A 47,726-nucleotide genomic window follows, 5' to 3' on the forward strand; every position below is an offset into this window, starting at 1 on the left:
GAGCCGGTCTCCTCCCACTGCAACTTCGGGTACGCGCCGGCGACAGGTGACGTGAACGGCGACGGTTACGCCGATGTCGCGTTCAGCGCCCCGACCAAGGGCAACAAAATGGTGACCCTGGTGCTGCGCGGCGGACCGAAGGGCCTGACCGGCAAGAACGCGAAGAGCCTGTCCGGCCTCCCGGTGCGGCCCATGCTGGCGATCCAGGACCTGAACGGCGACGGCGCGGCCGAACTGGCGGTCGGCACGTGGTACGCGAGCGGGGCCGACGAAACAGTGCGGGTCCTGCGCGGCAGCCCTTCCGGCATCACCACCTCCAGGCCGACGCTCATCGGGCCCGCGGATCTGGGACTGAAGCCGGAACCGGGGCACAGCTCCGACTTCGGCCACTGAAACAGCATGGGGCGCCCCTACCGGGGACGAGGCTACCGACCGGTAGAGCACGACATACGCTGGCAGGAGGCCGGAAGAACCCACTTGATGGCTCTGCGCTGTCTCTTCCATGGTTGTGGGCTGCAATCAGGCAGGTCGGGGGAACCTCAGTCACGCACTCATGCGCACTCTCTACGTCGTCACCCATCCGGAGGCGACGCACCACGTCGAGGGAGTCGTCGGCGGATGGCACGATTCGCAGCTGACGCCCGCCGGCGTCCGTGCGGCAATCTCCATTGCCCAGGCGCTGCGGTCTCAGGTCCCCGACGGCGCCGAGGTGGAGCTGTTCTCCTCGGATCTGCAGCGCACCCGGCGGACGGCCGAGGAAGTGGCCGGACTGTTCGGCGTGAAGCCGGTCCTGGATCGCAGGCTGCGGGAGAAGTCCTACGGTGAGGCGGAGGGAAGGCCGCAGGAGTGGTTGGACCGGCGCTTCGTCCCACCGCCGGGGAGCGGATGCAACACGACGAGGGTGTGGAGGGTGCAGAGACCAAGGCGGCGTGGGCGCGGCGCATCTCCTCGCGACCCGCTCTGCCCCGGCCCGCAGCCAGCCCCGGACCGTGTGACGGTGCCTCGCCAAATGAGATGACTTCTAAAGCCAGTCCGGAACCCGGCATGATGCAGGCATGATCACTGTTCATCTGAAGTACGAGATCGACGCCGACAAGCTTGAGGATTTCGAAGAGTACGGTCGCCGCTGGGTCCGGCTCGTCAACCGTTTCGGCGGGACGCACCACGGCTACTTCCTGCCGAGTGAGGGCGACAGCGACATCGCCTACGCCCTCTTCTCCTTTCCCGGCCTGGCCGCTTACGAGCAGTACCGCACAGACAGCATGTCCGACGCGGAGTGCCAGGAAGCATTCCAACTGGCTCGTGACACCCGCTGCATCAAGCGGTACGAGCGCCGCTTCCTCCGGCCGCTCGACGGCCTGTCCTAGGCCGGCGGGAGCGGCGTGGTGCGACCCTGCTGCGCGGCTGTGCGCAGCGCTGCGATGACGGCCGTGGTCGTCGGGTGCGCGGTCTGGGTGTGACGCGTCGCGGCGAACAGCAGGCGCGTGATCGGGCGATCCGTTATGGGCGCCGCGCGGATTCCGGGTGTGGCCGGGGCGATGGCCGTCCGGGCACCGCGACGGACGACGGGAAGAAGAACAAGGACCAGGACCCCACGGGCGAGGAGGACACGAACACGAAGTCACCGCGCCCCAGCAGTTCAGCCAAGGGCGAGACCTCTTCCTCAGCTTCTGCTTCTGCCTCGCCCAGTACGGCCGCCGCGCTCGGCGTCGCCGGCCGCGCCGACTGCCGCTACAACTGGGACCGCACCCAGGTCATGGCCAAGGGCATGGTCGGCTCGAAGGTGAAGCAGATCCAGTGCCTGCTGAACTACAACTACGACTACACGCTTACCCTCGACGGCAAGTTCGGAGAAAGCGCCGACGTCGCCGTACGCGCCGTCCAGAGCTGCAGTGGTCTCAAGCCCGACGGCCAGGTCGGACCCCAGACCTGGAAGTACCTCGACACCCCCGTGTCAGGCCCGACCACCGTCGGTCAGGACCACACGGTCCCGGCCGGCCCCGAATCAGGGCCACTGAGCTCCTTCCGGGCCGGCGACTCGCGGCCCGAACCGTCTCCTCGGCAGCCCCGGCTACCGGCGGACTGGCCATCAATCAAACGCCTGTCGTGGTGGCACGCAGGTCTTCCGCGGCGGGTGGCGAGCCGGTCGGGCTCGATGAGGCCACTCATGCTTTCTCTTCCAGTTCAGGGTTCAGCTTCAGGGTTCAGCGCGATACCAGGGTAGAACTTGCGCTGGTTGGACAGGATTATCTCTTTGGGTGTGGCGATGCCGACGGTCTCACGGACACGTGCGGCGAACGCTCGTGAGGAGACCGGGTTGGCGCCCTCCAGCTGGCACCAGTTCCGGTAACTGGTGTAGAGCTGGGTTTGTTCCGCACGCATGGCGGGGTCCACGGTGCAGCACTCGCTCATGAACCGGCCCGTATGGTCTTGGGTCTTTGCGTACGTGTGGGTGGCGGTGCGTACCCGCGGGGGGCCGGTCAGGTCGCGAGGACCGTTCAGATACCGGCGCGCGCCGGTGACGAGCCAGTGCAGGATGCCCGGTCCTTCTTCGGTGACCAGGGCGTCGGCGAGGTTGTCGATCTTCCGGTCGTCTGCGACGACCCGGTCGAACGGGATCAGCCTCATCCGGCGCCGGAACGCGTAGCCGCTGGTGCTGACTTCAGGGCGCTGGTTGCCGAGCAGCCACAGTGTGTGGGTGGGGGTGAAACTGAAGAAGTCCTGCCGCATCCTGCGGGCCTTGATCCGGTCTCCGCCGGTCAGTAGCTTGACGCGGGACTCGTCGAAGCGGTCACCGGGCTTGGGTTCGGAGCAGACGATAATGCGCCGGCCATGCAGCTCGGCGAGATCGGCGGCGTGCACCACGCAAGACCGGGCCATCAGGAAACCGGGCGGGGCGGCATCCGCGTAGTCCCCAAGAAGTCTGACGATGACGTCCAGAAAAACGCTCTTGCCGTTACTTCCCTGTCCATAGAGGAATGGCATGATCTGCGCGCCGACATCACCGGTGATCGAGTAGCCCAGCAGCTCGTGCAGAAAGCCGATCATCTGACGGCCGTCGGCGTCGTCGCCGAACGTGTCGGTGAGGAACCGCTGCCAGCGAGGTGTTCCCATCGGCCGGGCTTCGACGCTCGTGGCACGCGAGTGACAGTGCCTCTCCGGATCCGGCGCGGCGACCAGGCCGGTCTGGAGGTCGACCACCCCCTCCGGAGTGCACAGTGCATAGGGATCCGCGTTCAGCAGCGCAGCGCTGAGTGTCATCCCCGGCGCGGCCTTGGCCTGTATCAGCATGGCCATCATTCCGGATGTTGTCAGAGCCCGCCGACGGTGCCGGCGCAGCTCTGCTCCGCTGTGCCGCTCGTGCGGGTCGGTCTCCGCCAGCCTTTCGGCCATCTCGCCGGCTGCCCACAGTACGGTGCCGGCATCGTCGATCTCCCACCGATAGCCCGACCACCGGTACCAGCCCAGACCCGGCACATGCCTGAAGCTCCGCCTGTACAAGGCGACGAACAGTTTAGCGGTGCCACGGTCACTGAGGGTGTCGGGCAGCAGACCGTGCTCGGTTGCCCGCATCGCCATCGGCGCAGCTCTCTTGGCGGCCTGCGCCGGGACGGTGCTGGCGGGGGAGCCGGAGCCGAGCAGAATCTGCCGTACGACCTCTTGAGGGTCGAACGGCCCGTCATCGTGGCTGGGTGTGTGGTTCACCTGCGGTCTCCCAGATCGAGCGGAAGGCGGCTGCCCGCAGGCAATCCCGGACTGGATGATGTGCGGTGTTCGGAGTTCCTGGCCCGGACGCGTGTGTACCGCGGCCACCACCAGGGCCGCTTCCGCGTCCTGCGCCGCCAGACGGCCGGTGGTGGCCACAGGCCGCCGGGCTCCGGCAGTCGTGGCAATGGGCGGGGATGCCTTGCGACGGACAGTTGGTCGGTTGCACCGGCCGGGCGCGTCGCGGCGCGGTCGACAGTACGTCAGGTAACCAAGTTGCCGGTCGAGAAGCTACGGTCCGGCCTGAGTTGCTGTCACGTAGATGCAGATCAGGAACCATATGTACTCCTTTCAGCGACTGAAGCGACTCACATTGCAAATTGGTGGAGCGCGGATAGGGTCGAATGCCTGGGGGCTTCAGGAGCCCCACCCAGACCCTGTTGCCCCACGTTCATCGGGTTGCGCGGGGCAATATTCAATCGAGGAACTATCTGGCTGAATCGATGCGGTGGTGACAAGGGCCCGTCTCGTGTTTCATCTGCAAGATCAAAGCTCGATCAACTTGTACGTTTAAGGAATTTTACTCTCCACACGGATGCGGGTTCTCCGGGGGATCCGGGCGACGCAGCGCGGAAACGGCTGGCGGTTATTCAGCTGTGGCTGCTGAGCGGGTGCATGGCTCAATCGCCCGACCTGAAGGCTCCGTTGGAAGCTTGTCGCTCGGGCGTCAGTTTCACGGATGAGTCCCTCGTCGGCATGCGGCTTCATAGGCTGCAGAATGAGGCTGCACTATTCCACGACCCGGCGTCAAACGATCACTGCAGTGCTGCGGTACGAGTCGATGGCCGACTGCGCAGATCGCACCAAAATGCCTGCTCGGACAGCTGGTAGGGCTGTCTCACGCCGTCTGTGGACTGGGTGATTGTGCGGTGTCGGGGGGCGATTTGGCCTGTGACGGTGCGGATTTCAACCGAGTCATTGGTTCGGCCGCAGCGTCGAAGTGCACACAGTACACAGGGTGAGAGGTTCGATGTTGCGACGCCTTATGGCTCTGCCGTAGGACGTTACCGGCCGTCGAATTCCCCCCACGGGATCAGGCCGAACAGATCACGCCAAGAACTGGAAGGACAGACGGTCGTTAAAGGAGGTCAGAAGAAGCGATTCGCCAAGCAGAATCGTTGCGTCGTGTGGCACCGATTCCGCGGCGTCGCGGGCTGCCCACGCGCATGAACCACTTCATCAAAATACTTGATGGTGGCCTACCCGGTGAGTCTTCGAGTGGTCCGAAGCGTAAGGGTGCGAATATTGTCATAGATACGCCATTCGGGTGACATCATGTCGACTTTGTTGCTGTCATGTGCGCCCGAGAGGATAACTATCACTATCCAAACCGGTGGGCTGCCCACCCTCTCCGGGGGAGCGGCTGTTCATTTCTCTCGTAGCTGTCCAGGTGAGGTGAAAACCTGGGGATCTGCCGGGTGGGACTGCCGCAATGGGCACCCCCGTGGGAGGGGTTTGGATCCGCCAGTCGGTGCCGGTGGCGCCGGCTGGCGCGGCGGCCCAAGTGACCTCTGTGGGGACACCATGCGAGCTTCCTTGGCGACGGTTTTGACGTCCAGTGCCCGGTCTCGGACTCCTGAGTCCTGCGGTGAGACCGCTCAGGTCGACGCGGCGCGACGCCAGTCGGCAGGGGTACCCGTCGCTCTCACGCTGTGCTCGGCCAACCCGCTCACCGCCGCGTACGGCAAAGGGGCTTTGCCGGAGCACGGAGTCTGCCGCCTCCCCACGGCACCGAATCACTTCCAGGACCGGTGGCTGGCATCGTCCGGACCCCGCCCGCCGTGTCGGCGTCGGGCGGGTGTGCCCCGCTTCCCGTCACTGAACCGCCCACTCAGCTCCCGGCACGGTTGTCCCCGCCCGGCGAGCACATCGATGCGGCAGGAATCCGCAGCCAGCGGTTTGTGCCGCGTTGTTTCCGGAAGCGCAAACCTGCCGCCCCGCCACCTGGGCAAGGCCCAGGATGAGAGAGGAAGAACTATGCTGCCGACTGCTTGGTCGGGGGCGCAGATCGCACTGTCCCCCCAAGAGATTGAACAATGGCCGGATACGGCGTCAGCCCGGGCTCTGGCCGACGGTTGCCCCAGCAGACGACCGGTCTCGTTCCGCGTGCCGACACTGGAGCGAGCGGTGCCGGTCTGCCGCCAACTGGCCCGGCTGTGGATGGATTCCGAGGACATATCAGACGAAAGTGCCCGGTGTGCAGCCTTACTCGTGCTCTCTGAGCTGATGACCAACGCCATCGTCCACACCAACAGCCTCTCGATCACGGGCCGTCTGCAAAAGGACGATGACTGGCTTCTCGTGGAAGTCCAGGATGAGGGTGGAATTTCGTCCGTCCCACACCGTGCCGGCAACGCCAACGAGTACGGTCGAGGCCTGCTGGTGGTTGCGCAGTCCGCGCAGGCACTGGGAACGCGACAGGAGACCGACGGAGGCCGCACGTTCTGGGCACGGATCGCACTGGCCGGGTGAAATCCGTCGCCAACTCACGTCCCCAGCCCGGTGAGCAGCGCCCGCGGCGCCGGTTCACCTCGTCGGTCGGGCGCTCGATGGCGAGCCCGGTCGTCCGGTGACTTCGATCATGTGCCGTACTCCGGAAACATGAAGCACCTGAGAGCGAGGTCATGCTCGTGCCGCTGGAGGAGCCCCGCATGGCCCGGTTGAAACAGACATCGATTGCGGGGCCGTTTCAGGTCCACCCGCACGGCGAGCGGGTACCAGCCTGGTGGTGGCACGCGCAGTGCTGGCCGGCGTCTTCTCTCCACGGCGGAGCTCCCGTCGGCGTCGGCTGTCCCGGTGGATCTGGAGAGATGGTCTGCTTCGCCCCGGATTCCTTTCACCGACGACTCCGGGCGTCAGCCACTCGGTGTGGATGGTCTGGCTGGTCTCCGGGGCGCATGATGAGTTCTACGCGGATCTCCGCCGGCCCGGCCGGCAGGACGAGGACCGGGCACTGAACAGCGACCAAGGCCTGTCAACGGTTCCCCCGTTGTGATCTGCCGAGGCACGCCAAGCTCTCTCCGCGACCAGTCGTTGCGCCGTGCCCATGACGGAGTTGCTCGGCCTCGGCCGGGACTCATACCGACAGTTCGATGGAGTTGATCCGGGCTCTCTCGACGCCGTGTGAACTGGTCGCCCCGTCCAGCCGGCGGTACCAGATCAGGTCCCGCACGGCTGCCTGCCGAGCCTCCCCGCCCTTCTCCTGGACCGCGGGATCGGTTGGGCGGCTCTCGCCGTCGCCGGGGTCCCGGGCTCGTCCCACGAGGGGGACGGGAATGGCGTCCTGCGAGATCCCGGCCCGGCCGCGTCCTGGTGGACTGCCGGGAGATGCGGGGGAGCGGCCGGGCTGAAGAGGCTTGGAAATGCCCGAATCGGTGGTGAGCAGTTGCAGGCTGCTTTCGTCTGCTGGCTGGGCGGCGGCGCGGGGGCGTGGCGCCAGCGGCGGATCACATCCCTGCGAACGCCCCGGCGGCGCGGCCTGATCGGGTGCAGCCCGCGTCGCAACGTTTCCTCTGCCGTTGCGTTCTCGGGTCCGTCGCCGCAGGGTGGGCTGGTCGCTACAGAATCGTCCCTGGTTCCGAACAGCGCCGGCCTGCGCGAGGAACTCGCAGGCCGGCGCTGTTCACAGCCCTGGCCGGTCGGCGTGGCGACGTGGCAGGAGAGGCCGTGAGGGGTGGTCAGATGTAGGTGTACCCGCCGGGGACAGTGGTGGTGCCGGCCGCGGTCGTGACCACGACCGGGACGTTGCCCGCGGTGGCGCCGGCCGGGATGGTCCCGAACAGCAGGGTTCCGGTCGGGTCGCCGCCCAGCACGGTGGCCGGAACTCCGTTGACGGTGACGGTGCCTCCGTTCAGATTGGTGCCGGTGATCACGAACGGGGTGCCGCCGGCGACCGGGCCCGAGGCCGGGATGATGCTGGTGGCGGTGGGAGGAGCAGGCGTGGACGGGTCCACGTAGGTGTAGGACACCGAGTTGCTGGTGCCACCGCCCGTGGTCACGGTGACCGGCACCGTGCCTGCGGCGTTCGCCGGGACCACGACCGTGACAGTGAGCCCGAGCACGTCCTGGGAGACGATGGTGGCCGGCGTGGTACCGAACAGGACGCTGGTGGCACCGCTGAGGCCCACTCCGAGGAGCTGGACCGTGTTGCCGCCGGCGACCGGGCCGGAGTTGGGCAGGACCGCCAGGAGCAGCGGGCCGAAGGGGAAAGGCAGTTGGGCGACCGATCGTGACTGGTCGGACGAGGTTGCGATTGTGGACATGGCGGATCCTCCTGCGACAGGCGGACCGTTGCGGTCCGCACGGGAACCGGCCGAGAGCGAAGGCGGGCTTCCCTCCTGCCCGACGGGGCAGGGGTGAGAGGAAGAACGGCTCTCGGTTCCGGGAATGGCGACCGGGCAGCGGCTCGCGGCGATGAGTCCGCTCGGGACGGGGGCGGACCCGACGGCGATCGGGGGGCCGACGGACATCAGCCGCGACGTGCGCGCCGCTGCCCGGTCTCAAGCACGGCGAGACGCTTCACCGGCCGATGTCGGGAGCACCCACCGGCCGGTGGCTCTCCGGAGCAGCCTTGCAGTGACTCTGCACGCCGAAGCCCTGCCAGCAGGAAGGGCTGAAACGGGCGGGCCAATTGCCGAGCTCCCCGGAGAGGGATGGGCGACCCACCGGTTCAACGACTTCAGTAACTCCAATGAATGAACTGTCATCAACCCCTGCGCCAATTAGTCACCCGATCGGACCAGTCTGAAATTTGCTCCGAGAGTGGTGGCCGGCTGCGGGCAACTGCCGCCGTGACGGCGGCAGTCACGCCGAGATCATTTCATCGCAACCAGTCACTGCCAGATAATTTCCGGAGTTCGGGCTGTCTCCATTCGTGTGCGACATCTCGGCGGAAAACCGTCACGAATGCCACTTCGTGGCCGGTGAGGCCGGATTTGCGGAGCCCGGCGAGAAGATGAAGTAGGCAGCTCATCGAATTACGCCATACGGGTGAATTGCAAGCGGTCTCATTGCGAGATTATTCAGCCCTGTGGGATAACCGTTTTGAATCCAACCGGTGGGCTGCCCTCCTCTCCGGGGAGTGCGGCAACCGACGATCCGCCGCACAACTGGCCAGCCAGTTGCGTGCAGCATCGAGATCGTTCGTCGCAATGAGCGCCCCCGGGCAAGGAAGCGGCGGCTCGCATCACCTCGCCAAAGGGGCGCCATGCGAGTTCCCAGTGCTGTCCAAACCGTCATCAGGGCCTGTCCCCTGCCATCGGGGCCCGTTGTGATCCCGGCGGCGGTCCACGCCCGGACCCCCGCGCTGCGCCCTGAAACCGCGCCGGTCAATGCGGTCACGATGGCGCACGCTGCCGGCTTCGACCCCGTGGCGGCCACGTCGTTTCGTACGCGAGGCCGGTCGCCGGTACCGTCCGCGCCGCCTCCGGACCGGCTGCCGCACGATGGGGAGTGATGCGCCGCACATGGGATTCCTGGACCAGTTGCGCGGCATGGTGACACTCACCGTTCTGTGGCGGAAGCATTTCCAGCTGTACTGAGGGCGGCGTGGCAGAAAGCAATCGAGCCATCGTATCCGCTGATCACTCAGCGCTGATTCTTCCGACTGGAGAGCGCTATGCCTCAATCGATTCGTGTAATGCTCAGCGGAGGGCCGGAGGGCTCTCCGTCGACCTGGGAAGTGAAATCACTGGAAACTGAAACAAGAGTGACTGTTCCCCACTGGAACGGTTATGAGCATTTTGAGTTCGCGGATCACTGTGCCGAACTCGATGGTGAAATGCTTCCGGTCTATCGATGGATCTACCGCACATACATCGCCGAATAGATCCCTGCTCGAATCCGGCCGCTGCGGAATCTCTTCCTCAGTAGCACAGCCGATTACCCGCGGGGGCTACCAACTGATCCGGAGGGGATCAACATGACGAATTCTCTGTTGCACGTAGGTGTGTCGTGAGCGGGGCGGCCCCCCTCACGGGAGGCGGCCGGCACGCGCGGGATGCCGTGGTCACCGGTATCGGCTTCTGCCTTCCCGGCGACGGGCGACCCGTCTTCACCGCGGACGACCTGTGGAACATCGCCTCCCGAGGGGCCTCCTGCCTCATGCAGAGCAACGCCTACTACGGCTCGGTAGACCTCTCGGACGCAATGTTCGACGAACTCCTCCCCGATGTCGCCCCCTTCTTCTCACGCCACTACACCGCAGCGCACCGGTTCGGCCTGGTGTCCATGGCGCAGGCATGCTCGGACGCCGAGCTGGATCCCTACTCGGGCGACCTGGCCGACGCGGCGATCCTGGCCGGACGCGGTGGCATCGACGCGAACATCGACAGCTACCTCGCCGTGCTGCGAGCCGATCCCGAGACCATTCGCGTGACGGAGGCGATGGAACTGTTCGTCGCGGCAGAACAGGCCGTCACTCCCTCCGACGTTGCCCTGGTCCAAGGCGCACTGACCCGATCGAAGGGCCCCAACTTCACGGTCTCGTGCGGCTGCGCGTCATCCGCGGTGCAGATCGGCAATGCCCGACGCCTGATCGCCGACGGCGAGGTCGACATCGCCGTCGTGACCGGCGTCGACATCTTCAGCGTCAAACTGATCCGTAACATCCAGCGCCTGCTGCAGGGCGCGCAGAAGACGTACGAGATCATCCGGTCCGACGACATGCCCGCGCTTCTGCCGTCCTTCGACTCCCTCATGCGCCCCTACGACCGGCGTGCCGACTGCATCAACCACGGCGAGGGGTCAGTGACCGTCATCATGGAAAGCCGCGAACACGCCACCCGGCGCGGGGCCCACCTGTACGGGCAGGTGCTCGCCCAGGCCACGACCCGCGACGGGCTGACCAACCCTCTGGCTTCCGACGAGACGGGCCGCGAACTGGTGTCCGCCGTCCGCCGATGTCTCGCAGACCGCTGGGAGATCGGCCAGGTGCCCTACGTCCACGGTGGCAGCGACGGCAACGTGGTGGTCACCGCCTTCGAGGCGAACGCGATCAAGGAACTGTACGGCTCCGCCGCCCCGGACCTGCTGATGACGTCTCAGGAAGGCTGCTTCGGCCACAACGGCGCGCCCGCGGGCTGTCTCGGCGTCGCTCTTACCCTGCTCATGATGGAGCGCGGCGAGGTATGTCCAACCACGAACTGTGAGCAGCCGGCAGACAACCTCACCTTCGACCCCGTTCCCGGCGTGCGCACCCGGCCTCTCGACTTCGACTACGCGCTGAGTTTCAACTACCAGGTCGGCGGGGTGAAGAGCGCGATTCTTCTGGGAAGCCCCGACGTCTGAGGCCCGCCCCGGTAACCCTCAGCCCTCCACGGCACCCGGTCCGACCCCTGCCCGTGCGCGTTGCGAGCCCGGATGAGCCGTCAGCAGAGCGGGAGCTCAGCGCTTCCTTGCGCAGTCAATCGATAAGGAGAACCCCGTGGGTCGACACAGGCACCCCTCGAACAAGGCAACGGACCCCATCGCTGTGATTGGCATGGGCTGCAGGCTTCCTGGCGATATCGACTCACCCGCAGCCCTGTGGCAGCTGCTCACCGAGGGGCAAGAGGCGGTCGGGAATCCGCCGCCGGGACGCGAGACGCTCTGGGCACAACACGGCGCCGAGCGAACCCCCGGCGAGCCCACACCTTCTCAGCAGGGCGGCTACCTGAATGACGTGTCCGGTTTCGACGCGGACTTCTTCGGTGTCTCCGGCCGAGAGGCGGACGTACTCGATCCCCAACACCGGCTGCTGCTGGAGGTGGCCTGGGAGGCGTTGGAGCACGCCGGATTGCCACCGGATCGATTGACCGGCTCGCCGACAGGGGTCTTCACCGGTCTCAGCTACAACGACTACATGGATCAGCTCGCCGGACAGCCCCAAGAACTCGAGGGCTCCATTCTGACGAACGGGCACTGCGTCGCCGCAGGCCGTATCTCCTACCTCCTGGGCCTGCACGGCCCCTGCGTCGCCCTCGACACGGCCTGCTCGTCCTCGCTCGTCGCGTTCCACCTGGCCTGCCGGGCGCTGCTTCAGAACGAATGCGATCTCGCCCTCGCCGCCGGCGTCACACTCATGCTCCGCCCCAGGACAACCCTGTCCTTTGCCCGGATGGGAATGCTGTCGCCCACAGGGCGCTGCCACACCTTCGACGCAGCCGCGGACGGCTTCGTCCGAGGTGAAGGCTGCGGCGCGGTCGTACTCAAACGTCTGGCCGATGCCGAACGGGACGGCGACCGCGTCCTCGCCGTCGTCCGCGGGTCCGCCGTGAACCAGGACGGCAGGTCCGACGGCCTGGCCGCGCCCTCTCCCACCGCCCAGCAGGCCCTGTTCCAGCAAGCACTCACAAACGCCGGGATCGACCCGCAGGACATGGGGATGATCGAGGCTCACGGAACGGGAACCCCGCTCGGTGACCCGATCGAGTTCGCCAGCCTGGCGCAGGTGTACGGCACCGGCCACGGCCGGTGCGCTCTGGGTTCCGTCAAGACCAACCTCGGCCACCTGGAGCCCGCCGCCGGGGTCACCGGACTGATCAAGACCGTCCTGTGCCTCCAACACGGGCTCATCCCCCCCAACGTGAACTTCACCCGCTGGAATCCCGCCATTGCCGCGGACAAGACACGCTTCTTCGTACCCACCGAGCTGACTCCGTGGCCCGTACAGGCGCCGACGAGGCTGGCCGCGGTCTCCTCCTTCGGATTCTCCGGCACCAATGCCCACGTCATCCTGGAACAACCGCCCCAGGACAGCCGAACGGCCCTGTCACGCCGACGACAGACCCCTCCTGCCGCATCCGAAGTGGTCCTGGTTCCGGCCGGATCCCCCGCCGTACTACCGGCCGCGGCACTGCGTCTGGCCGACTGGCTGGAGAGCGACGGCGCGAAGGTACCGCTGAGCGACGTCGCGCACACCTTGGCCCTGCGACGCAGCGCAGGGCGGGGACGTCTCGGAGTCGTGGCCCGTTCGACGCGCGACGCGGTCGGCGCACTGAGGTCGTTCGCAGCGGGCCGGGCTCACCCGGCCGTGGTGACGGGGCCGACGAGCATCACCGCCTCCCGGCAGCCCGTATGGGTGTTCTCCGGGCAGGGCTCGCAGTGGCCGGGCATGGGACGGGGACTGCTGCAGCAGGAACCGGCTTTCGCAGCGGCCCTGACCGAAGTCGACGCTCACATCTTCGCCGAGGCCGCGTTCTCCGTACTGGACGTGGTGCACGCCGGTGAACCGGTGACGGAGTGTTCCAAAGTGCAGCCCGTGCTGTTCGCCCTGCAGATCGCGCTGGCCGCCACCTGGCGCGCCCATGGAGTCGAGCCGGCCGGTGTCATCGGCCACTCCATGGGAGAAGTCGCGGCCGCTGTCGTGGCCGGGGCCCTGTCGCTGAAGGACGGCGCCAAGGTGATCTGCCGGCGCTCCGCGCTGCTCACCAGGATCTCTGGAGCCGGTGCCATGGCAACCGTAGGACTGGACCGGGCCGCGGTGGAGGCCGAACTCGCCGCGAGCAATGCCGAGTCAGTCTCTGTGGCGGTCCTTGCCGCGCCGAACTCCACCGTCGTGGCTGGCGACCCCACCCAGGTCGCAAGGCTCGTCGCCGGCTGGAAGGACCGCGGTATCCCGGCACTGACCGTGGCGGTGGACGTCGCCTCCCACAGTCCTCAGGTGGACCCGCTGCTCACAGAACTTCTCACCAGCCTTGGCGACCTGACTCCTCAGCGCCCCAGGATCCCCTTCTACTCCACCGTGCTGAAGGACCCGCACGAGGTGCCGGCCTTCGACGCCGCCTACTGGTGCGCCAACCTGCGCAACCCGGTGCGCTTCTGCCCGGCGGTGGCCACGGCCGCCGCGGACCGCAACCTGGTGTATCTCGAGGTCTCCCCGCACCCAGTGGTCACACACGCCGTCGCGGAGAGCCTGCAAGACCTGACCGGCGAACCGGTCGTGCTGCCCACGCTACGCCGCGGAGAGGACGAACCCACCACGTTCCGCACCCAGCTCGCGGCCTTGCACTGCGCCGGTGTGAACGTCGACTGGTCGCCGCTGTACGCGCGGGGCGACCTCGCTGACGTCCCCACCATTACCTTCGACCGCAAGCACCACTGGGTGGAAGCCGCCCGGCCGGCCACCCCCGCCGAGCAGCGCGCCGCGCGCTCGGCCGTCGCCCTGCCGGGCAGCCACACCGAGGTACCCGGCGAGCAGGTGCGCCACTGCTGGCAGGGGGACGCCGGAACCACGGGGCTGCCTTGGCTGACCGACCACCGAGTGCACGGAACCCCGGTACTGCCCGGTGCCGCCCACTACGCCATCGCACTGACCACCGCCTGCGAGGTGTTCGACGCCACCCCCGCCGACGTAGAGATCACCGATGTCTCATTCCGGGAGCTGCTGCGTCTGACCGAGCACACCGACCTCAGCACGACCGTCACCATGACCGCCCCGGACCACGCCACATGCGAGATCTTCGGACGCGGTGATGACGGCCAGTGGGTGACGTACGCCTCAGCCGTGCTGCGCCGTCTCTCCCGGCCCACGCGCACCCACACCGCGTCCGTCGCCACCTTGGCACGGAGGCACTCGGTCACCGACGATCCCGCAGCTCTCTACACAAGACTCCGCTCCCGGGGACTGGAACACGGTCCGGCGTTCACCGGCATCACGGATCTGCACGTCGCCCGCAGCCGAGACAGTTTCTGGGCCCGTGTCGTTGTCCCGGAGCCCGCGCGGACCGGAGACCTTTCCTTGCGGGTTCACCCTGTCCTCGTCGACCTCTGCCTGCAACTCCTGGTCGCAGGGCCCGTCGAGGACATCGGCCAGGGGCTGATCCTTCCCGTCCAGATGGGGGCAGTACGGATTCTGGGGGATCCCGCGACCGCTGTGTACTGCCACGCCCGGATCGTTGAGGCCACAGCCGACAGCGTCATGGGACATGCCCGTCTGCTGAACGAGACAGGCAATCCGGTTATGGCCATCGACGGAGTGAAGTTTGCACGCCGAAGCACTCGGAAGGCCGACCAGGTCGACCAGTGGTTCCTGGAGGCCGGCTGGCATCCGGTCCCACGTCCACAGGCCACCTCGCAGCCGGCGCCCGGAAAATGGCTCGTCATCGGGGAGGGCCAAGGAGACGCCGAGGCACTGGCCACCACCCTGCGCGAGGCCGGGGCTCAGGCCGAGGCGTGGGAAACCCCGCTGCGGGATGAGCGGCTCGGAACGTTCGCTGAATCCGTCAGTACACACCTGGAGGCCATCGCGTCCCCCGCGCGCGCCGTCGTGATGCTGTGCGGCACATCGCCCACCATCACGGACGATCCCACTGTGGGTGCGCAGCGGCGTGCCCGACGAATCCTCGCTACTGCCCAGGCAGCCGCCCGCAGTTCCACCCCTCCTCGCCTGTACGCCGTCACCCGGGCCGCCCGCGCGGTAGCGGCCGACGAGACCGTGGATCTTGAGCAAAGTGCCCTGCGCGGCGTGATCCGCGTCCTGGCGTTCGAACACCCGCACATGCGCGCCACCCTGGTGGACACGGACCACGGCGACCCAGGCCTGCGGAGCCTGGCCGAGGAACTGCTCGCCGATGGCCACGAAGACGAAATCGCCCTACGAGGCACCACCCGGTACATCGCCCGTCTCGATCACGCCCCCCTTGCCGCCTCCGAACAGGTCACGGCGGCCACCCGAACTGTGCGCTACGGGGTGGACGGATTCCGCCTCCGGGCGGGACGGCTCGGGGATCTCGGCAGTCTGGAACTCGCCGCGACCGGGCGGCGGACTCCAGGACCGGGCGAAGTAGAGCTGTGCGTCCAGGCAGCGGGCCTCAACTTCCGCGACGTACTCACGGCTATGGGCCTCCTGCCCGGCGAGCAGGACATCCGGTACCGGATCGGCTTCGAGTGCGCAGGCGTGGTGACCGAGGTCGGGCCTGGCGTCGAGCACCTACGCGTCGGCGACCCGGTGCTCGCCGTTCACCTCGAAGGCGGCGCCTTCGCCTCGTTCGTCACTGTGCCCGCGACCGTGGTGGCCCCGATTCCGGCCATGCTCGATCCTGTCGCCGCGGCAGGAGTGCCCACGGCCTTCCTCACTGCCTGGTACGCGTTGCGCCACGTCGCCCGGCTGCGCGCCGGAGAACGCGTCCTGATCCATTCGGCCAGCGGGGGCACCGGTCTGGCGGCGGTCGCCGTCGCCAAGCTGCTCGGCGCCGAGGTGCTGGCCACAGCCGGCAACGAAGAGAAGCGACGATACCTACGCGGCAGCGGGATCAGCCGGGTGATGGACTCCCGATCCCTGGACTTCGCTGAGCAGACCCGCAACGCCACCCACGGCCAGGGCGTCGATGTCGTCCTCAACTCGCTCTCCGGTGCGGCAGTCCGCGCAGGACTGGAGACGCTTCGGCCCTTCGGCCGTTTCGTCGAACTGGGAGTGCGCGACATCCTGGCCGACGCCCCTGTCGGGCTGGCCCCGTTCCGGCACAACATCACCTTGAGCACCGTTGATCTCATCGAACTCCAGCGGACCCGCCCCGACATGTTCGCGACCGTGCTGCGTGAGGTCGTCACCGAGTTCACCGAAGGCCGTCTCAAGCCGCTGCTCTGCACCCCGTATCCGCTCGCCGAAGCCACCGACGCCTTCCGGCTGATGGCCAGCGCCCGCCACATCGGCAAGCTGGTCCTGACCATCCCGAACCGAGGGAAGACCACTGCGGTCCTTCCCGAGGGACCGCCTGTCGTTCACACGGATGGCGCCTACATCGTGACCGGCGGCCTGCGCGGACTCGGCCTGGCAACCGCGCACTGGCTGGCCGAACAGGGCGCGAGTCACATCGTCCTCAACGGCCGCACACCTCCCTCCCTTGCCGCCGCGCGCGCGATCACGAAGCTGTCCGCCGGCGGCACCCGGATCACTGTCGTTCTGAGCGACATCGCCAAACCTGGTACCGCGGAACGCCTGGTGGCCACCGCCACCGAAGACCGGACACCCCTACGCGGTGTCATCCACTGTGCCATGGTCCTCGAGGACGCCGCGATCACCAACATCCGAGACCCCCAGCTGAAGCGCGTATGGAACCCCAAGGTCACCGGCGCGTGGAAACTGCACAATGCCACCGCAGCGCACACACTGGACTGGTTTGTCGTCTTCTCCTCCATGGCCTCCCTGCTGGGCAACCCCGGGCAGGGCGTGTACGCAGCCGCCAACTCCTGGCTCGACGCCTTCGCCGCATGGCGGAGCCGCGCAGGCATGCCCACGCTCGCCGTCAACTGGGGGCCATGGGGCGAGACCGGTGTCGCAACCGACTTCAGCAGCCGGGGCTACGAGACGATCCCGACCGACAAGGGATTGCTGGCGCTCCACTCGCTCCTGGCACACGGACGCGTCCAGACCGGGGTGATTCCCGGGAAGCCGAGCACCTGGATTCCCCTCACCGGACGGCAGTCCTCGTTCTTCAGCCTCCTCTCCCCGGACGACGAACACTCGGTAGACGCGCCGGAGGATTCCCGCGACATCCGGAGCCGTCTCCAGGGCCTCGCGCCAGGTATCGCCCGGCGCGAGGCCCTCGAGACCTACATGGCCGAGCACATTCGCGGAGTTCTCCGGCTGGGCAGCACCACTCTTGACCCGCAGACCCCTCTGAAGGCCCTGGGTTTCGATTCACTGTTGTCCATGGAACTACGGGTCCGTCTGGAATCAGACCTCGGGGTCGAGCTCGCCAACAACTTTGTCTGGCAGCATCCGACGCTGTCGGCACTGGCCACAGGCCTCGCCGAGTGCATGGGCCTGGAACTGCAGAGCACCGATCCTTACCGGAACGTGTGACGCAGCAGCACTGACAAGCGGCCGCCCTACCTGAAGATCCGGGTTCGGCGGCTGCCCCTGGATGGCTGACCGCCGACATGGCGGTTGGCCCCGCGTACGTGCGAAGTGACCGCGGGGCCAACCAGGGAGAGCACCGTCCTGTCAGGGCACCCACACCGACCGAAAACGTCGGCACCGTACCCGCGAGCGGTGAGCAGGAGCTGGATCGCGGCGACGGTCTCGCTTTCGGCACCGGATCTGGCGAGGGGCCAGGCTCGGGCGCCGGTTACCGGTGTCTCCGGCGGTGCGGGAGGCTGGGTCTGCGCCGGAGGAGTGCCGCGTTGTCGGCATCATCCATGTACTGGGCTTTGTTGCCGGTGCCGGTGCCTTCGCCGTGCGAGGAGCAGGTGGTCGCCGCGCAGTCGTCGAAGGTCGGCGTGGCACCGGCGGCTGTGCGCTGTCGGCGCGGCCATGGGCGTTCCGGTAGGCCGAGGCGGTCGGGGTGGCGACGGCGACGATGGCGACTTCCATCCGCCAGTGGGTGCCGACCCAGCCGGCTGAGCAGCCGCCGGAGCGCTCCGGCAGGGCGGCGCTCCGGGGCGGCGCGGTGCGAAGTCCGCGTGGCGGCCATGGTCTTCTCCAAGGAGAACTAGGGGTGGTGCGGTCGGCGGGAGGGGCGGACGCCTGCCGCAGGGCCAGCGTCCGCCAGTCCATGAGCTCGATCGGTTCCAGCGCGGACAACGCACTCGCCGAGCCTTCAACGCGACTTTCAAGCGCGAGACGCTCCAGGGCCGGAAGAACTGGCCCAGCGAACACGAGGCCCACCTCGACGCGTTCCGCTGGCTGCACCGCTACAACACCCGAGGCCGTCACTCACGCCTCGGGCAACGCAGCCCGATCACCTACGAAACAGCGTCCCGAACGACATCAACTACGCTGTCACCAGCCGCATTGCCCAGTGCCCAGGATCCAGGGTCAAGGCCCGTGTCGAATGTTCCCGCACCCACGCACCAAGCACCTGCCGCTCGTGATCCGACAACACCAACTCGGCCAAGTGCGAGGCCGGAAAGCGCACGGTCGTGTTGCCGGGCTTCCTGAACGTAGACGTGCGGCGGCATCTGGACTGGTTCGCCGCGAAGGGGGCTGACGGGCTCCTGTTCGTCGGCGGGCTCGGTGCGCCCTTCCGCCGCTCGATCTTCGACCGGAAGTACACCGGCAACACCCTGTTCGAGAGCTCGCTGCCCTGACCGGGTTCAGCCGGGGCTGACGGTGTACGTGAACGTCTGCGAGGAGTCGCTGCCCCCCGCGCTGGTGACGGTGACGGCGACCGTGCCCGTGCCGCCCGGGGAGTAGGCGACGATGGTGGTGTCGTCGATGACGTTGTAGGAGGTCGAGTCGGGGCCGTACGACACGTCCACGGCATCGCTCAGGTTGGTGCCGATGATGGTGGAGGCCGTGCCGCCGTAGTCCGGTCCGGTGGTGGGGGTCATGCTGGTCACCGTCGGAGCGCCTACATAGGTGAAGGTGAGCCCGTTGGTGGTACCGCCAATCGTCGTGACGCTGACTCCGACGGTCTGCGGGGTGGTTACGGGCGGCACCGTGACGTTCAGTGTGGTGTCGTTCACGACCGTGGGAACGACGGAGTTGGAGCCGAAAGACATCGACGTGGCGGTCGTCAGACTCGAACCGGTGAGGGTGATCGGGATGCCGTCGAGCGGTCCCATGGTCTCACTGAGGCTCGATTTGGACGGGAACGAGATGTAGTAGTACCAGGCCGGGGCTGACGTTCCGGCCGGCGTGGTGACGATGACCTGGACCGCGGAGTTGTTCGATGGTGCGACAGCGGTGATCTGGGTGGCGCTGTCGACCGTGAAACCGGCCGACTTGGTTCCGAACTTCACGCTGGTGGCGCCCGTGAAGTTCGTTCCGGTGATGACGACCTGGTTACCACCTGAGGTGGGTCCCTGGTGCGGGTTCAGAGTGACCATGAGGCTTCTCTTTCGCGCTGGGTGCTTTCTTCTCCGGGAAGGCCGCCCCGCATGAGGGAGCACGAATGCGCCTATTGGGCCTCGGCGCCATTTCAATGAAGAAGGATTCTCGTGCAGGGCACCCTTTGTATTACGAAATTGAAGCAGACGTTCCACGGATGGGGCAGGTCTCATATGATGCACTGAGTGGTGAATACTATGATAGGAATTACTTCCTGGTGGTCAAATGAGCGCCCGCGTGCTCCGGTTGACCACTTATATCGAGTCGCGGCGGATGGGACAATCCGGGGACGCGTGGAATCCACTCCTGAAATCGCGAGCGCCAGGCTATTGAATCTCAGGGCATGAAATCCTCAACTCGCTCTGAAACTCACCGAATTCGGGAGTCCGGTCGAGAGGAGTCAGCATGTCCGTCAGCAAAGCCCCGCCGGCAGTCCAGGAGCTCGGGAGTTCCTCGTCCGCCGCCCTGTCCTTGGTGGCCGACGCCGACACCATCCCGGTGGGACCGGCACCCCACTCCATCGCCATGCGGCCCGACGGACTGCGCTCCTATGTGACCAACTCGGGTACCGACACGTTGAGCGTGATCGACACCGCCGCCGGCGCCGTCGTCACCACCATCGGGGTAGGGGCCGGCCCGTGGGCTGCGGCGGTCGCCCCCGACGGCCGGTACGTGTACGTGACCAGCCCCGGCTCGGGGACCGTCGGCATCGTCAGCACGGCCACCGACACCCTCGTCGGTACCGTCAGCGGCCTCACCGCGCCGCGCGGGCTGGCCGTCACCCCCGACGGAGCCCGCCTCTATGTCGTGAACTCCGGTGCCAACACGGTGAGCGTCGTCAGCACGGCCACCGACACTGTCACCGGCACCATCACCGTGGGGAACAGCCCCCAGGCGATCAGCATCCGTCCCGACGGTCTGCGCGCCTACGTCAGCAACTCCGCCAACGGCACCGTGAGCGTGATCAACACGGTCAGCAACACCGTCGTGGCCACAGTGACCGGATTCAACGTGCCTTTAGGCGTGGCCGTCACCCCCGACGGGGCCAACGTGTACGTGGCGAACTCCGGCGCCAACACGGTGAGCGTCATCAGTACGGCCACCAACACCGCCACCGACACGGTCACCGTCGCGAGCAGCCCGGTCTACCTGACCGCCTCCCCTGACGGGACGCTCGTCTACGTGTCGATGACCGGCGCGGACTCGCTGACGGTGATCAACCCGAGTAGCAACAGCGTCACCGAAACGATTCCAGGATTCGTCGAGCCCCACGAGGTGGCGACCACACCGGATGGGGGTTACCTCTATGTCGTCGACCACGGCGACAACACGGTCGACGTCCTGAGAAGGCCGGCCAGCATCTCCCCGAGCAGCGGCCCCCGTGGCGGCGGAACGGCTGTGACCATCAAAGGCAGGGGCTTCCTCGGGACCACCGCCGTGCGCTTCGGTATCCGGTCGGCCAGGAACTTCACTGTGGTAAGTGACACCACATTGACCGTCGTCACCCCTTCCGCCATCCGATCTGCCGTACCGGTGACCGTGACTGCCAGCGGCGGAACAGCCATCATCGGTCACTTCTACTACCGTCGGCTGCCCGTCGTGAACCAGCTCTCGTTCTCCTCCGGATCGACGAACGGGGGAAACGTCGTCACCCTCACCGGACTCAGGTTCATCGGTGTCAAGTACGTATGGTTCGGCGCCGTCCAGGCGGCCGCCACCGTGCGGTCGGACACCGAGCTCACCGTCACCGTCCCACCGTCGGCCCTCGCCCGCACCGTCCCCGTCTACACGGTCAACGCAGGAGGCGTCTCCAACAGCCTCGCCTACACCTACGTCGGCGGCCCCACGATCACCAGCATCAGCCCGGCCTCGGGGCCGCGGACCGGAAGCCGTATCGTGAACATCAACGGCACGTTCCTGTCCCAGGTCACGACCATCACCTTCGGCGGCATCCCGGCCCTCTCGTTCAAGGTCATGTCCGCCGTCAAGGTTCAGGCGGTAACACCGCCGAAGTCCACCCCCGGGCCCGTGGCCGTGGTCGTGCAAACCTCCACCGGCGCCACGGCCTCCTCCCCCGTCCCGTACACGTACACCTGACAGCAGCCGACCGAGCGGGCTCGGGGCTCGCCAGTCCCGCCGCCACGGAAGCAGTGCGCCGGGCGCTGCGCCTACGGCGTTCACAAAGCTGCGGTGGCCTTCCAGAGTATGGAGGCCTCCGCCCAGGCACTCTTCCCCCGCGGCCACCCCATCACCCCGACCCGCAACCCCACGACAACGGCACGGGGTTGAACCAGGAGGGCCTCACACCGTGATCCGCACCCTCTCGGCACCGGACCGCCGCGGCATCGCCCGCGCCCCCTCACCGCGCTCGTCGTCGCTGCCGCGCTCTTCGCCCCGGCCGTCCAGGCCGAGGCGACCACCACGTGCGCCCTGCACACCACCGGTGTGTGCAGGGCCGGGCTGTCCGCACCCGGGGGGTGCGACCGCCGAATGCAAGGACGGGACCCACAGCTACGCGGCGAAGTTCCGCGGCACCTGTAGCCACCATCGCGGCGTCCGCCACTGGTACAAGTAGGCCGCGTCCGGCAGGGCGGCGCGGCCGGAACAGCGGAGGGTCGTACTGCGGGACTGCTTCAGGTGGGACGGCCCGTGCGACCCACCGGCGGCGGGCGGGCTGCCAGAGGCGTCACCGTGAGCTGCCTGTGGCTCCCACGGGCGGGTGATCATCTTCGCTCTAACGAGGGGTTCCTGGAGATACCCACTACCGGCGACCGGACAGCGGCATCCAGGATGCGTGGGCACCGACTGCTGTTCTCGTGACGGTGCTCTCGCTTCCCCATCAACGATTGGGATTGTGCTCATGGCTTCGCTCCTTTCTCCTCGCTGTCTCGGCTCCCTCACCGGCGCGGCGCTCATGCTCGCCCTCGGCGCGGGGGTGCCGTCCTCCGCGGCGGCTCCCGCGTCCCGGGCTGCCCATGAGGTGTGCCTGGACGCCGGCAACACCCGCAACAACGGTGATCAGGTACGCCTCTGGAAGTGCGCCAACCACAAGAACCAGCGGTTCGTGATCACCAATGGGCAGATCAAGGTCGAAGACACGATCGGCGACGCCAAGGAGATGTGCCTGGACGCCGGCAACACCCGCAACAACGGCGACCGCGTACGCATCTGGCAGTGCGTCAACCACACCAACCAGAAGTGGATCGTCCGCAACGCGCAGATCGTGCTTGCCGACACGGTGGGCAAGAGCCAGGAGATGTGCCTGGACGCCGGCAACACCCGCAACAACGGTGACCGCGTACGCATCTGGAAGTGCGTCGACCACACCAACCAGAAGTGGGTCATCCAGCAGGGCTACATCAAGGTCGCGGACACGATCTGATCGGATCCTCAGCCGCCTCGGCCCTGGCCTCCCTTCCCAGGGCCGAGGCTCGGTGGGCAGTCCGGTGCTGCTTGGCTCCGCCCCCCGGAGCGGAAGGTGACCGGCGTCGTGAAGGCAGGCGGTGCACACCGCCGTAGAAGCGGCCCGTTGCACGGAATCCGAAGGCTGGGGCGATCGGTGATGGGCTGCCCGTACGATGACCGGCGTGACCGTCCGCCGCGCCCTTGGCGCGGGCCCCAGGCTCCCGCGCACAGCATCCGCGCCGCCCAGGCCGACCTGCTCGACGCTCTTCCCGAAGAGCGTCGGTCCGACCTCGACGAACTGCGAGCCCGAGGCGTACTCGGTACGCGCCCGGCGGCGCCCCCGTCCCCGCGGCGGACCCTTGGAACCGGTGGCCGCGCCGACGAGGAGCTGCCCCACCATCCCGCCTGACACTTCCTCGGCGATGGTGCGGCACCCGAGTGGTGCGGCACCCGTGAAACGCCCGGTGGGCGGCACTCCCGCGAATGCCGCCCACCGGAAGCAGACCTCCGGCCGCCGCCCCGTTTACCCGCACTCCCGCTCCGTCTCCGTCCTCCAGGACGTCGTCGCCGCCGACGGCCGCGCGCAAGGCGGCGGAATCGCGGGCGGGCGGCTCGGCTGGCTGCAACCGCTGACTTCAGTGCCTTGTCCTGGCCCGCCTGTACTACCTCACCAGGACCGACCACAGCCGCCAGGCGGCCAGGGACACCGGGCTCACGGTGACCGACCGCACGCTCAAGGCGTGGCTGGAGGAGCGGCGCCGGCCGTCGAGTGCCAACCTGGAGCGCATCGACGCCGCCTATCGTCAGGTGCGCCGCCAGAACGTCGCCCGGCACCTCCTTCGACGCCTGAACGCCGCCGGCGGGACACGGGTGGAGATCCACCCGCTGAACCAGTCGCAGGTGCCGCGGCCGCTTCAGCGGGGAGTGGAGTACCGCGCGATGAACGTCCGCCGCTGGGACCGCATCGTCGAGGCATGGGCATCCGGCGACCACCAAGGTCTGGACGACGCCACTAGAGGTCGTAGCCGCCCGACACCTCGATGTTCTGAGCGGTGACCCAGCGGCTCGCGTCGGAGACCAGTGTGGCGATCACCGCGCCGATGTCGTCGGGTTCGCCGACCCTGCCGAGTGCGGTCCTCGCGGCGAGGGCCGGGACGACCTCGGGGAACCGGGTGAAGGCGTCGTCGGCGATCCGGGTGCGGGTCGATCCCGGCGAGACGGCGTTGACACGGATTCCGCGCGTGCTGAATTCCTTGGCCATGTACCGGGTCAGCACGTTCAGGCCGCCCTTCATCGACCCGTAGGCCGAGTAACCGGGCTCCAGGCCGGCCGTCGCCGCCGCGTTGCTGCTCGTGTTGACGATGGCCCCGCCGTCCGCCATCAGGGGCAGCAGCTTCTGCGTCAGGAAGTACGGGCCCTTGAGCAGGACCCGCATGAGCCTGTCGAACGACTCCTCGGTCGTGTCCTCGATCAACGATGTGTGCGCGAAACCGGCGTTGTTGACCAGGTAGTCGAAGGTGTCGCGCTGCCAGGTGTCGCGCAGCACGCCGGTCACCGTGTCGTGGAAGGCCGCGAAAGTGCCGGTCTCACCTACGTCCAGCGGCAGTACGACGGCCGTGCCGCCCTCCTTCTCGATGGCGGTGGCCGTCTCCAGCCCGCCTTGCGGGTTGTTGCCGTAGGTCAGGATGACTCCGGTTCCGCGCTTGGCGATCTCGATCGCGGCGCTTTGTCCGATGCCAGAGCTTGCGCCCGTGACGATGGCGACCTTCATGGTGTTCCTCCTGTAGTGCGGTCGTGCGTGTGTTGTGTGTGAGCCGTCGGTGTTATACGGCGGAGTTCGGGGGCACGACTCGGGCGAGCCAGTCGGTGCGGGTCCGGCGGGCCGTGGTCGAGATGTGCGCCTGCGGGTACAGCGCATCGAATCCGTGGAAGCCGCCAGCCCAGACGTGGAGTTCGGCCTGGCCGCCGGCCGTCCAGATCCGGGTGGCGTAGTCGGTGGCCTCGTCGCGGAAGACCTCGGCGGAGCCGGTGTCGACATAGGTGGTCGGCAGGCCCGAGAGGTCGTCGGCCACCGCGGGTGAGATGTACGCGGATACCTCGTCCTCGGCGAGTTCGCCGAGGACGCTGCGCCAGCCGAACTCGTTCATCTCGCCGGTCCACACGCCGGGGACGCCGGAGTACTGGCGGCTGGAGGTGCTGGTGTTGCGGTGGTCGAGCATGGGGCAGATCAGCATCTGCGCGGCGATCGCCGGGGTGCCGAGGTCGCGGGTCAGCAGGGTTACGCCGGCGGCGAGGCCGCCGCCCGCGCTGGCGCCCGCGATGACGATCCGGGTGGGGTCGATGCCCAGTTCGGCGGAGTTTTCGGCGACCCAGAGCAGTCCCTGGTAGCAGTCTTCGACCAGGGCGGTGCCGGTGGCCTCGGGTGCGAGCCGGTAGTCCACGGAGACCACGACCGCGCCGAACTCGTCGAGCCACTCCAGCGGTATGTCGATCTGCGAGAAGCGGTCGCCCATGACCATCCCGCCGCCGTGCATCCAGTAGACACAGGGTGCGGCGGTGGTGCGATCGGTGTTCGCGGGGCTGAAGACCGACAGGGGGATGGGGGCACCGTCCTTGGCGGGCACGGTGACTTCGCGCCGGTCGACGTGCCGGTGGGCGAGGAGGGACTCAATGGGCGTCGACGGGAGTCGGCGCAGTTGCGCGAGTACTTCTGGACTGAGCTGGGACATGAGGGGCATGTCGGCGAGCAGCTCACGCAGTTCGGGGTCAAGGGCAGGTCGTGCCGTGGTCATGGTGCTGCCTTTCGTGGGGTGGTGGCGGACGGTCGGGCGAGGAGAGGGCCGCTCGGCAGCGACCGAGGCGGCAGGAAGGACCAGGGGATCGATCGGCGGGTCAGAAGGTGGCCTTTCCGCGGACCGGCACGTAGTCGGTGTACTCGGACTCCTTGGCCAGCAGTCCGTCGATCTGCGCCACGATGGCCTGGGCGGCCTCGCCGGCGAAGATCCGGTGGTGGTCCTCCTCGCTGGTCCAGCCCTCGGTGACGTGGACGACGTCGGGGTCGGACGCGGAACGGGAGACGAGGTAGACGACGCAGTGTTCGCTCGCGCCGGGGCTGCCCTCGTTCAGGCCGGTCATCAGCAGGTCGACCAGCCGGTCGCCCATTTGGGGCTTGGCGGTCAGGGTGGCGTTGAAGCCGTAGTTGGCGGTCATGGATGCCCTCTTCTTTGGTGATGGAGTGTGGTGATTCCATTCAACCCACGTGACCTGCGAAAACGTTAGAACGATGCTCGCTCGTACTTGCACGATCCTCTCGGTCACAGGAGCCACGGTGCCGAATGGTGCTGCAATGGAGGCATGTACCTCGAAGAGCTCCGCACCCTGCTGGCCCGGCATGCCCGGCCCGACTGGACCACCGCCATCGACGGCGTCCTCATCTCGATGGTCGACCGGTCCGATCCGCCGGCGCCCTCGATGTCGGGCACGATGCTGGCGGTCATCGCCCAGGGCGCCAAACGACTCGCCCTGGGCGACCGGGTGTACGAGTACGGCCCAGGGCAGTACCTGGTCGCGTCGGTCGACCTGCCCGTCACCGGACAGTTCACCCAGGCCGAACCCAAGCAGCCGGCGCTGGGGTTCGCTCTCGTGCTGGAACCGTCCGCCGTCGCCGAGTTGCTGCTGCAGGCCGGGCCCGGAGACAGTCCCCGCCCCGGCGGAGGCACACCGCCGGGGATCGCCGTCAGCGACGCTTCGGCCCCGTTGCTCGACGCGGTGGTCCGGCTGCTGCGCCTGCTGGACGAGCCCCGCGACCGGGCAGTACTGGCCCCGCTGGTCAAGCGCGAGATCCTGTGGCGCCTGATCACCGGCGAGCAGGGTGCGACGGTTCGCCAGCTCGGCCTGGCCGACAGCAGCCTCAGCCACGTCTCCCGGGCCGTGCGCTGGATCCGCGAGCACTACGCGCAGCCCTTCCGGGTCGAGGACGTGGCGGGGCTGTCCGGCATGAGCGTCTCCGCCTTCTACCGCAACTTCCAGGCGGTGACCGCGATGAGCCCCATCCAGTTCCAGAAGCAGATCCGGCTGCAAGAGGCCCGGCTGCTGCTCGCCACCCACCCGGGCGACGTCACCGGAGTCGGTCACCGCGTCGGCTATGACAACCCGTCACAGTTCAGCCGGGAATACCGCCGCCAGTTCGGTGCGCCCCCCAGTCAGGACGCCGCCCGTTTGCGTCACAGCGTGCGCACCCCCGCAGGTGTCCTTCCTTGAGCCGGATGGATTGCGGAGGAGAAACGTGCAAGGGGCAGCGAGGATCGTTTTACGGTTTCCGCAGGTCAGGGCGGTTCAATGGGGTCACCGGTTCTCCCGCGGAGCAGGAATTACCACAACCTTCCTCCTGCCTTGGTGTATTCCGCCCGCAGGCCGCGCGTTCCGGCCGTTCAGTTCTCTGCGTCGGCGGTGCGCGCCGTGAATCTGATCGCGTCCTGACTGGGCGGCGCGCCAAAGAGACGCCGGTACTCCCGGCTGAACTGGGACGGGCTGTCGTATCCCACGCGGTACCCGATGTGCGCGATGTCTTTGGGATGCGCGGCCAGAAGAAGCCGAGCCTTATGGAGTCTCCTCTTCTTCTGGAACTGGATGGGACTCATTCCGGTGACGGCCTGGAAATTCCGGTAGAAGGCGGAAGTACTCATCCCGATCAGCGATGCCACGTCGTCCACCCGGAACGGCTCTCTGTAGTTTTCCCGAATCCACTGCACGGCTCTGGCGATATGGGAGAGCTTGCTGTCCGCGAGGCCGATCTGACGAACCGTCGCGCCCTGCTCACCGGTGATCAGGCGCCACAGGATCTCCCGCTTGATGAGGGGGGCGAGCATGTCCCTGTCCCGCGGCTGGTCGAGCAGGCGCAGCAGTCGCACGGCGGCGTCGAGGAACTCGTCGGAGGCGTCACTGACGGCGAGAGCGGGGGGCGCGGTGCCGTTCTGCGGAAAGTTGCGAGGAGCTGCCTGCAGCATCACCTCGGCGACCTCCGAGGCTTGCAGGAGCAGGCCGAGACCCAGCGCCGGCCGCTCCGGGGTGGCCTCGACGAAATGGCCGGTGACGGGCAGGTCGACGGATGCGACCAGGTACTGCCCGGCGCGGTACTCGTACACGTACTCGCCCAGCGCAAGACGTTTGGCGCCCTGAGCGATCAGCGCCATGACCGTACCTGTCATGGATGCATGAGGTGCCTGCGACTCCGCGCGGCCGATCCGCACGTGCTCGATGGCGGTCGTTCCGTCGGGTCGGGCGTGACGGGTCAGCAGAGTTCGGAGTTCGTCCAGCAGCATGGACCGATTGAAGCATTGCGAGTGAGGAAGGGTCCAGCAAACAAACCTCTCCGACTCATGCGAGATCACAAGGAGGATCGTGCAAGGCTCCGCCCCTTTTAGGCAAAGCAGTTCTCCAGCGGACTGGTTGAATGTCCGGAGTCTCTGACGCTCTGCTATTCGGGGATTCGCTGCATTGAGGAAGGACAAGCGGTATGACGGACGGAACCCACAGCGAGATACGTCTTCGCGTCAACGGTCTGACGCACCGTCTGACCGTCGACCATCGCAGGACATTGCTCGATACGCTCCGTGAGGGCACAGGTCACACAGGGCCGAAAAAGGGCTGCGACCGCGGGCAGTGCGGCGCCTGCACGGTGCTTCTGGACGGACGGCGTGTGGTGTCCTGCCTGACGCTGGCGGTCGCCGCCGACGGCTCGGACGTCACGACGGTCGAGGGCCTCGCGCACGACGGTGAACTGCGGCCGTTGCAGCAGGCGTTCGTACAACTCGACGGTCTCCAGTGCGGCTACTGCACGCCCGGGCAGCTCTGCTCCGCGGTCGGGATGCTGGCCGAGCACGCGGCGGGCTGGCCCAGCGCGGTCACCACCGACGTCTCCTCCCAGGGACCGGCTGGTGTGGTCGATCACGACGGCCACGAGCGTTTCGGCGTCGTTGACCGTCAGCGAGCTCGCCGGGACCGGCTGAACCGGCCCAGGCGTCCTGGGCTGCTTCACCTGGGACGTGATCCGCTGGGAAATCACGTGGACGAGCGCCAAAGTCTCTCCGCTGTCACGTTCGTCCCAGTGCCGGACCCGGGCCACCATGGTCTTTCCGCCATCGATCAGCTTCGGATCGCTGACGACGATGTCGCCACCGTCGACGTCGACGCCGTTCAGAGGCAAGGCGGTCAGCGCGTTGTTGTCCTCGGTCTGAGCGAGCAGGACCGGGGCACGTGCGTCTCCGAGGAGACGGCCGGTGTGATTCTCCAGCGAAGGCCCCGGGACCTGTTGCACCTGGCTGCCACGTCTGGTGCGGACGAGTGTCCGATCGCCGAAGGACGCGACCGCGAAGCGCTGCCCCTTCGCGTCGGCCGCGACGCTTTCGCAGCCCTCGCCCGCCTCCTCTCGCGCAATCCTGCGGCGCAGCGGCGTCTCGCTCCCGGGCAGCACCCTGACCAGACCCCTGAGCAGCCGCGACGCGGCGGCCTCCTCGCTCTACCCGACGCACTGCTGCCAGGCCTTGTTGCAGTGCTCCTCCAGTGCGCCCTTCACGCCGTGCATCGCCTCGTACGTCGTCGTGCGCAGTCGACCGGCGAACTGTCTGTCCCACAGCTGTTTCAGCAGGAAGCCGAGGAGCGGCAGGTTCTCCGGTTCGCGGCACGCATCGTCCAGAACGCGCTGCGCCAGTCCCGGGTCGTAGGCCACCGCCGGGGCCTTCTCCAGCGGTTTGGTGATCACTTCCCGGAGCTGGTCCCGGGACATCGGCGTCAGCGGGAGTGTCCTGCTGTCCCGCAGCAGGGGGCCGAGCCGAGGGTGCTTGAGCACCGCGTCCATGAAGTCGGACCGGAGTGTGACCAGCAGCCGCGATCCGGTTCCCGGACCACCTCGGGGGGAGAGAAGCCCGGCGGCTTCCTCGAATTCCGCCTCGGTGCGGTCCAGGAGGGCCTCGGCCTGGTCGAGTACGACGATGTACCTGCCGCCCGCCCGGCCTCGCAGGCGGTTCAGCGTGTCCACGAGGCCCCTGGCCGCGAGCCATCCCTCCACCTGGTCGACGCTAGTCGCCCGCGGATCCCCGTACCGCCCGGTGCGAACGGCTTCGTAGAGGTTGGCATCGGTCCGCGAAGTCACCCCATCCAGTAGCTCTCTCCCCGGAAAGGTGCCCCTGGTTTCTGCTCCGATGCGACTCAACAATCACATCCTCGCAGGCCAGACGGCACCTTCCCTGTCGGGTCATCAGACCGTCGTATACCGCTGAACAGCCAGGCCCGAGCCTCTACCAGTCCGGATGCTCAACTCGCGGGCTCGCGGGCTCACAAGTGCGTGGGCATCCGCTTTCACCGGAGAACGGGCCGGACCGCCTCAGCCGGCGCTCCACTTCTGGTGGCCCTGTCCGTTGCAGTCCCATAGCTGCAACCGGCTGCCATTGGACGCGTGCCGCTCCTTCACGTCAACGCATTTGCCGGCCTGCAGGCCGACCAGGTCGTGCGAGGAGTTCAGCCGGAACCGCTGGGCAGGACCGCCATTGCAGGTCGCCAGCTGGATCACCGCGCCGTTGCTCGTCGCTCCCCACGCGACGTCCATGCACAGGCCCATCGAACGCACGGTCCCGTCACCCATGAAACGCCACGTCTGCTGCGACGATCCGCTGCAGTCCCAGATCTGCAAGGGCGTACCGTCGCCTTTGCCGTCCGTAACATCAATGCAACGACCCGAGGCGTGGCCCCGGATCGAGACGCCCGGGGCGCTGGTGGAACGCTCCGCCGATCCGGACGTGCCGACAGACTGCTTCGCGGGAGACTGCGTCTTGGCGCGCTGCGGCACACTACCCCCTGACCGGGAGCCGCTGGACCCGGTCGCACGGCCTGCCGGGATCTCACCGCCGCCATGTACCGTACGTGCCCCCGGCGCTCCGGCGTCCGCCTTCCCTGCGTGGCTCTTGGCCGGACTGCTCTTCCCCGGGCTCGCACTGTTCGCCGGGATGCCGCCCTTGGCCGGCGGCGCCGACTCGACGGCGCCGACCGTGTCTTCATCCGCCGAAGACCCCAGCAGCGTGCCGGGCATCACACCCGCCGAAGCCACACGCTCGTCTTCACGCTCGCCACTCACCAGGAACGGCACCGCTATCAGCAGCGCCCCCACAATCGCCGCCCCCGCCAGCAAACTCTTGTGCGGCCGCCCCGGGGGAGCGCTCGCAGCGTCCTCGGCCATGCCGCCGAGCGTCTCTTCCGCCTCTTCTTCCACGTCGGCCGCCGTGGAACTGGATGCTCCCGTCTCTCCGCCCTCGCGCACGGTTCCCCTGACACCCGCTGCTTCCGGGACACCTGCAGCTTCCGGCTCCTGAACCGCACCGGAGATCTCCGACGCCTGCTCGGAAACGGGAGTCTCCGATGCCACAGGCGCGACGGCCGGAAGCACCGCGGTACCGCCCTCGCCCGGAGAGACCGGTACAGCGGCGGCCGAAGAAGCCGTACCCTCTGCCGTCCCTGCAGCCGTAACGCCTTGCCCCGCTTCCGGTCCCCCGGCCCTGGACGGTGTGCTCCGAGAGCCCTGCGATGAGGTCATGATGTCCTACCTTTCAAGGGTGGTTGCTCTGGTCATTCGTAAGATCGGAGGCCCAGAGGTTCTGGGGACGGCTGTCATGGCGGCGCCGTTGGCAAGGCTCAAGGACTTGGCCGCCCGGAACCCCCGCGACGACTCGACCGTCCATCGGCCGGATTCGTCGGGTGGTTGTCATAACGTCCGGCCGCGCCGGCCAGGAGAGTCACCCGGGCGCGCCGCCGGACTCCTCTGCCGGCTGCTTCTCATCCTCTGGATCCTGTGCGGCACCGTGCTCCCCCGACGACGGCACAGCATCCTCGAAGCGCTGCGGATCGGCCTGCGCACCGCTCTCGGCACCGGCCGGGAGAACGCCCCGCCGGGACTCCTCCGGCTCCCCGGCAGCTCCCGCGGATTCGTGCGCGGTCAACCGGGTGAAGCTGTCCCGCACCGCTTCGGGGAAGAGTTCCCGTCTGTTGCGCAGCAACATTTCACGGTCATGAAGGTTGAGTCCGAGATCCTTCAACGGCACTGCCGCATCCGGCGCGAGTGCCCACATGGCCGCGTACTCCCGTGCGTAAGACAGTCCCTCCACGTCAGGGGATCGCACCAGGGTGTCCATCACGTCCTGGGAGTCGAGCAGCACGTGGAGCCCGGTGTCGAAGTCCTGCTCGGCCGCGGTCTCGTTCGAGGTCCGCTTCCGCGCGGCGCCGCCTGAGGTGTCAGCTGAGTCGTCGGTTCCGTCGACCCTGCCTGGCGCGGAGTCATGGCCGTCTCCGGTCTCCGGCCGCGCGGCGGAATCCGACGGACGCCGGACATCGGGATCGGCCGGAGCCGGCTCCTCGGCCGATGGCGAAATCCCGGCGTCTGCCTGCGCGGCCGAGGTGCGGTCCGCTGTCGCTGCCGGGGCAATGTCTGTCGTCGCTGGCGGGGTAACGTCCGCTGTCGCTGCCGGGGCAATGTCTGTCGTCGCTGGCGGGGTAACGTCCGCTGTCGCTGCCGGGGCAACGTCTGCCCTCACTGCCGGGCCAACGGCCGCCGTCGGGCGGGCCAGCAGGTACTCCCGGCCCCTTCGGTACAGGATCACTCGCGGCCCAGCCGTCCCGTCGCTGGGCGTGTGGGTACGGGAGGTACCGTCCTCGGCGACCACGGTCACGCTTGCGCCGTAGGCGGCGGCCAGCTCGGCGGCGGCCGCCTCCGTCGTGTCGTCCCAGCGGCGGGGCGTGAGCAACTGCCGCCGGATGAGCGCTTCTTCCTGGCTCCGGCTGAGCTCCAGATCCTCCGGAAGCCCGCCGTCGGTTCGCCGCAGGCGTGCGGACCGGACGGTCTCCTCGGAGAGCCCGGCGTGAACAAGATCGTCGTCCGTGAAAGGCGAACCGCGGTCCAGCCGGGCCGCAGGGGGGAGCTGTTGGCCCGTGGCCAGGGCGAGGGGTCCAGCGGCGCCCTCCAGCCTCAGGGCTGCGGCGACAGCGGACCAGAAGCCGTTGCCGTCGCCGGCCGGCTCCACGAGTTCATGGACGGTGCCGTCCGGTCCGACCAGTTCCGTCAGCTTCCCGCCGGTGCCGGCGGGGCGCCAGGCGGTGGAACCGGTTGCCCATGGCGCCTCGCGGTACGCGGGCCGCGGCGGCCGGCCGACCGGCGTTTCGCCTCCTACGGCCGGCGCCGATTCCCCCTCGGCTGCCAGGGGCAGCGGGGGCTGCCGCCGGGCGTCGCCGGACGGCAGAGCCGGCCGGTAGTGCCGATCCTGCAACTGCAGCACGATGTGTGCGAGCTCTTTTCCGGTGTCGTGGCCCGCCTTGGGAAGGGGCCGGAAGTCCTGGAACGCTCCGTCCGCGCCGACCACGGTGATCCGCGCGTGGAAGGCACGGGCGGCCAGCGCGGGCAGCAGGTCGGCGGCGCCGTGGTTCCATCCCGCACTGTCCGCGGTGTCACCCCCACGCTGCAACTGCGCCCCGGCGAGACGGCCACGCTGCTCACCCGGCAGCTCGGCGTGCAGCGGTATGCGGCCCGAGCCGTCGAACTCGCGGCGCTCGGGGGTGCCCTCGGCGAAGCTCACCCCGCTGTCGGCCAGTTCTGAACCGCTGAACGCGTCCTTGGTGTCGGGCGAGGTGAAGTCCAGCAGGTCGGTGTTCTCGGGACGGTTCAGCTCGTCGGCGAGCAGGCCTCGCAGACCGTCGATGATCATCTGCCGGTCCGCCACCTCCACCCGCCTGCTGAGCATCTCCGGGTCGGCGTGGTGCAGTCCTTCGGCGAGGGCGTGGAAGAAGCCGTCACCGTCAGTGGGTACGTCGAGAACCGTATACGACTGATCGCCCTCGGGCGAGAGCAGCTGGTCCGGTCCGCCGGGGGCGCTTTCCCGCACGATGTAGTGGTCCGCTTCCGCGCCGCGGCTGTCGCCCGCCGGCGCGGTCGGAGCGGCCGGAGCGAAGACCACGGGCGGCGGTTCGGTGAGGCCCCGGCGCAGCTCCGGCTCACCGGACCGGTCCTCAGCCGGCAGCCGGTGCCAGCGCGTGAGCCGGTCGGCCTCCGCCCGCACCCGGTGGAACTCGCCGGCCGCGGCATCGGCCCTCTGCAGCAGAGGCTTCAGGGTCTCCCTCTTCAGCATCTTCACCAGATCGCTGTCGGTCAGCTCGGGGGTCCTCTCATGCAGGTCGGCCAGGGCGCGACGCCTGTCCCAGTAGGCGTCGTCGGCGGCGGCCCATGCCTGGCCGGCCTTGACCACCTGGGTCCAGGCGTCCGCCACCCGGGACGGGAAGTTCCCGTCGTCGATCAGGCCCCACTCCCGGGCGACGTCCTCGCGGACCACGGCGATGATCTGGCCCTGCGCCTCGACCGCCTGCTGGCCGGGCTTGATGTAGCCGAACGGGCCGAGCCATTTGTTTTTCGGCCGGTCCACCTCGGCGACACCGAGCCAGCCGGTTGGGATCGCGAACACGAAGCTGCGGCCGGACGGCTTGTTGTTGAGCTGGGCGCCCTCCGCGCCGGAGCGCACGTGACGGTCGGTCTCGGCGGCGTTCGGGCCCGTCACGGAGGCGTACGGAGCAGCCGCGCCGAAGTCTCCGGCGGCGACCACCGGTCGCACGCCGAGCGCGGAGTCGTAGCCGCTCGTGCTGGAAACAGCGCTGTCCTGGGCCGCGGTGTCCCGCTCGGCGCTCTCCATGGTGCTGTCCGTGACCACCGTCAGCAGCGTGGCCCGGGTGAAGTCCGGCTTGGAGTAGAGCCGGTACTCACCATGGGCGCTGCCCGCCTCGTTGAGCCCGGGGATCATGTAACCGTCAGCGGTCCCGGTGTCCTCGAAGAAGGCGGCCAGCGCCGCGTGGCTGGTTCCGTCGTCCAGTGCCAGCGCCGAGGCGGTGCCGGGCCGGGTCAGCCCGTTGCGGCGGGCCTTCGTCATGGCCTCGTCCAGCTCCGTGGCGGTCAGCTTGCGCGGATCGCCCACGGCCGGGGCCACGGAGGCGCCGTAAGCCTTGGCGATGGCCAGGACACCGGCTTCCTTCAGCCTGTCGAGACCGACGATCCGGCGGACCTGGAAGCCCGTGGACGGCTGCTGGAAAGGCTTTTCGGTGCCGTTCGGCTGCGGAACGGAACGCCACTCGTCGATGGCCGGCCGGGTCGCGGATCCCTGCGCCCACACGGTGACCGAACCATCCGAATCGTCCACCGAGGGCGGGCCGAGCGGATCGTCCGCCCGGCCGACGCCCGTGTCCGGGGCGGTCATGCTCAGCGGCACCTGCTCGCGCAGCGTGCCCACCCCGCCCGCCGCGGTGAGGGGGGTCCTGCCGTTCCCGAATTCGAGCGTGAGCCGCAGCGTGTAGCGGGTGAGGTATTCGGCGTGCGGCTCCTTCGCAGAGAAGATATGCCTCCTCGTGCGCGTGCGGGAGCGGCTGCGGGAGTCCACCTCGGCGCTGGTGATCAGCCCCTCGTACGTCCCGTGGACGGCCTGGAGGTCGCCCGGCTGTGACTTTGCATCCGGAGGCTGCGTCTCGCCCACCCCCTGCGCCAGACTCAGACCGGCCGCACGAGAGCTGACCGCGGACTTCCCCTCCGCCTCGGTCACAGAGGTGCTCCGGGTGTCCTCCAGAACGACACCGTGGCCGAGGCCGGCGAACTCCGGCTCCTCGGCGATGAGTTCCACCCGCAGGGCGCCGACACGGCTCCCGACGCGAATTCCCATCGCGCGCCAACGGCCGACCCGGGTGCGCGCCCCCGCCCCGGTGGAGGTCATCTGTTCACGCAGGGCCCGCACCGCTCGCGGGGTGACCAGGGAATGCACTCGCTCGCGGTCCGCCTCGTCGACCTTCCAGTCCCGCAACTGCTGGTCGAATTCGGCCAGCACCCCGGTGGTGTCCAGCGAGTTGACGGGATACGACGCGATCTGGTGCTCGCGCAACGACGGGGGCTGCGTCCACTTGTTGTCCAGATAGAGGGGTACACCACCCAGCCCGTCCTTGATGAGTCCGAGCTGATGTGCGGACTTCTCCGAAAGGTGGCCCAGATAGTTTGAGGCGAACGTGAGCTGCTTCCCGGCCCAGCTGTTCCGGTAGAAGGGGGACAGCACCGGGCGGAGAAGACCGTCCGGGCGCACGGAGCCCACGAGGTCGTGCTGGACGTCACCCGACACCAGGACCTTGTAGCCACCGTCGTCACGGTTGATGTCCGAGGTGACGGTACGGGTCACGCTCCTGGCCTCGGTGCTGGAGCTCCCCCTGCGGTACACCAGGCCGGAGAACGTGGTCAACTCGACCCCGCCCGCGTGCCAGACACCCGCGCCTCCGGCGAGCGCGGCAAGACCGAAGGTCTTGGCGGCGGTCACCGACCCCGACATCTGCGTATCGCTGCCGACCGCCACCTCCGTCCCTATCTTGACCGGCCCGGAGACAACGACCGGGTTGAGCACCCGCATGCGGAGCACCAACTCACCCACCCTGTTGCGCAGGGCGCCTTCGGCGATCACGGATATCCGGGAGCCGGCGGCACTGAATGTCTGGTCGGAGCCGGCAATGAGGAACTGCGCCTGGAGGCGCCGCATCATGACGTCGTGCGGGAGCGCACCGGTCTTGGAGAAGTGCCAGGAACCGCGGGACGCCTCCGCCATGAGATCCACCGCGGCAGCGGCCAGTTCCGCAGACGAGCCGACGCTGACCGTCTGAAACGGCTGGTCGCCGAACACGTGCCGGCCATGGCCCTCGGACGCCACCCGCAGGTCGCGGGTCACCAGGGCTTCCGCCTGCGCCCGGTCCAGCGGTTCCTCGAGAGGCTTCGCGCGGTCCGCCGCCCCCGTGTGCGGATCGGTGGCGGGCGTGTGCTCGTCCGGTACGGCCAGCACGACCCGGCCCACGACCGCCGCGCCCGCGCTGCCACCGACGAGGTCCGTGCTCACCTCGTCCTGGAGGAAGGACTGCATGCCGAGCACCCCCAGCGAGAGGGCCCTCGGCCCCCTGCGGTAGCGCGAGAAGCCGCCGATCTCCGCCGTCAGTTCCAACTGATAGCTGTGCAGATGGGAAGGGCGGGCGCTCGCGGCCAGCGGCTCATGCGTCGCGGTGGCCCCGTACTGGGTCCCGCGGCCCTCGGTCCTTCCCCACCGGGGACCGGCCGAGACGGTGCCGATGCCCCCGATGCCCCGCAGCATCACGCCGAACCCCGCGTCCTGGGCGTGTGTCACATTCTGCGAGCCGTCGAGGCGTTCCGTGCCGGGCGCGCTGGTCCTCAGGAGGAGGTCGTTCTGAGTGCCGTCGTAGCGGCGACCGGTCAGCTCGCCGCCGATCCGGATCGACAGCTGGGAACGCCTGGTGCGTGTGGGCGGGACCTCCAGACCGATCGACAGCCCCGTCGTGGTGAGCGTCTCCAGGTTGCCGACGATGCTGTAGTGGGACAGGGCGTTCATGACGTGCAGGGTGTTCCGCAACGCCATGGCGTAGTGCTTCGGGCCGCGCCAGCGGGAGTCCTCGGGATCACCGAAATCCTCCAACGGTGCCAGCACACCCGGGTACCTGTCGGCGGCGGCCCTGATCAGCTTGTCGGTGAAGGCTTCCAGCCAAGTACGCTGCCCGCCCTCCTCACCGGCCAGCAGATCGCCGTTCTCATAGGTGAACGCCTCGGGCCTGCTCATACCCAGCACAGCGGGGCGGTCCTTGGTGAGGTAGACGGGAGCGAAGGGTTCGTTGTCGTTCCTCTTGCGCAGTGTCGTGCCGTCGTCCCAGCCGGCGAGGCGCCGCGCCTCGGTGTGCGTCATCCGGTCCAGGCTCCACGTGTCGAACCGGACGGCCTCGCTCGAACCGGTTCCGCGCACGTACACGGCCTTGTCGACCCGGTAGAGGAGCGTCGGCACGTTCTTGGCCCGACCGACGATCTTGCGGCTCCCCGAGCCGCCGAACGCGGAGCTGTGCGTCGTGCTGCTCTCGTAGCCGACGGAAGCCCCGGTGATCAGCCGGCCCCAGGGGGCGAAGTCGAAGGTCGGACCGCCGGTGAAATTGATTCCCCAGTTGGTCGTCCTGGACAGCGTTCGTTCGTTCTTGACCGTCTGCTGGACGGTGAGGCGCATCTCGGCGACCTGGCTCTCGGTGAGCAGCTCGGCCTCTCCGGGCACGACCCTTTCCACGACGAACGCCCCGAGCGGCGATCCGTCCTCCCCGGACAACAGGGGTGTGGTGACACCGCCCTTGGCCAGACGGTCAGCTGCGCGGTTGAAGTTCTCCGAGGAGAAGAACGCGGTGAGGTACTCGTGGGCCTCACTGCCGGGCTCGGCGCCCAGTTCCCGCAGGATCTCGTCCCGCATCGGTCTGAGCGGCCCGTAGCCCTCGGTGTGCACCAGCCGGTAGTCGGACTGAGCCCCCAGCGTCATCCTGATCGGCACCGGGCCGGGCTCGGTGGCCGAGGTCTCGCTGTCGGCCAGCCGTACCACCAGCCCGTTGCGCACCGCGAAGGTGAACGTGGACTCGCCCGCGAGGGGGGAGCCGTCCTGCCTGGCGGGACTCGTGCGTCCGGGGTCACCGGCGAGGGAGACCTCGTACACCAGGTCGTCCAGATGCAGGTGCGACGCCTCCGCCATGCGCGTCTCCACCTGGCCGAGCGTCTGGTCCTGCATGCCGTAGTCGTACGAGCGGGTGACGCCCACGGTCCCGCCGAGGCTCACGAGCCCGGCAACGCCCGGCCCCAGGGCGACGCCTGCCGCGCCCCGCCGCTTCATGCTCACCGACTCGACGGCGCCCGCGGTGACCTGGCTGCGGTGGGCCACGTCCACCTTGACCGGGTCACTGCCGATATCGGTGAAGCGCTCCCAGTTGCCATACGGCCGGGTGGTCACCCGCAGCACCTGCTCCTGGGGGCTTCCGAAAGCGGGGGACTCGTACCCGTCGCCGTGGAAGACCTGGGGGGTGGCTCTCAGCGCACGCTGCAGATGGGCCAGCGCCTCGCCCATGCCCGGCGTGGCGGAGCGCGCGTCGCCGAGGCGGACGCCGATCTCCCGCATCACGACGTCGACACCGCGGAGGGTGACCTGGCTGTGGCCGTAGGTCCGGCCCTCGGCGTCGCCGGTGCCGTAGCCGGTGGTGAGGTACTCCGGCAGCCTGCTGCCGTCGCTGAACGTCACCGGTCCCTCCTCCGGGGACGGCGACGGCATCGAACGGTCGACGCGCGGCGGCCGGTGCAGGTCGAGTTCCGACTCGATCCGGGCGAAGGCGGTCTTCCGCTCGGGGGCACGCGGCGCGACCGTGGCCCCCTCCCCAGGGCCTTCCTCGGACTCGGCCGGGCTCTGGGACCGCGCCGAAATCCGGTGTTCCTCGTCCGGAGCGGCGGGCCCGGGATCGGCGGGCTCCGGTTCGGCGGCCGGTGCCTGTTGCGGGTCGGCCGCGGCATCCCCTGCCGTCACCTCGTCGAGCGGGTCAGCGGGGTCGGCGGGGGTCGTGCCGGAAAGCGGAGCAGGACCGGCCGCGACGAAGGCCACCTCAGGGGGCGGCGCCTGGGGCAGATCGGTGCCTTCGGCCACCGCGGCGCCGACATCAGCACCCGACTGCCCGCCGTCCCCCGGCGCCACGCCCGCCGCGGCCGAAGTCGTACCCGTTGCCGCGGAGCTGACCCCGGCGCCCGTCGGCGAGTCATCGAGTCCCGCCGGGTCGGGTTCGCGGAGCGTGGTCGGCCGACTGAACGGATCCGCCAGGTCAAGGGCGTTCGCGATGGCTTCCGCCCCCCGCACCGGGTCGGCGTCCTGGGGCACCTCCCATGCGTCGGCCTCCGTGAACAGCCCGCCCATTCCCTCGGCGAAGTCCCGGAAATCGCCGGTGTCCGGCTGTATGCCCAAAAGGAGCGGCAGCTCGCTCACGGTCTCCCAGTCGGTCTCCGGATCGGGCAGGACCCAAACCGCATGGTGCGCCGCCTCGTGGTCCTCGACGCGAGCCAATGACACACGGACCAGCGGCGCCCCGTTCGCACGCGCCACGCCGCCGTAGACATCGGCCACCGCCGCCTGCATGCGTCCCCAGAGCTCGCTCAGCCGGGCGGGCTCGGTGTCGGGATCGGCATCCAGGTAGATCCGGGCCGAGAGGTCAAAGCCCCGCTGTCCGTTGGCCAACAGCACGTGTTGGACGTCGAAGCCGCACTGCCGCCCGTCGCGTTCGAACTCGACCGGCACGGCGGCCATCTCGCCGATCGGCCGCTCCTGCGGCCATCCGCGGTGCGGCTCCACCTGCAGGCTGAGGGCCTGATCGATGGCCGCCTGCCCCTCCACCGGGTGGGCGCCCCGGGGCAGCAGCCATTCTTCCGCGGATGTCGTCTGGTCCAGCTGCCGGGCGACATCCATGAGTGCGTCGGGGCTCGTCGGCAGGCCCAAAAGATTCGGCAGGCCGTCCACGATTCTTCTCATGTTCTCCAGGTTCGTCTCCTCCGGCGTCAGGTCCACAGGGACCACGTGGTGCGCTGGCTGGGAGCCCTCGACGCGGGCCAACCGGACCTGCGGTGTCCCGTACCCGCGCGTGCTGCCGCCGTAGACAAGATCCGCCTCCGCCGCCAGGTAATCCCAGACAAGGTCCATCACGGCGGGTGTGGTGCCGGGCTGGGCGGCCAGGTGGATCCGGGCCGTGAGCCCAAGACCCTGTTGCCCGTCGGCGAACAGCACGCGCCGGACGTCGAAGCCGCACTGCCGCCCGTCGCGTTCGAACTCGACCGGCACGGCGGCCGTCTCGCCGGTCGGCCTCTCCTGCGGCCACCGAAGGTGGGGCTGTGTCTGCGTGGGCCGGTACGCGACATGCTGGCCGTCCCGGACCAGGCCCTCGATGCGGACACCGCCGACCTCACCCACCCAGTGACGGCTCCGGTCGCGATCTGGAAGTTCCCGGTACGTACCCGCGGCGATGGCCGCGTGGTGCGCATGCTCGACCGCGTCCAGCACGACGCGCGGTTCCCACGTCCTGGGGAACATGACGTGCTCGGCCCCGTCCCGGTGCAGATGCCAACGGCTGGGATCGTCCCCCTGTGGGTCGTCGTAACGCAGCGCCGGGTCAAGGAACCGGACACTGGCCTGGAACGTGCCGTTGTCGTACTCCTCGCCAGGCTCGACGTGCACGCCGTGGTAGGTCGCCTGCCGTGGCTCGAGTGCGTGGTGGGCGCCGCGGCGGGTGTGGCGGTCGCCGTACCTGGCCATGTCCTCGACCCGCCGGCCGATGCCCGAGTCAGCCTTGATGTCCGGCGCCGGCGCGTAGGGCGGGGCGGGCTGATCGGGCTGGTCGTCGGAGGGCCGGAATCCGGTGAAGGAGCCGTGGCTCAGTTCCCCCTTGATCCGCACTCCGGCGTACTCGCCCTCCCAGGTGTAGACGCCGCGCTCGCCCACGATGGGTGGCTTCTTCTCGGACAGGGGATGCTCGCGCGGGGTCTGGGTGAGCATGTCGTGCTCGCGCAGGGCATGCAGGTACGCCTGCTCGGCCGCGTAGACGACGTCATCCTCTGTCCAGTAAGCGGGGAACATCATCTGTCCCCGCTTAGGCTGCTTCGGCTGAGTAACGTGCAGATCGCCCGCGGCGGAGTGCAGCCGGTCCGTCGGCGCGACCGGGCGCGACAGGCCACCCGGCTCCCGCCCAGGGGCCAGGTCCTTGTACTCGCCGCGGTACGTCCCGTTCGGCCCAACCTCTCCCAGTGCAACCGGCCGCGCACGACCCGACATGCCGCTCGGCGGCAGATGGCCACCGCCCCCGACCCCGGGTTCCCCGTACAACACCGCTCTGCGGATGTCTTCAGGGAAATGGGCACGCGTCGGCAGCCCATCTGTTCGAGAAAGCGTGTCATCGGCATAGAACGCCGCCCCGCCGTCGACCCGGAGGCTTGCCGCGCCCTGAAGAGACTCCACCGCCGCCCCGAACTGACGCAGGTGACGAGGCGGAAGCCACCACCGGCCCGAGCCACCACGCGGGTCGGAGATGCGATGATCCGCGTCCACGTCCGAACGGCCCCTGCTGTCCACGACCGCGGGGCCGGCCATCAGAGCCCCGTCCAGATAGACCGGGCGCGCGCCGAAGGCATGGCCCTCGCGGTACTCGTCGTCCAGCCCCAGCAGATGCCCCAGCTCGTGGGCCAATACGTGAGAAGGACTGTTGAGCGGCCAGTTCTCGAAGTTCACCTGCTCGCCGGAGCTGTGCACACGGACGACGTGGTGAGCGGCATCCGGGTCCGACACGAGCTTCAGATCGACCCGGAACAGGTCTCCGTTGGGGAGCCGGGAACCAGCGTTGTACCGCTCGTTGACGCCGTCCTGGGCGCTCTGGAACAGCTGGCTGAGCTGCTCCTCGGTGACCGGAGACCCGTCTGCGGGCGCCAACCGTATGCGGACCACCAGCCGGGTGCCGAACTCCCCCGACGGCAATCGGTACCGCCGCGCCTCGAAGCGCCTGAGCTCGAGCGGGGCCATGTAGCCGTCCCACCGGGGCACCAGCTTCCGCTTCTCCTCCTCGTGGTTCCAGCGGCGGCGGAGCGCGGCGCTGCGCTCCTTGCTGTCCTGCGGCCAGTCCATCAGCTCCTGCGGAGGCTTCACCTCGCCCCGCCAGATCATGTCCGCACCGGCGAGCGGCCACCCGCTGGGCTGAGCCGGCGGCGTTTCAAGCTCCCCGCCATCCAGCGTGTCCGTATGGTTCGTGTCGGTCACCTCGCCCTGTGGCCGCGGCCGCTCTCCGGGGACGCCGACGATGTCTTCCGTATCGGAGCCGGACGCCGCGTCCTGCTCCTCGGCCCTCGTGTCCCCCTCGCGAACACCGTCTTCAACACCGTCTTCCAGCCCGCGCTCGGGCACCGACCGCACACTGTCCGCGGCCTGGGCCATCGCGCGCATCAGGCTGCGGAAGGCACCGACGGGCGCATGGGACTGTCCCCGCTGTTCGCGGGAGGAGGACTCGTGCGGGCTCTGCGTCGGAGGCCCGCTCCTGGGCGAGTCGGCGGAGCTCGGACTGGGGGATGAGGACTCGGAGGAGGGGGAAGCCCCGTCCACGCTCTCCCTGTCCGGCTCGTACAGCCGCCGCTTCTCAGCCGCAGACCGCTGCTCGTCCGCCAGGGACTCGGCTCCGGCCGGAACGGAAAGAGCGTCATGGGCGTACGCCGCGGGACCAGTTTCGCCGGATGCGTCGTGCAGTTGTCCTGCCGGCAACGCGCCCATCGCCGCACCACCCGTCTCCGACGAGTCCTGACGCGGCGTCGCATCGTCGGCTGCGGATCGGGTGGACCCTGGAGCACCGTCGAATCCACGGGCACTTGTGACGGCCGGCTCTTCGATGCTCTCGCCGCTGGTGGTGTCCATGCTTCCGCGGCCCGAATCGGACACGGTGGTAATCCGGCCGGGCGGAACCGACGACTCGTGCGTCGGCCGGTCGGGAACCGAGGCGGCTGGATCAGTGATCACGGCGGGGTCGCCCGTCTCCGGACGCCCGTCATTCGCCACCGGATCGTCGGAAGTCGTCCGGACGGACCGCGACGCGGCGCCGGGGGCAGTCGTGGCGGCCGGCCCCTGCGGAACCGTGCCGGCCGGCGAAGCGGTCGCGGGGCCGGGCTGGGCCGCGCCCGTGCCCGCATGCGAGGCGGGCGCGGGACCGGGCTGGACCGCGCCCGGGATCCGGCCCGGGGAGGGCGGCGCCTGCTTCGCGGGCCGCCCGGGATCCACAACCTGACCGGCGCTGTGACCAGGGGCCGCCACCGACTCGTCCGCCGTCTTGGCAGAGGCAGTCTCGGAACGGCTCACCGTCTCGCCAGGGGCAGAGCTCGGCTCGGCGCCCTGGGCCAGAACCACGGGGCTCACGTCCACCGTCCGGACCGGCTCCACCAACTGCCCGTCTGCAGCGACGTCGCCCGTCTCCGGACGGCTCTCACCCGCCGTCGGACCGCCAGAAACCGTTCGGACAGACCGCGACGCGGTGTCGGGAGTGGCCGCGACGGCCTCCGTCTGGGCCGTGCCGGCATGCGCGGCGCGCGCGGGCGCGGTGCCTGGCTGGGCTGCGGTCGGGGCCGGGGCCGGGGCCGTCGTGACAGCCGCAGGCCCGGCCACCGCCGGGGCAGCCTGGGGGGAGGCGGGCGCAGTGCCCGGCTGAGCCGCGGCCGGGGCAGCCTGGGGGGAGGCGGGCGCAGTGCCCGGCTGAGCCGCGGCCGGGGCAGCCTGGGGGGAGGCGGGCGCAGTGCCCGGCTGCGCCACGGCCGGGGCAGCCTGCGGGGAGGCGGGCGCAGGCCCGGCCACAACCGGGGCAGCCTGGGGGGAGGCGGGCGCAGTGCCCGGCTGAGCCGCGGCCGGGGCCGTCGTGACGGTCGATGTCTGGGAAACCGTGCCCGCATGGCCGGGCTGGGCTGCCGCCGGGGCCGTCGTGACGGCCGGTGTCCGGGCCGCGTCGGTGCCCTCGCCGGTCTCGGTGGTTTTCGGGGCGGCCTGTTCGGCGGCGTTCCCGCTGTTCTCGGCGACGGGAAGCGCGCGGCCGGTGCCGGTGTCCGGCGAACTGCCTCCCGCGGTCACCTCGGCCGGGCGCCCGGACGTTCCCGTCAAGGAGTGCCCGGAGTGCTCGGGGGAGGCGGTGCGCCCGCTGTCTCCGGAGGAGTGCGGCCGGGCATCGGATGTCGTGGCCACCGGCGCGGTGCCCTGGGAGGCGGCGACGGACTGGTCACCCGGAAGGGTGCTGACGGTGTTCGGGCGCCCGAGCCCCGCGAGCCCGTTCGTCTCGTGGCCCGAGGTGTCACCCACGCCGGGCCCCGAAAGGGAAAGGGCCACGGGCGTCGGGGTCTGCCCGGACGACGCCGGCTCGGCCCCCTCCGCGACGGCGCCGGGGCCGTCGCCTCCGCTCACCGTCGTATGCGTCCCGCGCCGACTGCCCTGCTCGTCGACGGCGTCCGCGCCCGTTTTCGTCTCCTGCGGATCGACCGAGACGGTCTGGACGGCCGGAAGGTCCGAGGCCTTGAGGGAGAACTTCTCCTTGAGCAGAGCACCGGCACCGAGCGCACCGGCGCCGAGCGCGGCCTCGCTCACGGCGCTGAGGCCCGCGCCGAGGAACGTGTCGAAGGTGACCGTCCACTCGCCGCGGAGGATCCCACCGCCCACCACCTCGGCCAGGGTCTCCGAGCCTGCCGCGGCGAGCGCGATGAGCGCGATGTCGGAACCCTTGTGGCCCGTACGGGCCGGAGCCGGGGACGGGCCGAGTTCCTTCACCGACGGCACAGCACCGGTCTCGGGCAGGTGGTCCGTGTTGCGGTTGCCCGCGGTGACGTCGTCGGCGTGGGTCGTGTCCGCGGTGCGGGGCAGCTTGTTGGTGTCGGTGAGGTTCGTCTTGGCGCCGACCTTGGGGGTGACGTCGTCGGCGACGTTCTTGACGAAGGGGGTGTTCTTGAGGTCGTTCTTGAAAGCTCCGAGGATGCCTTGGCCGGTGCTGTGGATGGCCCCGAAAAATGTCCCGGCGAGGGCCCCGAACAGCGCGGACTCCCCGATCTCTTTCCAGTCGAAGCTCTTGGGGCTGTGGGCTCCGGAGGTGAAGGCGATCATGCCCAGGCGGACGGCGAACGTCTGGAATGCCTCCTCGAAGGCCTCAGTCAGGAAGGGCAGCCGGTCGGTGCTCCTGATGAGGGTGTCCAGGATCGTCAGCACCGTGACACGACGGCGAGCCTTGGCCAGGGCGATTTTGCCCGCCGTCGCTCCGCTGCTGAACACTGACAGGGCAGTGAGGATCACCAGCTCGATCAACAGCCGGATGACTTCGGCGATGATCTGCCACTTGCCCTCCAGGATTTTGTACGAGGTCACCATCCGGCCGTCGGCGATTTCGTCCAACTTCCCCCCGAACTGCTTGAGGTAGCCGGCTCCTTCCTCATCGACGAACAGACTCATGGCCCGCACGTAATCGTTCCCGACCTGGGGCGGCAGCGCCTTCCCGGTGCTGACGACCGACTGCTCAATGACATCGGACAGGTCCCGGACGTCCTTGGCGAGTCGTCGGAACGGTTCGTGACTGGCATGGGCCAGGTCCTCGTTCGCCTGCATCAGCCGCTCGCCGATGAGGACGAAGAGCATGTCGTTGACCGGCTTCGAGGCCTGGATCGCCATGACTGGTTAGTGCTTCCCGGTGTTGATGTTGCCGCTTGCCGACTGGTTGATGGCGTCTATGTTCGCGTTCTGGGTGCTCTGGACGTTCTTCTGGTTCTCTTGGACGGCTTGGACGGTGGCGATGAGCGCCCCCATCAACGCCTGCACGGTCTCGATCGCCGCCTCATCCTGCTTCTTCGCATGCGGGCCTTGCGTCTTGGCGAAGGAGTCGTCGACGCCGGCCCAGCCGCTGGTGCTGCCCACGTGAGCGAGGAAGTTGTCCTTGGCGCCTTTGGCTTCCGTGCTGATCTGGTGGAGATTCCGGTATGCGGCCTGGAGCCTGACCAGGTCGGCGGCATAGATGTTGGTGCCGGTGTCACTCATGCTGATTGTCCTCCGGGTCCTCGTCGATCTCGTCGCGCAGCCGGCTGCCCGACTTGCTGCCGGGGCCGTCGTGCGTCTTCAGCACGGCAGGACCGAAGACGTCGGCCCAGTTGATGTCCACTCCCGACAGCTCGGGAACCGCCGTACTCGACCGGGTGAAGGGCTCGAACATCTCCACTACGTGCCGGGACATCTGCGTCCGGGCACGCTCCGCCGACTCCAGCACGCTGGCGGCGAGTTCACCGGCCGACATGGTCCGGTACTTGCCGTCGAGGAACCTGAGGGCAGTCAGCTCCCCCTGGTGATTGACCGTCACCTCCACCGCACGATCCCTGGACCGCGCGGTGAACGATGCGTCCCGCAACTCCGCCTCGGCCCTCGCCACCCCTTCCTGGGTTGCCTCGAGCTCGGCCATCGCCTCGGCCAGCTTCTGCTCTATCGATGCCGGCGGCGTCACCGGCTTCTCGAGCTCGGCGTCTCTGCCGTTGCTGCCGCTACTGCCGTTGCTGCCGTTCATCGTCCGATCACCGCCGGAGCGCCTCCTTCATCTGTGCCCCATACGTCCTCGTCCTCCGGCACCCAACTGGACCGCTCGCGGTCGCGGGTCTCGGTCGACTGGTTGCCCTGAGTGCCTTGGCCGCCCATCGGCAGGTAGGGCGAGGACGTCATGGTCGGCCTTCCGCCTCGGGTGAAGACCATCTCCTCTTCCTCGCCGGCGGAACGCGCTGTCGGCCTGCGCCGGGAGGCGCCGTCGCTCCCGCTCAGTACATTGCGGACGCGTTCACTGTTCGATGACCCACCGCCGCTTCCGCCCGCGGGCATGCCTCCCATCGGCATACCGCCCATCGGCATGCCTCCCATGCCTCCCGTACTGCCCATGCCGTTGAACGCTGCCGCGTTCAGCGGTACGCCGCCGCTTCCCCGGCTTGCGTCGGAATCGCTTGCGTTGCTGGGGGGGACCCGCAGCGGGCCCCCGGAGTACGGGGTGCTGTCGTCCTCCTCGAACGAGCTGTCGGGCCCGCTGCCCAGTCCGCCGAGGTTCGAGTTGAGCGAGGTGGAGGTTCCGGGCACGTCGGAGCTGAAGGAGGAAAACTTGGGGAGATCGGAAAGGCTCGACGTGGACGTGCCACGAGGAAGCGGGGACGTGTCGTGGCTGCCGGAGCCGAACTTGCCGTTGAGATCGGTGGTGGTCACCGAACCGTCGGGCTTGGTGGTCTTCACCGTTCCGTCGGACCCGACGGTCTGGATACTCCCGTCCGGGAACTTCGTGGTGAGCGTCCCGTCCCGGTTCAGCGTCGTCCTGCTGCCGTCCGGATTGGTCAGCGCCGCACCCGGATCGAGAT

The 47,726-nt window shown here is 68.6% G+C and carries 26 protein-coding genes and 5 pseudogenes; 16 read left to right on the forward strand and 15 right to left on the reverse strand.

What is annotated here, in order from left to right:
- The 4 genes and pseudogenes from BT364_RS33620 to BT364_RS33635 form a co-directional block, all read left to right on the forward strand.
- Positions 1-393 (forward strand): annotated as a pseudogene (locus BT364_RS33620) (FG-GAP repeat protein); the annotation flags it as partial.
- Between the two features lie 160 nt (positions 394-553).
- Positions 554-1,018 (forward strand): histidine phosphatase family protein, encoded by a 465-nt coding sequence (locus BT364_RS33625; protein WP_256260332.1) that lies wholly within the window; start codon positions 554-556, stop codon positions 1,016-1,018.
- A gap of 37 nt (positions 1,019-1,055) precedes the next feature.
- A complete protein-coding gene (locus BT364_RS33630; protein WP_072489002.1) occupies positions 1,056-1,367 on the forward strand; it encodes an NIPSNAP family protein in 312 nt (103 codons plus the stop codon).
- A gap of 89 nt (positions 1,368-1,456) precedes the next feature.
- Entirely contained in the window at positions 1,457-2,224 is a 768-nt protein-coding gene (locus BT364_RS33635; RefSeq protein ID WP_143166588.1) for a peptidoglycan-binding domain-containing protein, read from the forward strand.
- Here the strand turns inward: BT364_RS33635 and BT364_RS33640 are convergent.
- Complete coding sequence (locus BT364_RS33640) at positions 2,185-3,579, reverse strand: DNA primase family protein (RefSeq protein WP_079179776.1); 1,395 nt, start codon at positions 3,577-3,579, stop codon at positions 2,185-2,187. The two genes, BT364_RS33635 and BT364_RS33640, sit on opposite strands and share 40 nt — an antisense overlap.
- A gap of 2,163 nt (positions 3,580-5,742) precedes the next feature.
- Between BT364_RS33640 and BT364_RS33645 the strand changes: the two genes are divergently transcribed.
- Both BT364_RS33645 and BT364_RS44430 read left to right on the forward strand, forming a co-directional pair.
- Entirely contained in the window at positions 5,743-6,237 is a 495-nt protein-coding gene (locus tag BT364_RS33645; RefSeq protein ID WP_256260333.1) for an ATP-binding protein, read from the forward strand.
- Positions 6,238-6,436: 199 nt separating this feature from the next.
- The gene (locus tag BT364_RS44430) at positions 6,437-6,760 is read left to right on the forward strand and encodes a DUF2625 family protein (RefSeq protein ID WP_107408376.1); all 324 of its coding nucleotides are present in this window, start codon (positions 6,437-6,439) and stop codon (positions 6,758-6,760) included.
- 81 nt (positions 6,761-6,841) lie between these two features.
- Here BT364_RS44430 and BT364_RS41190 read toward each other — a convergent pair whose 3' ends face one another.
- Positions 6,842-7,027, reverse strand: a complete 186-nt coding sequence (locus BT364_RS41190) for a hypothetical protein (protein WP_143166589.1) — start codon at positions 7,025-7,027, stop codon at positions 6,842-6,844.
- A 415-nt stretch (positions 7,028-7,442) separates the two neighbouring features.
- Entirely contained in the window at positions 7,443-8,027 is a 585-nt protein-coding gene (locus tag BT364_RS33655; protein ID WP_072489005.1) for an IPT/TIG domain-containing protein, read from the reverse strand.
- A gap of 1,355 nt (positions 8,028-9,382) precedes the next feature.
- Here BT364_RS33655 and BT364_RS43560 point away from each other — a divergent pair.
- The 4 genes and pseudogenes from BT364_RS43560 to BT364_RS33680 form a co-directional block, all read left to right on the forward strand.
- Positions 9,383-9,592: a DUF5988 family protein gene (locus BT364_RS43560; RefSeq protein WP_072489006.1), complete on the forward strand. Its 210-nt coding sequence runs from the start codon at positions 9,383-9,385 to the stop codon at positions 9,590-9,592.
- 125 nt (positions 9,593-9,717) lie between these two features.
- Entirely contained in the window at positions 9,718-11,052 is a 1,335-nt protein-coding gene (locus tag BT364_RS33665) for a beta-ketoacyl synthase N-terminal-like domain-containing protein (protein ID WP_256260334.1), read from the forward strand.
- Positions 11,053-11,188: 136 nt separating this feature from the next.
- Positions 11,189-17,548 carry a type I polyketide synthase gene (locus tag BT364_RS33670; RefSeq protein WP_256260335.1) on the forward strand — a complete coding sequence of 2,120 codons (6,360 nt, stop codon included), beginning with the start codon at positions 11,189-11,191 and terminating at the stop codon, positions 17,546-17,548.
- Positions 17,549-18,579: 1,031 nt separating this feature from the next.
- Positions 18,580-18,738: pseudogene (locus tag BT364_RS33680) on the forward strand (tyrosine-type recombinase/integrase); the annotation flags it as partial.
- 42 nt (positions 18,739-18,780) lie between these two features.
- Here BT364_RS33680 and BT364_RS33685 read toward each other — a convergent pair.
- Positions 18,781-19,515, reverse strand: a complete 735-nt coding sequence (locus BT364_RS33685) for an IPT/TIG domain-containing protein (protein WP_072489008.1) — start codon at positions 19,513-19,515, stop codon at positions 18,781-18,783.
- A gap of 406 nt (positions 19,516-19,921) precedes the next feature.
- Between BT364_RS33685 and BT364_RS33690 the strand changes: the two genes are divergently transcribed.
- Positions 19,922-21,613: an IPT/TIG domain-containing protein gene (locus BT364_RS33690; RefSeq protein WP_079179770.1), complete on the forward strand. Its 1,692-nt coding sequence runs from the start codon at positions 19,922-19,924 to the stop codon at positions 21,611-21,613.
- 204 nt (positions 21,614-21,817) lie between these two features.
- Here BT364_RS33690 and BT364_RS43570 read toward each other — a convergent pair whose 3' ends face one another.
- Entirely contained in the window at positions 21,818-21,952 is a 135-nt protein-coding gene (locus tag BT364_RS43570; RefSeq protein ID WP_256260336.1) for a hypothetical protein, read from the reverse strand.
- Positions 21,953-21,959: 7 nt separating this feature from the next.
- Here BT364_RS43570 and BT364_RS40560 point away from each other — a divergent pair, with 7 nt between their 5' ends.
- The 3 genes and pseudogenes from BT364_RS40560 to BT364_RS33705 all read left to right on the forward strand — a co-directional run.
- A complete protein-coding gene (locus BT364_RS40560) occupies positions 21,960-22,091 on the forward strand; it encodes a DUF3761 domain-containing protein (RefSeq protein WP_256260337.1) in 132 nt (43 codons plus the stop codon).
- Between the two features lie 285 nt (positions 22,092-22,376).
- Positions 22,377-22,898, forward strand: coding sequence for an RICIN domain-containing protein (locus BT364_RS33700; protein WP_143166590.1), 522 nt, complete (start codon positions 22,377-22,379; stop codon positions 22,896-22,898).
- A gap of 668 nt (positions 22,899-23,566) precedes the next feature.
- A pseudogene (locus tag BT364_RS33705) lies at positions 23,567-23,932 on the forward strand (transcriptional regulator); the annotation flags it as partial.
- 1 nt (position 23,933) lies between these two features.
- On the opposite strand, the gene BT364_RS33710 reads toward BT364_RS33705, so the two are convergent.
- From BT364_RS33710 to BT364_RS33720, 3 genes are all read right to left on the reverse strand, one after another.
- Entirely contained in the window at positions 23,934-24,692 is a 759-nt protein-coding gene (locus tag BT364_RS33710; protein WP_072489010.1) for an SDR family NAD(P)-dependent oxidoreductase, read from the reverse strand.
- 52 nt (positions 24,693-24,744) lie between these two features.
- Positions 24,745-25,713, reverse strand: a complete 969-nt coding sequence (locus tag BT364_RS33715; RefSeq protein WP_072489011.1) for an alpha/beta hydrolase — start codon at positions 25,711-25,713, stop codon at positions 24,745-24,747.
- A gap of 100 nt (positions 25,714-25,813) precedes the next feature.
- Complete coding sequence (locus BT364_RS33720) at positions 25,814-26,131, reverse strand: putative quinol monooxygenase (RefSeq protein WP_072489012.1); 318 nt, start codon at positions 26,129-26,131, stop codon at positions 25,814-25,816.
- 144 nt (positions 26,132-26,275) lie between these two features.
- Here BT364_RS33720 and BT364_RS33725 point away from each other — a divergent pair, with 144 nt between their 5' ends.
- Positions 26,276-27,181: an AraC family transcriptional regulator gene (locus BT364_RS33725; protein WP_072489013.1), complete on the forward strand. Its 906-nt coding sequence runs from the start codon at positions 26,276-26,278 to the stop codon at positions 27,179-27,181.
- 170 nt (positions 27,182-27,351) lie between these two features.
- On the opposite strand, the gene BT364_RS33730 is transcribed toward BT364_RS33725, so the two are convergent.
- Positions 27,352-28,242: an AraC family transcriptional regulator gene (locus BT364_RS33730; protein WP_072489014.1), complete on the reverse strand. Its 891-nt coding sequence runs from the start codon at positions 28,240-28,242 to the stop codon at positions 27,352-27,354.
- A 194-nt stretch (positions 28,243-28,436) separates the two neighbouring features.
- Here BT364_RS33730 and BT364_RS33735 point away from each other — a divergent pair.
- A pseudogene (locus BT364_RS33735) lies at positions 28,437-28,886 on the forward strand ((2Fe-2S)-binding protein); the annotation flags it as partial.
- Between the two features lie 552 nt (positions 28,887-29,438).
- Here the strand turns inward: BT364_RS33735 and BT364_RS42000 are convergent.
- The 6 genes and pseudogenes from BT364_RS42000 to BT364_RS33760 form a co-directional block, all read right to left on the reverse strand.
- On the reverse strand, positions 29,439-30,071 hold the full coding sequence (locus tag BT364_RS42000) for an nSTAND1 domain-containing NTPase (protein WP_177328340.1): 633 nt from the start codon (positions 30,069-30,071) through the stop codon (positions 29,439-29,441).
- A gap of 231 nt (positions 30,072-30,302) precedes the next feature.
- Positions 30,303-31,337, reverse strand: coding sequence for an RICIN domain-containing protein (locus tag BT364_RS33740; protein ID WP_143166591.1), 1,035 nt, complete (start codon positions 31,335-31,337; stop codon positions 30,303-30,305).
- Positions 31,338-31,704: 367 nt separating this feature from the next.
- On the reverse strand, positions 31,705-46,020 hold the full coding sequence (locus tag BT364_RS33745) for an EndoU domain-containing protein (RefSeq protein WP_072489016.1): 14,316 nt from the start codon (positions 46,018-46,020) through the stop codon (positions 31,705-31,707).
- A 6-nt stretch (positions 46,021-46,026) separates the two neighbouring features.
- On the reverse strand, positions 46,027-46,383 hold the full coding sequence (locus BT364_RS33750; protein WP_072489017.1) for a hypothetical protein: 357 nt from the start codon (positions 46,381-46,383) through the stop codon (positions 46,027-46,029).
- Positions 46,376-46,798, reverse strand: coding sequence for a YbaB/EbfC family nucleoid-associated protein (locus BT364_RS33755; RefSeq protein ID WP_072489028.1), 423 nt, complete (start codon positions 46,796-46,798; stop codon positions 46,376-46,378). Before BT364_RS33755 ends, BT364_RS33750 begins: the two co-directional genes overlap by 8 nt.
- A gap of 98 nt (positions 46,799-46,896) precedes the next feature.
- A pseudogene (locus BT364_RS33760) lies at positions 46,897-47,726 on the reverse strand (T-complex 10 C-terminal domain-containing protein); the annotation flags it as partial.

The organism is Streptomyces atratus, assembly GCF_900119365.1.
Taxonomy (GTDB): Bacteria; Actinomycetota; Actinomycetes; order Streptomycetales; family Streptomycetaceae; genus Streptomyces; species Streptomyces atratus_B.

What these genes read in the sequence shown, in the direction of transcription:
- BT364_RS33645 (WP_256260333.1), top strand. Translation starts at nt 5,743, where the DNA reads ATGCTGCCGACTGCTTGGTCGGGGGCGCAGATCGCACTGTCCCCCCAA.
- BT364_RS33700 (WP_143166590.1), top strand. Translation starts at nt 22,377, where the DNA reads ATGGCTTCGCTCCTTTCTCCTCGCTGTCTCGGCTCCCTCACCGGCGCG.
- BT364_RS33685 (WP_072489008.1), bottom strand. Translation starts at nt 19,515, where the DNA reads ATGGTCACTCTGAACCCGCACCAGGGACCCACCTCAGGTGGTAACCAG.
- BT364_RS33750 (WP_072489017.1), bottom strand. Translation starts at nt 46,383, where the DNA reads ATGAGTGACACCGGCACCAACATCTATGCCGCCGACCTGGTCAGGCTC.
- BT364_RS33690 (WP_079179770.1), top strand. Translation starts at nt 19,922, where the DNA reads ATGTCCGTCAGCAAAGCCCCGCCGGCAGTCCAGGAGCTCGGGAGTTCC.
- BT364_RS33745 (WP_072489016.1), bottom strand. Translation starts at nt 46,020, where the DNA reads ATGGCGATCCAGGCCTCGAAGCCGGTCAACGACATGCTCTTCGTCCTC.
- BT364_RS33655 (WP_072489005.1), bottom strand. Translation starts at nt 8,027, where the DNA reads ATGTCCACAATCGCAACCTCGTCCGACCAGTCACGATCGGTCGCCCAA.
- BT364_RS33625 (WP_256260332.1), top strand. Translation starts at nt 554, where the DNA reads ATGCGCACTCTCTACGTCGTCACCCATCCGGAGGCGACGCACCACGTC.
- BT364_RS33720 (WP_072489012.1), bottom strand. Translation starts at nt 26,131, where the DNA reads ATGACCGCCAACTACGGCTTCAACGCCACCCTGACCGCCAAGCCCCAA.
- BT364_RS33640 (WP_079179776.1), bottom strand. Translation starts at nt 3,579, where the DNA reads ATGGCGATGCGGGCAACCGAGCACGGTCTGCTGCCCGACACCCTCAGT.
- BT364_RS33630 (WP_072489002.1), top strand. Translation starts at nt 1,056, where the DNA reads ATGATCACTGTTCATCTGAAGTACGAGATCGACGCCGACAAGCTTGAG.
- BT364_RS33710 (WP_072489010.1), bottom strand. Translation starts at nt 24,692, where the DNA reads ATGAAGGTCGCCATCGTCACGGGCGCAAGCTCTGGCATCGGACAAAGC.
- BT364_RS33725 (WP_072489013.1), top strand. Translation starts at nt 26,276, where the DNA reads ATGTACCTCGAAGAGCTCCGCACCCTGCTGGCCCGGCATGCCCGGCCC.
- BT364_RS33755 (WP_072489028.1), bottom strand. Translation starts at nt 46,798, where the DNA reads ATGGCCGAGCTCGAGGCAACCCAGGAAGGGGTGGCGAGGGCCGAGGCG.
- BT364_RS33730 (WP_072489014.1), bottom strand. Translation starts at nt 28,242, where the DNA reads ATGCTGCTGGACGAACTCCGAACTCTGCTGACCCGTCACGCCCGACCC.
- BT364_RS43560 (WP_072489006.1), top strand. Translation starts at nt 9,383, where the DNA reads ATGCCTCAATCGATTCGTGTAATGCTCAGCGGAGGGCCGGAGGGCTCT.
- BT364_RS33715 (WP_072489011.1), bottom strand. Translation starts at nt 25,713, where the DNA reads ATGACCACGGCACGACCTGCCCTTGACCCCGAACTGCGTGAGCTGCTC.